This window comes from Desemzia sp. FAM 23989 (assembly GCF_045528345.1).
Taxonomy (GTDB): Bacteria; Bacillota; Bacilli; order Lactobacillales; family Carnobacteriaceae; genus Desemzia.
In genome coordinates, this window is sequence record NZ_JBGQQT010000003.1 from 1 (window position 1) to 57671 (window position 57671).

A 57671-nucleotide genomic window follows, 5' to 3' on the forward strand; every position below is an offset into this window, starting at 1 on the left:
GCTTTTATTACTTTATATTTCTTATCTTCATTCATCGTTAGTATTATCCTTTTCATGATTTTATTTTATCATTTTGGGACATTTTATGCTTCGACCTACTTAGGACATTATCACGTTCGAACGATAATAACGTGTATCACGACATTTAGTTGTTGACAATAGTCAATAAAAACAGTATAATAATTAGACGTGAGTAATCTACTCGTTAGATATACTTTCCTTGCTCTTTTTGTCAAAAAAAGAGCCAAAGTCCATAAGGAGGTGACAGTCAAGATGAGTCAAACAGCAAAATACGAAATTTTATACATTATCCGTCCTAACATCGATGAAGCTGAAAAAACAGCTTTAGTAGAACGTTTCGATAACATTTTAAAAGATAATGGTGCTGAGGTAACTGAATCTAAAGACTGGGCGAAACGTCGTTTAGCATATGAAATTAAAGGTTACAGAGAAGGATTATACCGTCTCGTACATTTAACTTCTTCAGATGCAGCGGCTATCAATGAATTTGATCGCTTAGCTAAGATTAATGATAATATCTTACGCCATATGATCGTTAGAGAAGACGATTAATTTAATTGTTTCATGTGAAACAATCGGAAGGGAGCGGATATAGTGATTAATAATGTAGTGTTAGTTGGAAGAATGACTAAAGATGCAGATTTAAGATACACGTCTAATGGAACAGCAGTAGCTTCCTTTACTGTAGCAGTCAATAGACAATTCACTAATCAAAGTGGAGAACGTGAAGCTGACTTTATCAACTGTGTTGCATGGAGAAAAACAGCAGAAACGTTAGCAAACTTCACGAAAAAAGGATCTTTAGTTGGGGTAGAAGGCCGTATTCAAACACGTTCTTATGATAACCAGCAAGGTCAAAAAGTTTATGTTACTGAAATTGTAGTAGATAATTTCTCAATGCTTGAACCAAAATCTGTTACAGATCAAAGAAGAGCACAAGACAATGGATCAACTACATCCAATTCGTCAAATAACTTTAATTCTTTTAATGCTAATCAAAACAAATCACAATCCCAACAAACTCCTGCTAGAGATTATCAAAATTTTGGAAACTCTGATCCTTTTGAATCAAGTGGACAACCTATTGATATCTCTGACGATGACTTACCGTTCTAAAATCGATTAATTAAAGGAGGAAATGAAATGGTACAACGCAGAGGCGGACGTAAGCGCCGTAAGGTTGATTTCTTTGCTGCTAATCATATTGAAAAAGTTGATTACAAAGATGTTGATCTTCTAAAAAGATTTATTTCTGAACGTGGTAAAATTTTACCTCGTCGTGTAACTGGAACATATGCTAAAAACCAACGTAAGTTGACTAAAGCTATCAAACGTGCACGCGTAATGGGATTATTACCGTTCGTTACTGAAGAATAAAATAAATTATTCAAAAAGACCGTGAGCTTATAACCAGCACGGTCTTTTTTAATTCCATTTGTAAGAGAAAAATGTTTCATGTGAAACATTTTAAAAGAGATGTACACATCAGTAAAACTAAGTTGGAACAACAGGTGTTGGTGTCTCCAAAGACTTTGTCAACGTTCTAGTATCTCAATAAGATAAGTGGTAGAATAGAACAGAACGGTGGTCAGAGGCGAAGGAGAAAAGGAGTTATAAATGAAAAATAAATTAACAGATGAAAAACTCCCACAGTTTTTAAAAAATGAAAATGTTAAACTAGCTGCAGTAGCATTGATTGTCATACAATTAATTGTTATTTTGTTAGGCTTTTTTTCTAACGTCATTATCGGACTGGTTATGTTGGTTATTTTCATTGTATTCTTATTATTGATTTATTTCTTTTCAAAACGAATGATAGGAAAAATCAATAAATATATCGATGATCTTTCTTACCGTATTAAGCGGGGCGAACAAGAAGCGTTGATTAAAATGCCAATTGGAATCATTCTATTTGATGAAGACTATAAAGTGCAATGGACCAATCCTTATTTTCAAGCACATATAGGCTATCAAGAAGAAATACTAGGGAAAAAAATCGAAGAGATTGATGAAGAGTTAAACCAGTTAATCAGACAAAGTCATGCAGATAACTTAACAACTATTGTATGGGGAGATAAGAGTTACCAAATCATCATCCAGGAAGATATCCGAGTGATTTATTTGATGGATATATCTGAATATAGTCAAGTTAAACAACGGTATCAAAATGAAAAATTTGTTTTAGGAAATATCTTTGTTGATAATTACGATGAAATTGTTCAAGGTATGACAGATAGAAACATCTCAAATATCAATACATTTATTACTACTCAATTATCAAACTGGGCCAAAGAACATCAAATTTATTTAAAACGAGTTTCTGAAGATCGGTTTATTGTATTCATGCACCGCAAATCGTTAAAGCAAATGGAAGCAGAAAATTTTAGTATCTTAGACCAAATAAGAGAAAAAACTTCTAAACAAAATATTCCGCTCACTTTAAGTATTGGTATCGCATATACAGAAGCTGATAAAGAAAATGAAAATTTAAATGAGTTGGCTAGTCTTGCTCAGAGCAATCTAGATTTAGCGCTGGGACGGGGTGGTGACCAAGCGGTTATTAAATCTTTATCTGGAGAGATGCGTTATTACGGCGGAAAAACAAATCCAATGGAGAAAAGAACGCGTGTTCGATCTAGGATGATCAGTCAAGCTTTACAAGAATTAATGAAGCAAGCTGACCAAGTTGTTGTAATGGGACATATGAATCCGGATTTAGATGCTATCGGTTCTGCTTTAGGTATTAGACGGATTGCTGAAATGAATAACAAAGAAGCATGGGTAGTTGTAGAGCCAGATCAATATAGTCATGACATTGAAAAACTCATAGAAGAAATTGAAAAAGATAATCAGATCAGTCGTTACATTATTACCCCAAAAGTTGCTGAGGAAATGATGACAGAAAATACTTTAGTTATTCTGGTTGATTTTCATCGACCGTCTATGGCGATTGCTCCTGATCTATTGAAGCAAAAAAATCGAGTCGTTGTTATAGACCATCATCGTCGAGGAGAAGAGTTCCCAGGAAATCCTGCATTAGTTTATATTGAACCGTATGCATCATCAACGGCTGAATTGGTCACTGAACTATTTGAATACCAATCTCAAGAAGCTGAACCAATCAATAAAATCGAAGCAACAGCTATGTTGGGTGGTATAGTAGTGGATACCAAGAGTTTCTCTTTACGCACGGGGTCACGTACTTTTGATGCAGCAAGCTATTTACGTTCTTGTGGTGCGGACGCTGTGCTTATCCAAAGATTATTAAAAGAAGATACGGATACGTATTTGCTTCGCAGTCATTTAATAGAGTCCATGGAATTTGTTACTCCTAATATGGCTGTTGTAGCTGGTGAAGAAAACCAAGAATATGATACAGTAGTAGCAGCACAAACAGCCGATACGATGCTATCTATGAGTAAGGTTGATGCCGCTTTTGTAATTTTTAAGCGATTAGATAAACGTATTGGAATCAGTGCTCGAAGTTTAGGTGAAATCAATGTTCAAGTTATTATGGAAGAATTGGGCGGTGGCGGACATTTGTCAAATGCTGCTACCCAACTAGAAAATAGTTCAGTAACTGAAGCTAAAAAACAATTAAAAGAAGCTATTTTAGCTCATTATTCTACTAAGGAGGCTGCAACAACATGAGAGTTATTTTTTTAAAAGATGTAAAAGGACAAGGTAAAAAAGGCGAAGTGAAAGAAGTACCAAATGGGTACGCTTCAAATTTCTTATTTAAAAAAGGGTTGGCGAAAGAAGCCAATGCTGCAAGTGTCAGTGAGTTAAAAGGAAAGAAAAAAGCACAAGAAAAACAAGAGGCTGAAATTCTTGAAGAGGCAAAAGAGTTAAAAGTCTTTCTGGAAAAAGAAGAAAATGCCATTGAGATCAAATCAAAAGCAGCTGATGATGGTCGATTATTTGGATCGGTAACAACGAAACAAATCGCTTCTGCTGCAAAAAAACAATTGGGTATTGAATTGGATAAACGAAAAATCGACTTGAATGTTCCTATGCGTTCTTTAGGAACTCAAGTAATGGATGTTAAAATTCATCCACAAGTTGTTGCAGAAATTACTGTACGGGTTGTACCTGAAAATTAAAGTGAACCGCTAAATAAGTTAGCCAAGAGAAAACTTGGCTGACTTATTTTATTGGAATCAAACTAAGGTAAAATAAATGCTATTGAATGATGTGACGCTAAAAGATAACTTTACGCCAAAAGGAACAAACGTTCCCTTTGTTAGATTGTAATCTCAGTGATTTTCAGTTAGAATAATAGCAGAAATGACACATTGAATGTGGAACAGTACAAGCGTTTTTATGTATTTGAAAGGAAGTTGAAAAACTTGGCAAATGAAGCGTTCCAAGATCGTTTACCACCGCAAAGTATTGAAGCTGAACAAGCTGTATTAGGCTCTATTTTCTTAGATGCGGATACACTTGTTGGAGCTTTGGAGTTTATAGAAGCTAAGGATTTTTATCGTCGTGGTCATCAAATGGTTTTTCAAGCTATGATGGACCTCAACGATGAAAATGAAGCTATTGATATCGTTACGATCACAAATGCATTAGAATCCAGAAACCAATTAGAAGACATTGGGGGTATTCCATATCTGACAGAATTAGCAGTGGCGGTACCAACAGCGGCAAACATGGAATATTACGCAAAAATTGTGGAACAAAAATCCATTTTGAGAAACCTTATTCATACAGCCACAGAAATTGTGGCTAAAGGATATGAGGAATCTGATGAGGTTGCTTCAATTTTAGATGATGCGGAAAGAAGTATCTTAGAAGTATCGGAGAGACGAAGCAGGACCGGTTTTTTGTCTATTTCAGATGTGTTAAACTCAACTGTAGCTCAAATAGATCAATTGTATCAAAATAATGAAGAAATTACGGGCTTGCCAACAGGATACAAATTATTAGATAAAATGACTGCTGGCTTGCAAAAAGAAGAGCTGATTATTTTAGCTGCCAGACCGGCTGTAGGGAAAACGGCTTTTGCTTTAAACATTGCTCAAAATGTTGGAACAAAAACGGATGAAACAGTGGCTATTTTCAGTCTGGAAATGGGAGCCGAGTCTCTTGTTAACCGGATGTTGTGTTCAGAAGGCAGTATCGATGCCAGTAATTTAAGAACAGGTAATTTAACAGAAGAAGAATGGCAGAATTTGATTATTGCCATGGGTAGTTTATCTAAAGCGAGTATTTATATCGACGATACTCCAGGTATACGTGTGGCTGAGATTCGTGCCAAATGTCGTCGTTTAAAGCAAGAAAAAGGTAATCTGGGATTGATACTAATTGATTATTTGCAACTTATTGAAGGAACAGGTAAAGAAAGTCGTCAACAAGAAGTATCTGAAATTTCACGTCAGTTAAAAAAATTAGCTAAAGAATTGAAAGTTCCCGTTATTGCGTTATCTCAGTTATCTCGTGGCGTGGAACAAAGACAAGATAAACGTCCAGTATTGAGTGATATTCGTGAGTCTGGTTCAATCGAGCAAGATGCGGATATCGTAGCGTTTCTTTATCGTGATGATTATTATGATCGCGAGGGTCAAGAAGATGGCGAGGATAACTTTGAAGCAGATGAAGACAACGTGATAGAAGTAATCATAGAAAAAAACAGAAGTGGTGCAAGAGGAACTGTAAAATTATTATTTATTAAAGAGTACAATAAATTTTCTTCCTTATCTTACTATCCTGAAGATGCCATCTCATAAAAAATTAAAGGCTTCATAAACGAGTATAAAGTTCGTTTATGAAGCCATTAACTTTTCTTTAAGATGAAATGATTCGCCTTTGGACCTTTATTTTAAATAAAATAATAAAAATGTTCGTTTTTTATTGAATAGTAAAAAGATTACTGGTACACTACAAAAGGATTTTTAAAAATAAAAAAGAGGTGTTTTTATGTCTTCTGTAGTAGTTGTTGGTACACAATGGGGCGATGAAGGAAAAGGAAAAATTACCGATTTCTTGAGTGAAAATGCGGATGTGATTGCACGTTATCAAGGTGGAGATAATGCAGGCCATACGATTAAATTTGGTGGCGTAACGTATAAACTGCACCTTATTCCTTCTGGTATCTTTTCTTCAGAAAAGATAAGTGTGATAGGTAATGGAGTAGTGGTTAACCCTAAGGCTCTGGTACAAGAGTTGGCTTATTTGCATGAAAAAGGAATCAGTACAGACAATCTCCGAATCTCTGATCGTGCACATGTTATCTTACCGTATCACATTCAATTGGATCAACTACAAGAAGATTCTAAAGGCGCCAATAAAATCGGAACAACTATCAAAGGAATCGGTCCAGCATATATGGATAAGGTTTCTCGTGTAGGCATTCGGATTGCTGATTTATTGGATAAAGAGCTTTTTGAAGAACGTTTGCGTGTTAACTTAGAAGAAAAGAATCGGTTGTTTACTAAATTATATGATTCAACAGCTATTGAATTTGAAACTGTTTTTGAAGAATACTATCAATATGGCCAAGAAATCAAAAAATATGTAACAGATACAACCGTTATTTTAAATGATGCTCTTGAGGCTGGGCAAAATGTTTTATTTGAAGGGGCTCAAGGGGTTATGTTGGATATTGACCAAGGCACTTATCCTTTTGTAACTTCTTCGAATCCAGTTGCTGGTGGAGTGACAATCGGAAGCGGAGTTGGTCCTTCAAAAATCAATAAAGTAGTTGGTGTATGTAAAGCCTATACTTCTCGTGTAGGTGATGGTCCGTTCCCAACGGAATTGCATGATGAAATTGGACAACAGATTCGAGATATAGGGAAAGAATACGGAACAACAACTGGACGTCCGCGTCGTATTGGCTGGTTTGATACAGTTGTGATGCGCCATTCAAAACGCGTTTCAGGAATCACCAATTTGTCTTTAAATTCAATTGATGTATTAAGCGGATTAAAAACGGTTAAAATTTGTACAGCTTATGAGCGTAATGGAGAGAAAATTCTTCATTATCCTGCAAGCTTGAAAGAATTGGCAGAATGTACTCCGATTTATGAAGAAATGCCAGGCTGGGAGGAAGATATCACAACTTGTCGTACATTGGCAGAATTACCTGACAATGCTCGGAATTATGTGGAACGTATTTCTGAATTGGTAGGAGTTCGAATTTCAACTTTTTCAGTTGGACCAGGTCGTGAACAAACGAATATTTTAGAAGATGTTTGGAGTCAAATCTAAATAAAAGCCAATTGAATACAAATTATTTAAGAAAAAGTGTCACCAATGTGAAAAAATGTGTTATAATTGTTTCGTTGCATTGGTGACTGATTTGGGTTATTAGCTCAGTTGGTAGAGCAGCTGACTCTTAATCAGCGGGTCGAGGGTTCGAGCCCCCCATAACCCATAAGTTAAATACATAAAAAACTTTAGTTTAATTTCCAAAGAATATTTTGGTAAATAAATTAAAGTTTTTTTTATTTTGTACTTGTTTACTATATGACTTAGAGAACGTTAACTAATTAAAGCACGGTATATCCATAAATAAACAGAAAAAGTGAGACATACTTCTTAGGTATTTCCCAGGAAATAATACACGAATTGATCGTCTGGTGATTGTATTTTTTTTATATTCTGCTAGAATACATCTGTTAATAAAATTACTGTATAAAATAGCCGTAATATGCTAAGTTGATTATACTTTATGGATTAAAATTAGAAAGCATCGTAGGGGGCAGGAAAAATGAATATTGTTATTGCTGGAGGAGGCAAAGTTGGAGAGGTTCTCTGTTCAGAAATTTCCTCTGAAGGAAATGATATTATCCTAATTGAAAAGAATAGCAAACGAATAGATGCTTTAATCAGCAAATATGATATTGCAGGAATAGCAGGAAATGGAGCTAGTTTTGATCTACAAATGGAGGCTGGCGTTCCAAATTGTGATATATTCATTGCTGTGACTCCACAAGATGAAATCAATATTATGTCAGCAATTATAGCCAAAAAACTAGGCGCAAAATATACAATTGCACGTGTTAGAAATCCAGAGTACACAAAACATATTGGGTTTGTTAAAGAGAGTTTAGGCATTACTATGATGATCAATCCTGAACTGGAGTCTGCAAAAGATATTATGAAAGTTATTAAATATCCTACTGCTTTAAGCGTAGAATCATTTGCAAGCAATCGCGTCAATCTTGTAGAACTAAAAATTAAACAAAATAGTCCGTTAATAAATATTAGTTTAAAAGACTTTAGAACGCGGTATGGGAATATTTTGGTGGCCATCATTCAACGTGGAGATGACATTATCATTCCTTCTGGAGAAAACTATTTAAGAGAAGGAGACCGTATCTATGTAGTTAGTTCATTGAAAGAAGTGAACAAGTTCTATAAGTTGATGGGAGACAATCGGGCTAGAATGAAGTCTGCTTTAATTATTGGTGGCGGACGCATTACTTATTATTTAATCAATATGTTGAAAGATTACAAAATGGATATAAAAGTTATTGAAAATAATGCAAAAAGAGCCGAAGAACTAAGTGAAGCCTTTCCTGGAATCATGGTGGTTCATGGAGATGGAACAGACCAAGAATTTTTAGAAGAAGAGCGTATTGAGGGATACGACGTTTTTATCAGTCTAACAGGTGTGGACGAAGAAAATATCATCACTTCTTTGTACGCATCTCAACAAGATGTAAGAAAGATCGTTACAAAAGTCAATCGAACATTATTGCTGAAAATATTTGGTACAATGGGATTACAAACTGTTATTACACCAAAAAGGGTGATCGCGAACACTATCTTACAATTTGTACGTTCCTTAACCAATCAATCTGTTTCAAATGTAGAAGCGTTATTCCGTTTAGCGGATAATCAAGTTGAAGCTCTTCAGTTTAGAGTGAAGGCAAGTAGTCGTGTGGTTAATGTACCGTTAGAATCCTTATCAATAAAATCACATTTACTAATTGCTTATATTATTAGAGGCAAAAAACTCATTGTTCCTGGAGGACAAGATACAATAAAAACAGATGATCATGTTATTGTCATTACAAAAGAAAAAAATTATGATGACATTGATGATATATTAAAATAAAGGGGTATCGCGCTTGTGAACATTAGTATGGTGAAATATGTTATTGGAAGAATTTTACAAGTTGAATCTCTTTTACTAGTTTTTCCTTTGATAGTTAGTATCTTTTATCAAGAAGAATGGAAATACCCATTCAGTTTTCTAGCTATTAGTGTACTTTTGCTAGTTATTGGATATCTATTAAGTAGAAAAATACCAGTGAAAAAACAATTATTTGCTAAAGAAGGCTTTGTTATTGTTTCATTATCTTGGATACTGCTTTCCTTTTTCGGCGGACTTCCATTTGTAATGAATGGAGATATACCTAGTTTGATTGATGCTTTTTTTGAAACGAGTAGTGGATTCACAACTACTGGATCTAGTATTTTAACGGATGTTGAAGCGTTATCTCATTCCTCTTTATTTTGGAGAAGTTTTACTCATTTAGTGGGAGGGATGGGAGTATTAGTATTCGCACTAGCTGTCTTACCTCAAATAGAATCTGAATCAGTACATATTATGAAAGCAGAAGTACCTGGTCCGGTTTTTGGGAAATTAGTTTCAAAACTGTCCTCCTCAGCGCGTATTTTATATAAAATCTATCTAACAATGACTGCTATAGTAGTAATATTGCTGCTTTTTGGAGGAATGAATTTATTTGAGGCTTTATTACATGCCTTTGGGGCTGCTGGGACGGGTGGCTTTGGCATAAAAAACGGAAGTATAGCTCCGTATGATAGTGCTTATATTGATTATGTCCTTGGAACTTCCATGATTCTCTTTGGTGTGAATTTTAATTTGTTTTATTTGATCTTGATTGGTCATATAAAAGACGTTTTGAAGAGTGAAGAATTAAGATGGTACATCGGAATTATTATAAGTGCAGTTATTTTGATTTGTGTGAATTTATTTTCTTATTATGAATCTTTTGGACGATTAGTTCGAGACGTCTTTTTTACTGTTTCATCTATCATTACTACCACAGGTTTTTCTACTGCAGATTTTGGCCAATGGCCGTTATTTTCTCAGACGATACTGCTCATACTCATGTTCTTTGGAGCAAGTGCTGGATCTACAGCGGGTGGATTAAAAATCTCTCGAGTAGCTATTTTATGGAAGACCGCTGTTGCTGAATTCAAGCGTAATGCACATCCTAACCGAGTAGTAGCGATCAAGTATGAGGGGAAATCATTAAGCAAAGACATTAAGCATGGTGTAGTAAATTACTTTGTCATCTATATGATTATTTTTTTCATTTTGTTGTTATTAATCAGTATGGATGTTCCTGACTTTACATCTGCTTTTAGTGCCATAGCGGCAACATTTAATAATATAGGTCCTGGTTTAGGAACCATTGGACCTGCGGAAAGTTTTGCACACATCAGTGACTTTTCAAAAATTTTGTTATCTTTTGTAATGATAGCCGGAAGATTAGAAATATTCCCTATCCTAATTTTATTTAATCGAAATACTTGGCGAAAACATATCTAGAGAGAAGTTTAAAAGAATCGTGTAAATTGATGACTGTAATGACTAGTCAGCATCTCTATCTTATAAGAAAGATGGCTCCTATTATTGGGTGTCATCTTTTTTTATGTCATCTAAATGGAGGTAGGATTTGAATAGTTTAAAGATGGTATTCAAGACCAATAAATTTCTATATTTTATATGTAGAGTAAAAAGTTTTGAAAGCTTTAAAATTGCTATTATGACGGGAAAGTCTTATGATTTAGGTATGTTTATTTTTATGTTTATTATTTTATTTAAGTATATTTAGGGGGAAGAACGATGGTTATAAACGGAACAATGATGCAATATTTTGAATGGTTTACAGAAGCTGATGGAAAACATTGGCAACGCCTAAAGGAAGATGCGGCACATTTACATGATATTGGTATCACTGCTGTCTGGATTCCACCTGTTTTTAAAGGAGTAACGATCAATGATGAAGGTTACGGTATCTATGATTTATACGATTTAGGAGAATTCGATCAAAAAGGCGGCGTGCGGACCAAGTATGGGACAAAACAAGAATTGCTGGATGCGATTGAAGAACTGCATAAGTACAATATCCAAGTCTATGCAGATGTTGTTTTAAACCATAAAGGCGGAGCTGACGAGACAGAACGATTTAACGCAGTAGAAGTAGCTGAAGACGATCGTAATAAAGAAATAACAGAACCCTATGAGATAGAAGGATGGACAAAATTTACTTTTCCGGGCAGAAATGGGAAATATTCTGATTTTATATGGAATTACCATCATTTTAGTGGAATAGACTACGATGAATTAAATGACAAAAAAAGCATTTTTCGTATAGCAGAAGATGATAAAAGTTGGGCTGATGATTCTGCAGTAGCCAACGAATATGGGAATTATGATTATTTGATGTTTGCGGATATCGATTATGGTAATGCGGATGTAGTAAATGAAATTAAACAATGGGCCAGTTGGTTTGTAAAAGAAACAGGCGTAGATGGATTTAGATTGGATGCTGTAAAACACATCCATGAAGAATTTATGAATGATCTTGTTTGTGGGTTACGAGAAGAGTTTGGAGAAGACTTTTTTGTAGTTGCAGAATACTGGGATCAAAAGTACGGACATTTAAAAGACTATTTAAAAGCTCATAACGATGACATCAGTTTGTTTGATGTATCTTTGCATTACAAATTGTCTAATGCTTCTAAAGAAGGAAATGCATATGATTTAAGACCTTTATTTGACGAGACATTGATGCAGAAAAAACCAACTTCTGCGGTGACGTTTGTAGACAATCATGATTCGCAACCATCTCAAGCTTTAGAATCTTACGTTGAACCGTGGTTTAAACCTTTAGCTTATAGCATCATCTTACTAAGAAAGTATGGATATCCGACTGTTTTTTACGGAGATTATTATGGTCTTAAAGGGGATAACCCTATTGAAGGACAATCAGAAATCTTGGATAAGTTAATTTATCTTAGACAGCAGTACGCTTACGGGGATCAAACAGATTACTTGGATCACGCGAATTGTATTGGTTGGACGAGATCAGGGGATGAAGAGCATCCAGGAGGATGTGCTGTAGTTTTATCTAACAGTGAAGAAGGCTTCAAAGAAATGAATTTTGGCGAAGAGCGATCTGGAGAAGTCTTCTATGATTATCTAGGCCACCGTGAAGACGAAGTAACGTTAGATGAAAATGGTGTAGGGATCTTCCCTGTAAATGCTGGATCTGTTTCAGTTTGGGTGAAAAAATAGCGGCTCTTATATTTTAACATTGGTAAAGAAATTTCCTCCGGCCTATGGGGTTGCTTATGAAAAGCCATGGGAACGCCTTGAGCCAAAAACGTGTCTCAAGACTTGCAAGCGTCAAACTAAGCGTAACGGCTAAAGCCAAACACTAAGTAATTGCCATGATTGTTGCTGCTTCAGCAGCTTACAAGCATGGTACACTTGGGCGTACGCCCACAGTGTTTCCTTTTTTTTGCATCCTTTTTCATGGCTATAAGCAACCCCATATTCCTCCTGAAATTTCTAAGAATGCGCTTCTAATAGATTTAGCCTTAAAAAGAACTGTATTTTTTATTGATCAACGTTAAGTGTTGTAGAACCAAAATAACATAAAAAACGTGCCTAAGAGAGTAGGCACGTTTTTTTTTTTTAGATATCTGGAGTTGGTGCTACAGGTTTCTCCGCTGTTGGAGGTACATTTGGACCAACTGGCGGTACAGGTCTTTCAACAGGTGCTGAAGGATCTGTTGGAATCGGACCAGCATGAGGATGTGACACTAAGTCAACAGGCTCAGGAGTTAAAATGTCCGCTTTTTCTTGATTTGGATGATACAAGTCTGTTTCGATATCTGCAATAGTCTCTTCTAATTCCGGATCTGGATTTGCGTAATCCATTTCTTCTTCTACCTCATGATAAGTTTGTTTAAACTCATCTGACAATTCATTTACTTTGGTCATAGCTTTATCTTTCACCACTAAACCTTGTTCTTTTAAATCGCCTCTTAACTCTTTCCCGGATTTAGGAGCAAAAAGTAATGCGGTCGCCGCTGCTGCTAATCCTACAACTAGTGTTTTGCCAAAGTTATTTTTTCCCATAATACAACCCTCTTTCATTAATAGTAGTCACTACTGATGTACTGAGTAAGCCATTTATTACTTTTGACGATTTTTAACCATTTTTTGAGCCGTTTTCCCAACTTTAATAAGTGATGGAAAAGTGCGTTTAGTCGTTTTTCCTGGCGAACTGACGAATTGATTGCTGAGTTCTTGGCCAGAAGATTTTAAGTGGTTCAAAGAATCGCTAAACTCTGTCGTTCTTGTAGAAAATTCTTGAATGTACTGTTGCTTGTCTGATACATCTTTCATCATTAAATCAGCCCGATTTTGGATGTTAGCAACTTTTGAGTTGATAGCATTCACGTCGTTGTTGAATCGATCAACAGTGTGATTGACGTCCAATACAACAGTGTTGACTTCATTCATTAAGCTGGTAATGCGTTTTTTAATGATTATTCCGGCAACAACAAGACCAACGATCGCTAAAACTACGATTGCAATAGCAATATAGAATTCAATAGACATAGTTGATTTGACCTCCTTCAGTAATATTTTGAACATATTATGAACGTAAGTGATAAAAAAATCAAGAAAAGGGGTATCTCATTAGTCGAATTTCAACTTCTTATAATCTATGAAAACCCATTATTTTAAGTTCAGTCTATCATTTATCTGATTTTTATCCAAATAAAAACAGTTGTACGATGTGAAATAAGATTTTGCTGCGGAAAGAAAAAAGTGACAAAGGTATAGTAAAATCCTTTTATTTGTTTTACAATACAAAATATTAGGGTATAAGAATAGAGACAGTTGGGGGAAAAGAAAAGTGGCGCAAGCAAACAATTCAAATCATGTTAACGAGGACCAAATACGAGATAAATTTCAACTCGTAACGATTGCTGATGGAGAAATTATTCGCTTGGAAGAAGTTCCAGATCCTGTATTTTCCGAAAAAATGGTTGGTGAAGGGTTTGCTGTGATTCCAACCTCTGAAGAAGTTGTAGCACCTATAAGCGGCAAGTTATATCAAGTTGCGGATACTTTACATGCTTATGTGATTGAAACCAAAGAAGGAATAGAGGTCTTAGTCCATATTGGTATAAATACAATTAGTCTGCATGGAGAAGGGTTCCAATCAGAGCTGAAAAAAGGGATGTACGTGACAAAAGGCGATAGATTGGCAACTTTTGATCGCAACTATTTGGAAGAAAAAAATATTTCTTTGGTTATACCAGTTGTTGTGATAAAAGGGTTAGATGACGAAACAACTGCCACCATGAATTATGCTAAAAATGGTGTAGCGGGAGATACTATTGCTATGTGTATGTTTAAAGAGGAATAAAAAAATTGAAAGATTGCTTATAGCTGCACCATAAAAATTGGTGGAGCCTTTTTTGCACCAAATCACTATGAGAAGGTTATTACCGTTTTTTGCACTTCTATTCTGGATTATGTATAATATAAGATAGGAAAATACCTAATTTTTCATAGATAAATGCTCGTATATCGAGGAGGATAAAAGATGAAAAAGATATTGGTCGTAGATGATGAAAAGCCGATTTCAGATATTATAAAATTTAATTTAACTAAAGAAGGTTACGATGTTTACACTGCTTATGATGGTGAAGAAGCAGTCGAAAAAGTAGAAGAAATTATACCGGATTTAATTGTACTTGATTTAATGCTGCCTAAAATGGATGGCTTAGAAGTATGTCGAGAAGTTCGAAAAACGCACGACATGCCGATTATCATGGTAACAGCTAAAGATGCTGAAATCGATAAAGTATTAGGTTTGGAATTAGGTGCGGACGATTATGTGACAAAACCATTTTCAAATAGAGAGTTAGTGGCACGTGTAAAGGCTAATTTAAGAAGACAGAGCAGTAAAGTTCCTCAAGTAGAGGAAGAAGTTTCAACTGATATCGAAGTAGGAGCATTAGTGATTCATCCAGACGCTTATATTGTATCTAAGCGTGGAGAAACGATTGAACTGACTCATCGTGAATTTGAATTGCTGCATTATTTAGCGAAACATTTAGGACAAGTTATGACCCGAGAACATTTACTCCAAACGGTTTGGGGATATGATTATTTTGGTGATGTCCGAACTGTTGATGTTACGGTACGAAGATTAAGAGAAAAAATAGAAGATAAGCCCAGTCATCCAACATGGTTGATTACTAGAAGAGGTGTAGGCTACTATTTAAGAAACCCTGAACAGGAGTAACCAATGAAAAAGAGAATTCAATTTTTCCAATCCATCAATTTTAAAATTGTATTGATTTTTATTCTTCTGTTGACAATAACGCTGGAAATCATTGGCGCAAACTTTGTAACACAACTAGAAAACCAATTAGTAGACAATTTTAAAGAGGATCGCCGGATACAAGTTGATTTCTTAGAGAATACGTTGCAACCCATTTTATTAGATGAAGAGAATACTGATAAAAGAGCTAGTATAGCGAACTTATTGAGAGATTTCTCGGGTAGTGGGGTTGTCGAGGTACAAGTTGTTGATCCAGAATATTATATTATTGGTACAAGTGACAATACGCAACAGTCATTGATCGGAAGAAAATCCACTGATTCGGATGTCCATCAATCGCTATTGTTAGGCAACAATGTGACTAGTCAGTACCTCGACCCGTTAACCAACGACCGTAGATGGAAGTTGGTTTCTCCTGTTTATGCAGAAGATTCTTCTGATATTTTAGGGGTTATTATGTTGGAAACGAATATCGAAACGATTTATGAACAAGTGAATGAAATCAGTATTATTTTTATTAATTCAGCGTTGATTGCAATTGTGTTAATGATTATTTTAGCGCAATTTGTTTCACGAGCTATCACTAAACCTATTTCAGAAATGAAACAACAAACGATTCAAATCGCAGAAGGAGATTACTCCGGTCAATTAAAAGTTTATGGAGAAGATGAGCTAGGCCAGTTATCCAATGCTATTAATGAGTTGTCTACTCGAGTAGAAGAGGCACAAGAAACCACGGAAGCAGAGCGGAGAAGGTTAAACAGTGTGCTTTCTCATATGACTGATGGCGTTATTGCCACCGATCGTCGGGGAAAAGTTGTGATCATTAACGAAAAAGCACAGGAAATGTTAAATATTTCCCAGGAAATAGCTTTTGGAAAATTAATTATGGATATTTTGAATAGTGAAATGACTTTAAGACAGTTATTAGAAATAGAGGAAGAACTTCTTTTCGATTTTTCTACTAATGACAATCAAGTGATTTTACGAGGCGGTTTTTCTTTGATTCAAAGAGAATCTGGATTTATCAGTGGGTTAGTTTGTGTGCTGCACGATGTAACCGAACAAGAAAAAATTGAACGGGAGCGTAAAGAGTTTGTTTCCAATGTATCACATGAATTACGAACTCCTTTAACAAGTATGCGCAGTTATTTGGAAGCTTTGAATGATGGAGCTTGGAAAGATGAAGAAATTGCTCCCCAATTTTTAAAAGTTACTCAAGAAGAGACTAATCGTATGATTCGAATGGTACAAGATTTGCTGGAATTATCCAGAATGGATTCTGGAAAGAGCAATCTTCAATTAGAATTGATCAATTTGAATGAATTATTCCACCATGTTCTGGATCGCTTTGAAATGATGATAAAAACCAGTACAGATGAGCCGCTTAAAAATTACTCTATTGAGCGGGAAATCACGAAACAAGAAATCTGGGTAGAGATCGATGCAGACAGAATTATGCAGGTATTAGACAATATTTTAAATAATGCCTTTAAGTATTCTCCTGATGGCGGAATCATTACGTGCCGCTTAGTTAAAACACATAACAGTGTAGTGTTAAGTATTGCGGACCAAGGAATGGGTATTCCGAAAAAAGATTTATTGCATGTATTTGATCGCTTCTTCCGTGTCGATAAAGCAAGAGCACGATCAATGGGAGGAACGGGTCTAGGATTAGCTATTTCTAAAGAAGTTATTCAACATCATGGAGGAAAGATCTGGGCGGATAGTACAGAAGGAAAAGGAACTACATTCTATATTTCTCTGCCATATGTTCCATATGAAGAAGGTGATTGGGAATGAATTGGCCGTTAATAAGAAAAATCGTCTTGACTCTTTTAATTGTGCTTAGTTTATTTTTAACGGTCCTGTTATGGCGTAATCCAGGGGGCTATGTTGTTCAAACTGAGAACAATGAGGCACCGGTTGTGTCTTCCGTTACTTTTGATCGTCAATTATCCACTGTCTTTGGTCCAACTGAAGTAGCTGAACATACGAATCAAGGGACATTTATTACAAAAAATAAAGCAGTTTTAAGCAGTTTATTTACTGCTTTTCAAAATTTTGAAGTCAATGATGTAACAGACCCTATTACAATGAATGGCGAAAATTATATTGATACAGTGAGCCAAGCAAGCAATGTAGAACTTATTTTCTCCAGTGCTATTCCTTTTGGATTATACCAAGATTCTTTTTCTTTTCTTCCAAGAGAGTATGAAAACAGAACCTTTAATAGAATGTATCTCTCTCTAGATAACCCAGGAGTTATTTATTTCTACAATACTCGTTCAATGCTGTTTTATGAAGCTGAAGTGTCCAATATAGATACAGATTTAATACCCACTGCATTGAAAGAAAATGAAAGTAGTCATATAGAGGCGGAGTCTGTTTCCTTAAAGGAACACATTACTTATTTGCCTGTAAACTCTCTAGAGTTGCCCGTACTCAATTATCTAGTCGAAGAGCAGCCGAATAGTTTATTTATTGAGCGCTTATTCGATGATACTTCAGAAATTCAAACGGTCATCAATGAAGAACTTTCACGTTACTATGATTATTTCAGTGAATTGAGCATTGACAACGAGAAAGATATCTTAACGTATACACGTCCCCAAGTAGGAACGGATAATGATAGTTTGTCCACTACTGTATTGAATAGTTTTAATAAATTGATTCGATATGAGCATTGGCCTAACGAATTATATTACTATGGATATTCTTCTGTCACTAATGAAGTGGAATTCCGGCGTTATATTAAAGGGTATCCGATTTTCGGGACACCTGACTATGGCGGTACGTTTGTCACGGTTTCCGATAACAGTGTGACAGCTTTAGAAATGCCGACAGTGGTAGCACAGACGCCTATTTCGGATCAAGAAACGGATAAAGAACTGTATGCTGTAGATGAGTTAACGTCAGTTCTTGCCAGTGCCGGGCAATCATTAAACGATATTGACGATATAAAAGTAGGCTATACGTGGAACTACAGTGATGAGTCTAATCGAGTTGTTACTCTAGAGCCTAATTGGTACGTTAAAGTTAATGGAAACTGGATGAGCGTTCAAACGCTGATAAGCTCATCTAAAGGAGGTGTTGATGATGGATTTTAAAAAAATCGAAATCATCTTTATCCTTGCATTTTTATGCTTAAACGGATATCTGTTGTGGCGTGTTTTAGATAACAGCCAAAATGATTTTACTGGGATTGCTACAAATCAAGTAGATTTGATTGAGGAAATGCAAGATGAAGGAATTGAATTGCCGAATTTTGCAGATGAGGCTCATGAGGTTCCATATGTTCAAGCAGAAATCAATAATCTGTTAGAAGAAAATTCAAGCCGTTTGACTAATCAAACAGGCATTATTGAGAACAATGGGTCACTGTATGCCAGTATTTTGTCAGATCCTATAAAATTGTCTCAAGGAGCAGAACTGACATCTGGTGATTTAGAAGTGTTGACGGAATTTATCTTGAGTGATGCCATTTTATATGGAGATCAATATCAATTCATTCGTTATATTCCTTCTACCAGACAAATCATTTATGGGCAAATAGCAAATAACATTCCTATTGTAGATGGAACAGCAGATATTATTTTCCATTTGAATGGAAATAAAGAAATCATTTCTTATGAACAAAAATATGTTGGACCGATCACAGTACAAGGAGAAAGCAGGACCTTGATCACAGATCAAGATGCCGTAGAAATCCTTTATCAAAATAATGAAATTCCTACTGGGGCTGAAGTGAGTAAACCGATATTAACTTACAGCCGGACGCTGAACTTGGAAGATTTGAGCATGTATGTGCCGGTATGGTTGATAGAAGTGGTAACCAGTACAGATAGTGTACTGAAGCGTGTTGATGCAGTAAACGGAAGTGTTATTCAAGAAAGCAGCAAGGAAACACCTTCAGATTCGAGCAGCGAGTCGAGTGAATCGACTAGTGTTGATGAGTAATAATCAAACAGGAACAGATCAAAAAGGGACGAGGGTTTAAATGGCAATGCAAACAGAAGGATTAAGAGTGAGTATTCTGGCAAGCGGAAGTTCAGGAAATATTACTTATATCGAATCCGACAAAAAGAAATTACTTGTAGATTGTGGACTTAGCGGTAAAAAAACTACTGCATTATTAAGCCAAATCAACCGTACTCCACAAGAATTAGATGGTATTTTAATTACTCATGAACATAGGGATCATGTTCATGGAGTAGGGGTTATGGCTCGGAAATATAATTTAGATATTTATGCTAATGAACAAACTTGGCAAGCAATGTCTCCTATCATTGGAAATATCAAAACAGAGCAAAAACATCTTTTTGAGATGGGCAAAACAATGACAATAGGTGATATAGATATTGAAAGCTTTGGTGTCTCACATGATGCCATAGCCCCTCAATTCTACAGTTTCCATAAAGACAATAAATCTTTCGTGATGCTGACAGATACTGGGTACGTCAGTGATCGTATGCGAGGAATCGTGTCAAATGCGGATGCGTATCTATTTGAAAGCAATCATGACTTGGATATGCTTCGTATGGGAAGATACCCATGGAGCTTGAAACAGCGCATCTTAGGCGATAAGGGGCACTTATCAAATGAAGATGGTGCTTTAGCTCTTAGTGATGTGATTGGAGACAATACTAAAAGAATCTATCTGGCTCATTTAAGCAAGGACAATAACATGAAAGAAATTGCTTATGGTACGGTGGAAAGTATTTTAAGAGAAAAAGGCAAAGGTGTCGGTGAAGCATTTCAGCTTTACGATACCGATCCAGATGAAGCTTCTTTATTGTTCTCTTTGTAATCACTTATTTAAAAAGCTTTTTGTCTTCTAATGTTAATAAAGAAATTTCCTCCGTCCTATAGGGCAGCTTATGGAAAGCCATGGGAACGCCTTGAGCCGGAAGTTTCAAGGCTATAAGCAACACCATATTCCTCCTGAAATTACTAGAAATGGTTTCTAATAGGTTTAGGGTTAAGAAGAAATGATTTTCTGTTTACCAACGATAAATATTGTAGAACCATTTAAAATAGCGAGTAGTAGAGGAAGGTGGTATAGGACCATCTTCCTTTTTGGATTCTTCATCATTCTAATGTTAGTAAAGAAATTTCTTCCGGCCTAGGGATTGCTCCTGAAATTTCTAGGAATGTGTTTCCATTAGGATTAGAATTAAAAAGAAGTGCATTTTCTATTTACCAACGTCAAATATTGTAGAACCTGTTTTTGTTCGCTTTTTTGTCACAAATATAAAAAAAAATTTTGTTCTTACTAGTTCCTATTTTCTTTTTAAAATGAACCGTGATAGACTTTGGTCAACAACTTAAGATATTTAATCATGTTTATGGGCTATTGTTTAATAACGTTCTTCCTCTAATCACACATACCATATTCATGCCTCTTATTTTTACTCTCTAATATTTCACAGATCACTGTTATTTTCTTACACATTATTCAGGCTTGTTTGTTTGTGCTGTATTTTACCATTAGACAAATTTGTTTAATGTTCTAAATTAGTTCACCAACGGGTATCTTCAAGAATGAAGTTTTTAAAAGCTGTTCATATCATTCTCCTCAAGACTTACCAAGCACACCTCGCCCCTCTTTTAACGGAATCAAGTGCGCCGTTGGATTCTTGGAGATACTCTCTTAAAAAAACATTTTTTTAATGGTTTTACATCACCCAAAACTCTCACTACATACCCAAAGATCCTACTCCTGCAACCCTAAAGGTACACATTCACATGAAGAGAATTAAAATTCTGTTGGTACATTTTCTTTGGTGCAATTCATAGGCAAACATATAAAAGCTGATAAATTAGGAGGAACTCCAATGGACAGAATGATCACTATGGCCGAATGGATTCGTTTATTGCAGCAAAAATGGTATTGGGTAGGATTATTTTTGCTGCTTGGAATAGGAAGCACGCACATTATCACCATTTATGTCATCGAACCAGAATATAGCGCAGAAACGAATCTTTTGGTCAGTAGAGCAACAGAAACCAACCAAGCTATAGAACTGGGAGAAATCGAGACAAATATTCAAATGATCAATACTTATCGAGACATTATCCAAGATCCAGTAGTGCTAGATAAAGTACAAGAAGAATTGGGAGATAGATTTTCTGAAGAAGAGCTAAAAGACAAAATGGAAATTATCATTCAATCAGACTCGCAAATATTTGGGATCCGGGTTATGGATACAAACCCTCAACGTGCGGCCTTGATAGCAGATACGATTGCTGCAGTCTTTAAAGACAATGTAGGATCTGTCATCAATATAGACAACGTAGCTATCTTGTCCTTAGCTACAGTCCCTTCTGCTCCAGTTTCACCAAACTACTTATTCAATATGGTCATTGGTGCAGCGGCAGGAATTGCACTTAGTACAGGGCTGATTCTGTTCCGATTTGTGGCCGATACAAAAGTTCATGATGAGAATTTCGCTGCGGATCAGTTAGGATGGATTCAATTAGGAAGTATATCTACCCTGTCTAAAAAAGAATTGATCCATTCCGATCAGCTTCTTTCTTCTCAAATGAAAGGAAATAAAGATCCTGTAGAAATAAAACGTGTGACTAGAAAGGAGCCTAACCATGTTTAGACAAAAGAAAACGCAGCACAATGAAGAAGGGAACAGTTTGATTACATTGATGAAACCCAGTTCAGTTATCTCTGAGGAATTTAGAACGCTTCGAACGAATATCCAATTTTCGATGGTAGACAAAAAATTTAAGACACTGATGTTTACATCTGCAAGTCCAGGAGAAGGAAAAACGACGGTAGCTTCAAATGTTGCTGTAGTATTTGCTTCACAAGGCAAAAAAATTCTTTTAGTAGATGCAGATATGCGCAATCCTAGTGTGCACCAACTGTTCAACGTATTAAACCATAAAGGATTGACCGATTTACTGACTGATGATCAAACGAGGATACAGGACATTGTTCACCAGACAGTCATTAAGAATCTGTTCATCCTGAGTTGCGGAATCATTCCTCCAAACCCATCGGAACTATTGGCTTCTAATAGAATGGATCAATTGCTGAGACGATTAAAGGATTCTTTTGACTTGATCATCTTTGATTTGCCTCCTATCTTAGCTGTTACGGATGCCCAAGTAATGGCGAATAAAACGGACGGAACGATTTTTGTGATCCGAGATGGAGTAGCTGAAAAAAATAATTTATATAAAGCAAAAGAGTTACTGGATCACGTTCAGGCAAATGTTATTGGAGCGGTGTATAATGACAAAAAAAGATCAACAGATGCTGCATACCATTATTATGGGATTGAAAATTGAGCACAGTGATGAGCCTGCATTAATGCTTTGAAGGAGGTGGAGAAATTGATTTCTATTATCGTGCCTGTTTATAATTCTGAAAAGCATTTAGTGAGGTGTTTAAACAGTTTACGATATCAGACGTATCACCGGATAGAAATTATTTTGATCGATGATGGTTCCAGTGATTCCAGCAGAAGCATTTGCGAAAGATATTGTAAAATGGACGAACGGTTTCATTTGATCAACACGAATAAAGTAGGGATATCAGCGGCTCGTAATATAGGTGTATTGTCTTCAGAAGGCGAGTATATTGGATTTGTTCATCCTGGAGACTGGATAGATGAAGACATGTTTGAGCAGCTGATGACTATGCTGGATAAGTACCAATCAGAAGCTGTCATCTGTCGTTACACGGAAGAAATAAGAAATCAATTGATTTTTCCTCCTGGTCCAGAAGTGATCCGGCTGTTAAGTCCGGAAGAAGCGATCAATTTGATGTTATTGCAAAACCGGACAGAAAGTTTCCTATGCAATAAGCTCTTTTCAGCTAGTTTATTTAAAAGCGGAACAATGATTTTGTTTGATCAAAAATTGCACTTATATGCAGACTTGGATATTTGCTGCCAACTTTACTTTAAAAGTCAGTCAATATTGTGTGTGCCAGAATCGAAGTATCATTATATGACAGAAAATCATGTATGGAAAAAAGAGTTTTATGACAATTACTTCTCCGGATTAGCGGCTTTACTAAAAATAATGGATCGATTAAAAATACACTCTACTCAGTTATTATGGCGGATCAAAGAAATGTATATGCGTTTGAATCTGTATTTGCTTCTGGTCGGATACAAATATAAACCAAATGAAAAAAAACAGCTCAAAGAATTGAAGCATAACTTGTATCGTTTTAAACTGTCCGAATTAAAAGATGCTTCTCTCAAGCGAAACATCCTAATGTTACGCATCAGCATTCCTATAAGTTATTCAGTTTTTGGTTATTCGATATTATACAAACACCTTGAAATAAATTCATAGTTTAAAAAAGGATGGACCTCTCTTAAAATAGAGGTTCATTTTTGTCTATTGGATCAAGTAAGCGTTGAATTGGAGAGCTAATTTTCATGGAATTTTCTTTTTTATGATAGAATAAAGAATAAGAAATGTTGTTTTATCTCAAAGGATTCATATAAAATTCAAAACTCATTTGTAGAATAGAGTTACAAACAAATTATATTAAGAGGTGAATGAGCGGTGAAAGATACATTAAAAAAGAGTTTGGTATTCGGTTTAACTGCTGTGGCACTTGCAGGTTGTCAAGCGACTTCTGATGAAGGAGCTAGTTCAGATGCTGCATCTACTCAAACAGATGGAGAAACCACACAAATGCGCGTAGAAGTTACTTCTGAAATCACAGATGCTGTGGCAAAAGTAGAAGATTCGGTTGTTTCAGTTATCAATATGCAACAACAAAATACAGAAGGATTTGGTGGAGTTTTCGGTGCAAGCGAAGAGTCATCCATCGAAGACAGCGAGTTGCAAACTGCTGGAGAAGGTAGTGGCGTCATTTACAAAACTGATGGGGATTCCTCATACATTGTTACCAACAACCACGTTATCGAAGGATCAGATGCTATTGAAGTATTGTTAAAAGATGGTACTAAAGTAGAAGCTGAATTGGTGGGATCAGATTCTTGGACAGATTTGGCTGTTTTGAAAATCTCTTCTGAAAATGTAACGACGGTTGCTGAGTTCGGCGATTCTGATGTGTTGACGGTTGGAGAGCCGGCATTAGCTATTGGATCTCCATTAGGCACCAACTATGCTTCTTCTGTTACTTCAGGTATCATCTCAGCTAAAAACAGAAGTGTTCCAGTGGATATTGATGCTAACGGAGAAGTAGATTGGGAAATGACAGCTATTCAAACCGATGCAGCGATCAATCCCGGTAACTCTGGTGGGGCATTAGTGAATATTGCAGGACAAGTCATTGGGATCAATTCAATGAAAATTTCATCAGATACTGTAGAAGGTATGGGATTCGCTATTCCAAGTAACGATGTAGTAGATATCATTGCTGAATTGGAAGCCAATGGTGAAGTGGTTCGTCCGGTACTCGGAATCAGCTTATTGGATCTAAGCCAAATTTCAGAACAACAACAAACAACTGTATTGCAATTGCCTGATGATATCAATTCAGGTGTAGTTGTAGCTCAAGTTCAATCAGGATCAGCAGCTGAACAAGGTGGAATGGAACAATACGATGTTATTGTAAGTTTCAACGGCGAAGAAATCACAGACACCATCGAACTACGTCAAGCTATCTACGGCACAGAAGTAGGCCAAGAAGTAGAAATAGAAGTCTACCGAGGCGGAGAACTGATGACCGTAAACGTTGTAATGACCTCATCTGACGACGTAATGTAGAGCGCGAAGAAAACCGCTTAGTAGAGAGAGTGGAGCAAACCGTTTAGACTTCCGTGAGTTTCACTTTTATCTTTTAGTTGGGTGGTTTTTCCCAACAAAAAGATAAAATGAAACTACAGGAAGTCTGGTTTGTGCAACTCGTTTAAGAGCAGCGCGTCTAAAACAGCGCAAGCCAAACCAGATAAAAACAAAATACTATCAAAACAGGGCCATCTATTTTATAACGTTGGTAAAGAAATTCCTTCCGGAAACGGGGTTGCTGGGTGAGAGCCATGGGAACGCGTGGAGCCTAAAGTCTCCACGCTTGCAAGCTTCAAACAAAGCATAAGCGCTGAAGCGCCAACGCTTTGTAATTCACATTGCATCCTTTACATGGCTACCAGCAACCCCGTTTCCTCCAGGAATTTCTAGAAGTTAGTATTTAAGCAGCTTAGACGTTCTACCATGGCTGTATAATGAAGAACCCAAAATAGGAGCTGGACACAAGTCCAGCTCCTATTTTTTTTGCTGTCGAAAACAATTAATCTTGGGATAAACTAAAAGTAAAGGTCGCTTTTTGTGGATAACTTTTGTAAAATAAAGGAAAACCTTAAATTAACGGGCGAAAAAAGTTATCCACAAAGTTGTTAACAACTGTGCATAACTGAATATAAAAAATGAAAAACAAGCTCAAAAGCTTTTGAATTTAAGGTTTCCAGGGAATGGTTTCCAAATTGAAACGTGTGGACAATTTTTATAAAAAAAGTTATCCACAAACTATATTTTGTAGTGAACATATATTCGCATACTAAATGTTGATTCGAAATTGTGGATATGTGGATAACTACTGTGGATAACATGTGATTAGAGGGGGATAACTGTGAATATCAAAATTATAACAGTGGGAAAATTAAAAGAAAAGTACTTGAAAATGGGAATTGCAGAATATGCTAAAAGATTAGGACCATTTTGCAAATTAGAATTAATTGAAGTGGCGGATGAAAAAGCGCCTGAGAAATTGAGTGAATTAGAAATGATTCAGGTAAAAGATAAAGAAGGCGAGCGTATCCTTGCCAAAGTTCCTGATCAAGCACATGTATTTGCTTTAGCTATTGAAGGAAAACAGCGTACCTCAGAAGAATTTGCCCAAGAGATCAATCAATTAGGGATCCAAGGGAAGAGTAACTTGGTATTTATTATTGGCGGCTCTTTAGGATTAAGCAAGGATGTAATGGATCGAAGCAATACAAAGATTTCTTTTGGCAAAATGACGCTGCCTCATCAATTGATGCGACTCGTTTTAATTGAGCAGATTTATCGTGGGTTTAAGATCAATCGGAATGAACCGTATCATAAGTAGATAAGGTTTTTAGAAAGCAATGAATTTACAAGGGATTTTAAGTGTTGACAAGAAAGAATTAAAAAAATGTAAGCCTATTGGCAACAACCAACAGGCTTACATTTAAAATAGTCAAAAAATTATTTTGCGCGCTTTACTTCGATTCGATAGCCGTCAGGGTCTGTCACAAAGAAATAAGAGGGTGTGCCGCCTGAAAGTCCTCTTAACTCACCTGTTTCGTAAGCAGAAGCTTTACAAACTTCATGCATTTTTTCTAAGTCACTGACAGTCACACCTAAATGACTGAAGCCATCTCCTACATTATATGGCTCGGCATCGTAATTGTAAGTGAGTTCAATTTGAACAGATGAACCGGGCGAATTCAGATAAACTAAATCAAACTTATTTTCAGGGAATTCTCTGCGGCTGGCAATTTCAAAATCGAATAGATTAGTATAAAAATCTAAAGTAGCCTCAAGATCTCTGACACGCAGGCAAATCTCAACGAGTTGTTGTTTCATAATAATATCATCCTCCAATAGTTTCTTATTGTTATTCTAGCATGAATAGACCGTATAGGCACGCCCGTGTTATTTTCTATATTGGTTTCTAATCTATTAATAGGCAAAAAGCGCAGAGTTTAATCTGTTAATACGAGCGTTCATTGACAAAATTACATTCGACAAAGAAATAGTTGGTAGACTAAATGAATTAACGAAAGAAGCAGAGCTCACTAAGGAAGTTGAGGGTTTCGTATCATAATTACGGATATAAAAAACCACAGTGATAAACGATGCGGAGCAGCTTATCATGAATAGATAAATAAGCTGAAATTTGTGCATAGTAGTACAAGAGTAGTATGATGAAGTTACTAATAAATAGTATGAGGAGTGGTAGAATGGCAGCGTACAAATTACCAAAAGTGTGGCAGTGGGAAGAAGAGAATTCAAAAAAAGGCGGCAATCGTCCAACAGCTGGCAGTCTTTTTGAACAGAAATTACCAGTAGGAGAAGCTACGTTCCAACTTTATTCGTTGGGAACACCGAATGGTATCAAAGTTACGATCATGTTCGAAGAGCTGAAAGAATTAGGTGCAGAGGGCATAGATTATGACTTGTATACTATTAATATTGGAGAAGGCGATCAATTTGGTTCTGATTTTGTCGAAATCAATCCAAATTCTAAGATTCCAGCTTTAGTAGACCAAAGTCAAAGCCCTCGTGTGGACATTTTTGAATCAGGTTCTATTCTTCTTTACTTGGCTGAGAAATTTAATGAACTGATTCCGAAAGATATTCATGGTCGGACTGAAACCCTAAATTGGTTATTCTGGCAAATTGGAGCAGGTCCGTATGTTGGGGGAGGATTTGGTCACTTTTTCGCTTATGCTCCCGAGCCTATGGAATATCCGATCGATCGCTTTACGATGGAAACGAAACGTCAATTGGATTTGCTCGACAAAACCTTAGCACAGCGTTCTTATATAGCTGGTGACACTTATACGATTGCAGATATTGCCATCTGGTCTTGGTACGGTCGTTTAGCTTTAGGAGAATTATATGAAGGCTCGTATGAATTTTTAAATCTGGATGAGTACACTCATCTTTTGGAATGGTCTCACCGCATTGCAGAACGACCAGGTGTCCAAAGAGGTCTGGCAGTGGAATATCAACCGATTGGGGAGTAGTTCATAAAAACGAGGTAGTGAAGTTTTTCTTTTCATAGCTTGAGGAAAGTCTTATTTAGATATATCACGAACTAAGAAGGATAGGTATAAAATTACATTTAAAAAGAGGACGTATAATGATTGCAAAAAGTGAAGAGGACTTTAATGGACTAAAAGAAATTGGCCGTATTTGCGGATCCATCAGAAATAAATTAGTCGAGTGTACTAAGCCCGGAATGACTACAAAAGAGCTTGATGAAATGGCAGAAAAGAGTTTTGAAGAAGCTGGGGCTTTGTCCGCACCTAAAGAAACATATAATTTTCCAGGGTATGTGTGCATAAGTGTAAATGAGGAAGTAGCGCACGGAATTCCAGGAGGTCGGGTTATCCAAGAAGGTGATCTTGTAAATATTGATGTATCAGCTTCTAAAAATGGGTATTTCGCAGACACCGGGATTTCTTTTGTGGTTGGTCAGGGAGAGACAAGTAAAGAAAAAGTATGCGAGGTTGCTAAAGAAGCCTTCTACGCAGGTCTTAAAAAAGCAAAACCAGGATCTAAAAAAAGCGCCCTTGGAAAAGCAGTACACAATGTAGCAAAACGACATGGTTTGACTGTTATTAAAGATCTTACTGGACATGGCATTGGACGTTCCATTCATGAAGCACCAGACCATATCTTTAATTATTTTTCTCGTTGGGATGATGAGCTCTTAAAAGAGGGTATGGTGATTGCTTTTGAGCCGTTTATTTCTACTCTGGAAGAGGAAGTATTCGAATCCGAAGAAGATGAGTGGACACTACTCACTCAGAAAAGCTTAGTGGCTCAATACGAACACACCATTATTCTTACGCAAGAAGGACCGATCATCACTACTTTGTGAGAGTAGCAGGAATAAATTGGCTCTTCATCTTCTAACGTTGATAAAGAAATTTCCTCCGAACTATGGGATTGCTTATGGAACGCCATGGGAACGCCTTGAGCCGAAAACCGCGTCTCAAGACTTGCAAGCGTCAAACCCCGAGTAAAAGCTGAAGCTTAACTCGGGATAATTCTCATTGCATCCTTTTCATGGTTATAAGCAACCCCATAGTCCTCCAGAAATTTCTAAAACTGAGTTTCTAATAGAGTTAGAGTTAAAAAGAAGTGTATTTTCTACTCACCAACGTTAAATGTTGTAGAACCAATAAATTGGGTGTTTGCTTAGACAGCAAACACCATTAAATAGGTCCAGACTATAAAAATAGAACTTCTTTATTTTTAGAAGTTCTATTTTTATAGTCGATAGGCGGTATAACTGAATTTTTTGTTTAGGATAAAAATCAAACTAAGGGGGAAAAGCAATGGATGTTAAACCTATCAAAGCTCTTTCTGACAATTATATTTGGGTCATTAAAGAAGGCACCGAAGCAGTAGTGATCGATCCCGGAGAAGCTGAAGGCGTCATAGATTACTTGGAGGAACAACAGCTGGATTTAATCGCTATTCTTTTGACTCATAATCACGATGACCATATTGGCGGGGTGAAAGAAATCTTAGCGAAACACCGGGGTACTCCTGTATATGGACCGAAAGAAACGGAACCTTTAGCTGATTCTATTGTTCAAGAGGGAGTCTCTTTCAAGTTGCTGGGCCAAAATATTCAAGTTTTCAAAACTGGTGGTCATACTGCTGGACACATCAGCTTTTTAATGGGAATGAGTCTCTTTTGTGGAGATGCTTTATTTTCAGCTGGCTGTGGTCGAGTCTTTACAGGAGATTATCAAGCTCAATATGGTGCTTTGCAGACATTCAAGCGTTTAGACGATAAAGTACAAGTCTATGCGGCACATGAATATACACAAACCAATTTGAACTTTGCTCATTCTGTGCAGCCGTCTAATGAGGTGATTTCTGAAGCCTTGGGCCACGTCAATCATTTGCGCGCACAAGGAGTGCCGACACTACCGTCAACCATCGGTCGGGAGAAAGAAATCAATCTGTTTATTCAGGCAGAAACGCTGGAAGATTTTATAGACTTGCGTAAAGCACGTGACGAATTCTAAAAAATTTTTCGAATCTAAACTAAGGAACCAAAACTCATTGATGTATTTACAGTGAATCTTCTTATAAGTGATAGCAAAGAGCGAATCCAACATCAAATTCTAGATTCATCTACATTGGAAACCCCCAAGCATTTTTCTGCTTGGGGGTTTTTGTTCTTATCGATATGGTCAAAATAACTTAATAGTTTAACGCTTTTAAATCTTCTATAGTCACTTCTTGCTCAGTATAGCCATCTACCATAAATCCGCTTAAATTTGAGAACTCTTTAAACAGGATGTCATAAGCGGCTATTTCAGAATTGAAATTATCTTTATTTAATTTTGAGATAAGCTCTTTCGTTTGAGCTTGAGTGTCGCTGTCCAGTTCCCAGCTGTCAGGTCTAAGTCGTCCCATTTCATCATATTCAGACTTTTCGCCATAAATCATTTCGCGGTAAATGCGGTCTTGGTGCATAATGGGTGTTTCGTGAGTTCCTTTGTCTGACATGACTTTGTATAGAGCGATGCAATAAACAGGGAAAAAAGGAATCACTGAACTGGCTTTAGTTGTAACTGCAGTAGCAACCACAATTTCGGCTTTTCCGTTAATATCAGCCAGCAATTCATTAATGTTCTCCGCCTTTTCATCACAATCCGCTTTAGCAAGACCAAGAGTACCTCCACCGTAATAAGGACGATTCAACTCTGTTCCTAAATAAGAATAATTAGTTGTCAGCACTCCATCAGCCAATACACCTGCTGCTTTTAGGGCTTCCATCCATAATTGCCAGTCTTCGCCACCCATGACTTTGACTGTACCTGCGATTTCTTCATCAGTTGCAGGATCCAGAGTCTCAGTATAGAAAGAGTGGTTTTGCATATTAATATTCGGACCAACTACTGGCTCGCTAAGAGCTTTAATGGAGGAAGTATAGGTTTCTCCAGTATCAGGATCTGTTCTTCTGCCGCTTGCCAGACTGTAAACGACTAGGTCGACTTTACCGCCAAATTCATTTTTTATATAATCGATGATCTCTTGTTTGCTCTCATGGCTAAAGGCGTCTTGTACAAAGTTTTTGGCGACTAAGCCTTCTTTTTCAGCTGCTTCTCGAAAAGCGATATTGTTGTACCAACCAGCTGTTCCTAGATTCTTTTCGTTTTTTGGTCCCTTTTCAAAAGAAACACCAATGGTATCTGCTCTTGCACCGAAAGCTAGGCTGATGCGGGTAGCTAAACCATAGCTTGATGAAGCACCAATGATCAATACTTTTTTCGGTCCTTCATAAGTCCCTTTGCTTTTCACATAGTCAATTTGATTCAGTACTTCTTGTTTGCATCCAAGTGGGTTTACGCCTAGGGCTACATTTCCCCGGATATTTTGTTTGAATTCCAACATGATTTATTTTCCTCCCTTAAACTGTCATAGGAATATCATATCAGAAAAAGGTTCTCAAGAATAAATAATCTAACAAAACTTCAAGTTTAAGTTAGTCCTTAGTTTTATCGACTGGCAGATAAATTAAAAAAATAGTTCATTCAAGTAAAGGAAACAGTTCTTATCTAATGGGTATCAAATTGCCTTATATGCTGTCGCAAACGTTTATATGTGAACGGTTTGTGTCAATGGATAATGAGCCGATTTTGATGTACCTATATAAAAAAAACTGTGTTACATTAAAAGTAAAAAATGACTAAAAGAGGATGCCCTATCATGAATTCACAATTGACTGCTTATGTATCAATTATCTGTACGTCTGGTGTATTGAACTTATATTTATTCTTATATGTGTATGTTAATCGGCACCGTTACAAAAGAATTGCGCATATTTTTATGGTTTACACTGCAACAATAGCTGTTTATTGTTTTGCTTCAGCTTTTGGATTACTAGCTACAACGCTTGATCAGATCAAATTTTGGACAGTTATGCAATATGTGGGGATGCCGATTTCTACGCCGTTAGGACTACTGTTTGTTATGCAGTATTTAGGCATTTCAATTTCAAGAAAAAAAGCTTTTTCTCTTCTGGTTGTTCCTTTGATTACGTTAGTCATGGTAGCAACGAATGACTGGCATCATCTTCATTATCGAGTGTTTGAGATCGACTCATCTTTAGGCGCTCCTTATATACGGCAGGAAATAGGGCTATGGTATACGATTCATGGAATCTACATATTTACCTGTATGCTGGTTGCTTTGTTATTGGCTATCTCTCATTGGAAAGAGACTGCAAAAAATTATCGCCCACAATTATTTGCTTTAATAATCGGACAATTGATTCCTATACTGACAGCTTTTCTGTATTTAGTAGGATTGACCCCTGAAGGAGTAGACCCAGTTCCGATGGTCTTGTGGTTGTCATCTCTGTTGTATTTGTGGTCGATCAAATCTTCCCGTTTGTTCACGCTGATGCCCATTGCAAAAGATGCGATATTTAATGGCATCAATGATGGTGTAATGGTATTGGATGAGTCTCGCCAATTGATCGAGTTCAATCAGACATGTGAAGAGTATTTTCCACAATTAAATAAAACTCTACTTGGAATGGACTTTTCTAAAATTTGGTATCCATTGTCAGGCAATTCTGTTCCATTAAATCTTGAAGTGACCAGTCAGTCCCAAGAAGTACAGGTGATTGTGAATGGTGTCAAAAGTATGTACCAGATTCGTATCTCACCATTGATACAGGGGAAAAATAGTAAAGGTTTAATACTGATTTTTACAGATATTACTGAACTCAAAAGTCTCCAAACTAAATTGGAGTACCAAGCCAATTATGATGGACTGACTCATATACATAATCGACGGGCCTTTATGGAACGCTGCGTACAAGATTTTGAAGCAGCGAAACGAGAATACACTCCGTTTACAGTAATACTGATGGATATTGATCATTTTAAGCAGGTGAATGATACATATGGACATCATATAGGAGATCAAATACTTAAGCATGTCGTAAACATTTGTGAAAATCAGTTAACGGAAGGACTGGTGTTTGCTAGATACGGTGGGGAAGAATTTGCTTTGTCTCTGAGTGGTTATACAGCAATAGAGGCAGCAGCATTAGGAAATAAATTGCGTAAAAGTCTAGAGATTCAGAATCTTCATTCTGCAGAAGGAGACATTCCGGTTACGTTCAGTATGGGAGTGGCCGAAGCGATACAAGAGGCAAAGGAGACTGTAGATCAGTTGTTGATCAAAGCGGACAAAGCATTGTATTCAGCAAAACAATCAGGGCGTAACCAAGTACATGTCTATACGGAAGATAAAGTAAAGGCTGGCTGAAAAAGAATGTAGTAAATAGAGATGGAGCCTCAGTGAGCTTCATCTCTATTTGATGTCCAATAAAAAATACTTGTCTATCATTAAAATCAGTCTCTATTTAAATAAATACACAATTATTATAAAGCGAAATAATGAAAAATGCGGCCATTCAGGTTGTTAAATGAAGGTACATTTGATATATTTGAAACTATTAAATTCTTCGTTTATAGATAAGTCGAAGTCGTTCTTTCGTACTATAAACCAGCTTTGGCATAAAGAAGAATAAAAACGCGCTAATTGTGAGTTAACCACAGAATCGGCGTTTTTTTTTATATCATTCGTTTGATTATCGTTCTGAAAACCAGCTTTCTACCAGATACTTAATGGCAATATTTCAAACGTGTTGAGCGTCATATGAGGAGATTTAAATAACCAAAACACCAGATGGAATAGAAAATAATTTGTGAAGGGATCTGGATAACGTGCAGAAAGAAATTGTTCATCAACTACCTAAAGTAGAGTTACACTGCCATTTAGATGGTTCTGTGCCGATGAAAACATTAAAGAAACTAGCGGAAAAACAACAACTTGATGGAGCTTTACTGGATCAAGTAGTGGCACCGGAAAAATGCAGAGATTTATCGGATTATCTAAAAAGTTTCGATATCACTCTCCAACTCATGCAAACCCGTGAGCAGCTTGAAGAGTCAGCTTTTGCGACTGCTGAAGCAGCGGCTTTGGAAAATGTTCGTTATATGGAATTGCGTTTTGCTCCGCTCTTGCATACAGAAGCAGGAATGACGTTACCAGAAATTATTTCAGCGGTCAGTGAAGGGGTCCATCGAGCCATGGAACAATACAATATCCTAGTGAACCTATTGATTTGCGGTATGCGTCAGGATTCTAACGAAGAAAATCTTGCGATGTTGTCCGAATTGACACAAACGCAAGAAAGCTTATTGGTTGGTTTTGATATGGCAGGACCGGAACCTGATTTGGCAAATGACCACATTGAACCTTTGACTGCTTTTGCGCAAGAAAAAGGCCTGCAAATTACCCTTCATTCTGGCGAATGCGGTTGTGCTCATAATGTTGTTCAAGCAATCCATTTAGGAGCCGACCGTATTGGACATGGCATCGCCACTCAAATGGATGAAACAGCACAGGCACTGTGTGTGGAAAAAGGAACGGTCATCGAATTATGCCCGACGAGTAATATTCAAACGAACGCGGTGGATAGTTGGGAAGATTACCCCTTGCTTGATTTTATGGAAAAAGGGATCCGCTGCTGCATCAATACCGACAATCGTACGGTTTCCCACACGTCACTGACTAGAGAGTACTTGTTGTTGGCTGAACATTTAGGAATCCATTATGCAACAATGAAATCATTAAATTTAAATGGCCTGTCAGGAGCCTTCATCACTGCAGAGGTCAAGGAAAAACTTGCTGCAGTCATTGAGAAAGCTTACGCGCCTTATAGTTGAATTAGGAGAAAAAAGTGGAATCTACTAGCATGAGTCTAGTTAGGTTCCACTTTTTGTGCGCTTAATTATAGAATTTTATACATTATTCCGCTTGTTAATGCATACATTAATATAAATTATTTCATTATACCTTGGGATTATAAAATTACATTGTTCGAAGTTGAACGAAATAGCTTTTTTACTCTCCTATACTATTTTATATAAATAGGGTGACGATGAAAAAACAAGTTAAATCAACAATTTATTACAGAGACTCTAAAGAAAGAGCAATAGAGTAATGAAATTTTTGTTGGCAAAAAATTCACAAAATTATATAATTTTTTATATATTTAGTTGACGATTATATTTCTGGAAGGTATAATTCGAGGTGTAAAACAAATGTGAAAATGAGCACAAACTAAACCGCTGCTAGTTATTGTATGGAGGGATGGACGTGAATATAGAGCGATTTGTTGAAGCGCGTAAAGCGATAGGACTTTCTCAAAGTGAAGTGGCCGAAGGGATCTGTACACAAGCTACCTTAAGTCGTTTCGAAAATAACGGAAAAGTACCAAGTTTAAAAATCCTTATTCAGCTGTGCAATCGTCTGGGGTTGCCTTTAGGCGAGTTGTTCCCAAAAGTAGGCGTAAAATATTCAGAGATCATTGAAAAGATGAACCAAGCTGAATTTTTTTTGATTACGAGTGAATATGAGCAAGCTAAGCAGCTGCTCAACACCATCTCAATCAGTAGTGATATAGAAGAACCTAAGCTAGCAATGCGTTACCATTATTTAAGTGGTTTTGTCATGATTTTTCAGAAGCATGCAATTACGGATGTTCTTTTTATGTTCGATCACATTTTATTAGCTGAAGAGACTGAAGATTCTATTATTTTTCGTTTACTAGCTTATACGGGGAGCGGAATGGTTTATTCACGCGAAAATGATCAAGAGAAAGCTGAATTTTATTTTAATAAGATTTTGGAAAAAATTTACAGTTATCCAACCACAACCACTGAAGATACTTGGAGAGTACTCAATATTGTGTTTCAATGTGGTCTGTTTTATTCCAAAATCCAAGAAATAGACATCAGTAATGCTTTGCTTCATTATGCTGTTGCTATTTGCTCAGATAATCACGTAACGTATTATCTTGCTAGAGCAGCTATTCAGTTAGCTAAAAATGCCATTATAGAACATCAACCAAAAGAAGTGATTTTGGAATTGATTTATGATGCTAGAGCCTATTCAAAAATCAATCGAAATAAAATCGCGTTAGCTGAACTAGCAAGTTTAGAAAAAGAAGTCTTGTTGAGTCAAGGAGATGAATAAACTGATACAAAAAAGAGAAACGGTTCGTTTAATGGGAACTGTCATTGATTTATTAGTGGAACATGAATCTCCAGAGCCGATAATGTCTGAAGTAATCAATCGGTTAAAAGAATACGAACATCGATTCAGCGCCAATGATCCCAGTTCTGAATTGATGGCCGTCAATCGCCATGCAGGGATTTGTCCTGTTACTGTTCATCCCGAGTTGTATGAATTGATCCAGATAGGAAAGAGACATAGTTGTGCTCCAGGCAGTTATTTGAATATTGCTATTGGTTCGTTAGTCCAAACGTGGCGAATTGGATTTGCTGATGCCAAAGTGCCTTCAGAGCCAATTATCAAGGCGCTGCTGAAGAAGATAGATCCTCACAAGATTATGTTAAACGACAAAGAAAAATCAGTTTATTTAAGCGAGAAGGGGATGTCGATTGATTTAGGGGCTTTAGCAAAAGGCTATATTGCAGACTTAGTCATTCAGTATTTAAAAAGCGAGGGTGTGGCCTCTGCATTAATCAATTTAGGCGGAAACGTCGTTGGGTTAGGACCTTCTCAAACTTCTAAAAAAAAGTATTGGACTATAGGGATTCAAAATCCCAACTTGGATCGCGAACACTATTTGACCACGTTGAAAATCAAAAACCAATCCGTCGTGACTTCAGGAATTTACGAAAGAAGTTTAGTGAATAAGGGGAAAACCTACCATCACATTTTAAGTCCTCATACAGGGCGCCCTATCGAAACAGAGGTAGCCAGTCTGACTATTCGGTCGGATCGATCGGTGGATGGTGAGATATGGTCTACTCGCTTATACGGTCAATCAGCTGATGAAATCATCACTGAATTGAACAGAGTAGAAGGAATAGAAGGATTAGTGATTACAAAAGACGAACAGTTATGCTATTCAAAGGGTTTGGAAAAAATAAACGGTTAAAAATCGAGGAAATTGAAAGGAAGTAAAAAAATGAAAAAATTTATTGGATTAGTAGGAACAAACTCAGACCACTCAACAAATCGTACATTGCTGCAATTTATGCAAAACCATTTTTCCGCTAAAGCAGAAATTGAGATTTTGGAAATCAAAGACATGCCGGTATTCAACAAGCCTGAAGATAAAGGAATTCCTGAAATCGTGCAAGTGATGGCAGATAAGATCAATGATGCAGATGGCGTTATCATCAGCACGCCAGAATACGATCATACTGTTACCGCGGCATTGCTGAATGCGCTGAGCTGGCTTTCTTATGGTATTTTCCCTTTTGTTGATAAGCCCGTAATGATTACCGGAGCCTCTTACGGAACTTTAGGATCTTCAAGGGCTCAATTGCACTTGCGTCAAATTTTGGATGCACCTGAGTTGAAAGCACGTATTATGCCAAGTTCAGAGTTTCTGTTGAGCCATTCTTTACAGGCATTTGGTGAAGAAAACAACTTAAATGATCAAGCGCAAGTAGAAAAATTAGAAGGGTTGTTCGAAGATTTCTTAACTTTTGTAACAATCACGAATCAATTGAATCATGCACATGCACAAAACACAAAAGAAGCAGAAAACTTTTCTTGGGAAACTATATAAAGATAGGGGACAGTAAAAATGAAATTAGTCGGTATTGTAGGATCCAACGCAGAAGTATCATATAATCGCACATTATTGAAATTTATCAAAAAGCAGTTCAGTTCTTTATTTGATTTAGAGATCATTGAGATCAAGGATGTTCCAATGTTCAATCAAAGTGATGACCAAACAAACAGTCCGATGATCCAAAAAATAAACAGAAAGATACTAAATGCAGATGGTGTCATCATTGCTACACCAGAACACAATCGGACAATTCCTGCTGGATTAAAAAGCGTTCTGGAATGGTTATCATTTAAAATTCATCCTTTAGAAAATAAACCTGTCATGATCGTTGGAGCTTCTTATTACGATCAAGGATCGTCTCGTGCGCAGCTGCATTTGCGCCAGATTTTAGATGCGCCAGGTGTTAATGCTATGGTATTGCCTGGAAATGAATTCTTACTAGGCAAAGTAAAAGAAGCTTTTGATGAAAATGAAAATTTAAAAGACCCAGGAACAATTCAATTTCTGGGCAGTTGTTTAGAAAAATTCCTTCAGTTCATCAAAGTGGTCACTGTAATAGAAGGGCCTAAAAAAATAGAACTTGAACCAGAAGATCTATACGCAACTGGCAAAATCAACACAACCATTGAAGACATTGATATGTACGCAGATGATTGGTTGGAACAAGCCGCAGAAAAAGTTGGTGCAGTAGAAGGAAATACGTATGTTAAATTGGATCGTGGATTATTAACGGTTGATCAATTGAATTGTTTCTTAGCTTCAATGCCAATGGAATTAACTTATGCAGACAGCAACAACCAATTCTTATATTACAATCAAACCAAACCGGCAGAGGAAATGTTAGCTGCTCGTGTTCCTGGACAAGTAGGGAACCCATTAGCCAAATGTCATCCAGAAAAAGTGCATAAAAACGTAGGGTATGTGATTCAACAATTGCGTTCTGGAGCAATGGATGCATTTCGTGTCAATGTGCCAACACATGGTCCTGACAAATATGTCGTGCATAATTATCAAGCTATGCATGATAAAGAAGGAAACTTTGCCGGAATCAATGAGTTTATTTTAGACTTTAAACCGATCATTGATTGGTATTTGAAACAAACTGGTCAAGCATTAGTAGGTGATGTAGACGCTGTTTCTGGTGCTTCAGCTAAAGACCATAAAACAGAAGAAGTAGATGCAGTCTCAGGGGCTTCTATAAGTGAAAAAGAAGAAACCAAAGAAACTGTAGATGCCGTTTCAAGCGCGTCTGTTAAGAGTTAATCCATAAAAGATAAACAAAAAAACTTCGACTCTTCATCTTCTAACGTTGATAAAGAAATTTCCTCCGGCCTATGGGGTTGCTTATGGAACGCCATGGGAACGCCTTGAGCCGAAAACCGCGTCTCAAGACTTGCAAGCGTCAAACTTAGCATAACGGCTAAAGCCTAACGCTAAGTAATTGCCATGATTGTTGCTGCTTCAGCAGCTTACAAGCATGGTACACTTGGGCGTACGCCCACAGTGTTTCCTTTTTTTACATCCTTTTCATGGCTATAAGCAACCCCATATTCCTCCAGAAATTTCTAGAACTGAGTTTCTAATAGATTTAGAGTTAAAAAGAAGTGTATTTTCTACTCACCAGTTTCAAATGTTGTAGAACCAAAACTTCTCGTACAACGAGAAGTTTTTTGTTGTGCTAAATAAATAGTGAGTAGCCATTCAACAAAAAATGCACACCTTTGTGAAAAAGTTGCAATCTTTTTGATGATTTCTTCCCCTATACTTTAGATACAACAGAAATAGAGGAGGAGAACGATATGAAATGGTATGCAATGAGACACAAAGAGGTAATGAGCACTTTAACAGCGACACAAACAGGTTTGAGCGGTACAGCAAGAAAGGAACGGTTAGAAAATAGAGGCAAGAATAAACTCACTGAAAAAGCAGCAGAAAAACTTTGGCAAAAAGTAGGTAAGCATTTTACAGATCTATTGATGATCATCTTGATCGTAGCAGGAATCTTGAAAGGACTAACAGGCAGCTTCGTTGAAATGGTAATTATTTTTATCGTCGTATTGATCAATGGGTTCATTGGTTACTACCAAGAGCGAAAAGCAGCAGCTTCCTTAGATGGACTCAAGAAAATGAGCAGTCAAGAGTCCATCATTTTAAGTGGAAATCAACGTAAGAAGGTCGAGACGGAGACGCTTGTTCCTGGCGATATCGTGCTTCTGCAAGCAGGAGATATCGTTCCAGCTGATATTCGCCTCATAGAAGCAACAAATCTGTTGATCGAAGAATCAGCCCTGACTGGAGAATCCTTACCAATCATTAAAGACAACCAAGTCTTGGCTGAAGATACGCCTCTTGGAGATCAAATCAATATGGCCTTTTTAGGAACGTTGGTTCAAGAAGGATCAGGAGTTGGTGTGGTAGCAACTACAGGTGACGAAACTCAATTAGGTCAAATCAACCAAGCCTTGCAGACGGTAGAGGAAACCACAACACCATTGGTACGAAAAATCAATCAACTCAACCATCAAATTTTTAAAGGCTTGATTGCTTTTATAATCTTTCTTTTGTTCTTTACAACATTACGTTATGGAATGGACTTCAACTTATTGCTTGCAGCCAGCATCTCGCTGATTGTAGCGATTATTCCAGAAGGATTACCGGCTGTTTTGACGATGATTCTCTCTATGGGTGTCAAAGAAATGGCAGAAGAAAAAGCCATCATCAAAAGTATGCCGGCTGTAGAAACGTTAGGGTCCATCACTGTTATTTGTTCGGATAAAACAGGAACATTGACTAAAAATGAAATGACTGTGGTAGATACGGTAGTGGCTGAAGAAGACAAAGAAGTGTTATACGACATCATGCATAATTGTCAGGATCTAAAGACAGAGAATCAACAAGAAATCAGACAATTAACTGGAAACCCGACAGAATTAGCTTTATTGAAATATGTAGATCAGCAGACTGTCCCTTTAAGAAAGAAAATAGACAAGATTCCTTTCAGCTCCACTTACAAATTAATGGCAACATTGCATGAAGTAGACCATATATCGACGATTTATGTTAAAGGTGCTCCAGATGTGCTTCTTCATCAAGCGGACTTGACGCCTGAAAATCGAATCGAGTGGTTGGAGAAGGTGGAAGATTTAGCTAAAAAAGGACAACGCGTTCTAGGTTTTGCTAAAAAAGAAAGTACAGACTTGGATATTGAGCAACTGGACAACTTAACGTTTATCGGAATCGCAGGTATCATGGATCCGCCAAAAGAGTCTGCCATTGAAGCTGTAGCAGACTGCAGCAGAGCTGGAATCTCTGTCAAAATGATTACAGGGGACCACAAAGACACGGCTCAAGCTATCGGAAAGGAGATCGGGTTAAACCATACTGGAAACGTGCTGGAAGGTTCTGACATTGATCAATTAACGGATACAGAATTAGCAGAAAGTGTACAAAGCGTCGATATATATGCACGAACGACTCCGCAACACAAACTGAGAATCGTTCAAGCTTTGCAGCAGCAAGGAGAGCTTGTGGGGATGACAGGAGACGGTGTGAACGATGCACCGGCTTTGAAGCAAGCTGATATCGGAATCGCCATGGGAATCAAAGGGAGCGAAGTCAGCAAGCAAGCTGCAGATATGGTCTTGGCTGATGATAACTTTGCAACGATCTCTAAAGCCGTCAAAGAAGGCAGACGAATTTTTGCAAACTTGAAAAAGACGATCAACTTTTTCCTGCCGACTGCTTTGGCACAAGGATTGATTGTGATCTTAGCATTATTGGCAAACCAGCCGCTGCCCTTGTCACCGATACAAATCCTCTGGGTGAATATGGTAACGACCATCACTTTGTCTTACGCATTAGGGTTTGAAAAAGCAAGCGATGATTTAATGTCTCAAAAGCCAAGAAATCCGAAGCAGCCTATTTTGACTAAATACAATCTGTTTAGATTAGGCTATGTCTCTGTGTTGATCACGATGTCTATGTTGTGGTTGTCATCTTTTGCCTCGATGCCAGCCGTACAGCAAACGATATTGGTTCAAGGTATCGTACTGGCCCAAGCTTTTTATATGGTCAATTGTCGAGAAGAATTGAATTTTTCAATCAACCGTCAGCTCTTCCGCAACAAAGCATTAGGTATTTCTCTATTATGTCTAGTCGCCTTGCAAAGCATCATTCTATTTGTTCCGTCAGCACAAGCCGTTATTGGAACGACGGACTTGAGTTTGATCCAACACTTATCAGTATTTGTAGTAGCCTCTCAAATATTCTTTATGGTTGAAATTGAGAAAGCGGTCAGCAAAGCTATCCAGACAAATTCTAAAAAAGTGATGGTGAAATAATGAACAAAACATCCGTCTTTGAATGAATAAATATTCATCCAAAGACGGATGTTTTGTTAGAGCATATACAAGTTGGAGAGTGCTCGTTTGATGTTCATGATTTCATTCGTTTTAGGCACAAATGAGATGGGAAAGACCTGGTTCTTATCAACGTTAGACGGTATCGGCATATTAGTGATCAGGTAATCATCAGGATCAATTCTATTTAAGTCGGAATAGTCTAAGATATGGAAATCAATCCGGCTGCCGACTAAATCTTGAATCTCTCGTGTCAAAAAGTATTTCCATGCTGGTTCACCTTGATAGCAAAAATAGACCGTAGCTAAAGATTTAACAGAATAAAGTTCGGTCTGGATGATCATTGCTGCTGAGATCAGTAAATTGAGCTCTATTTTAGTTTGGAAGACGGTTGACCATATAGGAGCTAACCACTGTAGCACATTCTTGAAACGATACCGAGCAGCTTCGATGATTTCTGGATACTCCATCGTAAAGATCTCTGTTAATTTCTGTGACTCTTTGTACTTTAGTAAGAAAAGCTGCAGATTACGAAGCAGCACATTATCTGTATCTTGTACAGTATGCGTCTGTTCTCTAATTTTTTCCATCATTTTTAAGCAGTCTTGTTGAATATCTTTATAATAAGTTTCCATTAGATGCAGCAACTTTTCTGAGGGGGTAAAAGGATAACTCCAGCTTTCCAAAAAACAAAAGAAGGCGAAAAAAGATTCATCCATAGGAAGTTTAAGGCCTTCGAGCTGATACAAATGTTGAATTTCAGGCAAAAACAGCTGTAGCAACGGATCTTTTTTATCATAAATCAGATTTTCCAAAAGGCAATTAGCTCTATTGCGTAAACAATTGATGTAAAACCAGCAGATTCCAAAAATTTCTTCACTGGCAGGAGCAGATTCTTGACGCTCCATGCGTCGCAAAAAGCCTTCATAGTGGACTTGATGCATGTGGTATTCCTTAGAGAAAAATTGTTCATGGGTAAAAGGCATCAGCAGACGATGATAAAACATACGTATCCGCAGCTCATCACCTTCCCAAAAAAGATTTCCAGAAGCCAAATTGATTTGAAGATGGTAATAACTTAACCGCTCATTCAACTCTTTGAGGCCTCTTTTTAAGCTGGCTTCAGAGATACCCCATTCACTAACTTGTTCTTCGACAGAAAGTTTATTTTTAGAAAGCAGCTGCTTGACTAGTTGAACGCCTAGAGATTGCCCCATATAATACAACCATAATTGTTTCACATCAGCTTTATTAGTCGAAATCAGCTTTAGCCCGTTGTTGCCTACTGATTCGAGAGTCCATTCTGAAGGCAAGTCAAAACGCAGACTTTGCAAGTCGTTAAAGACGGTACGTTGAGAAGCTTGGGTGATTTCGGCCAACTCTTTAGCTGTTAATTGAGAATGATTCAATAAATGTTCTATGATAATGATTTTCCGATGCAAGTCTTTTTCAATGATTAGTTCTTTAGCAAGTTTAAACATGAAGAATTCCCCCTAATGAATCAAAATGGACAAAGACAGATCAGCTTTTAGTTAAGTCAAAACTAGTTTCGATCAATTGTTCGATTTCAGTTACTTCATTTACTTGGCCTAAAATCACAGAAATCCAGTGCTCTTTATTCATATGATAGGCGTCTTCGATTTCTCTTCGTTCTTTTAGACTGCCATTCAGCTCAGGGGGGCTTTTGAGTTCCAGTACATCGATTTCTTCCTCCCCTTCCAGTCCTATTTTTTCCGGCAAAATATTCATTACAACGCCATACCATTTTCCATTTGAAGGATGTTTGAAAACAGCGTAACCTGGAAATTTTTCCCACAAGTATTCTGGCTCTGCACCATAATGTTTTTTCATATACTGAAAGAGTTTATTTCTTGTTAGCATTTAGACACCATCCTTTTATGACCATAGTACCACTTGAGCAATCCGACTGCTAATAAAGGAAGCAGCTATGATTAAACAAGTTAAGGCTTTTGTTCCAACTGGAAAAGTCGTTAAAAGTTGATTCAGTGACCTCTAATAGTTATTCTTGGGATATGAGATTATCTTAGTAAGGAGGAACGGGAAATGATAGAGACAGTAGAACATGCTTATATAAAAACCAATGGTATAACCTTGCATGTAGCTCAGCAGGGGCCAAAAGATGGGGAACTGATTCTTTTATTGCATGGGTTTCCTGAATTTTGGTATGGATGGCATAAGCAAATGGCGTTTTTGGCCAATCAAGGATTCCGAGTATGGGCACCCGACCAAAGAGGGTATAATCTGAGCGATAAACCCGCTAAAGTAAGCGACTATCGAATCGAACAACTAGCTGCAGATATTGCAGGGTTGATCAAAGCATCTAGGAAAGAAAAAGTATTTCTTGTGGGTCATGACTGGGGAGGCATTGTAGCTTGGAGAGTGGCTAGAGCGTATCCAGAATTGCTGCATAAACTGGTGATTCTCAATGCTCCGCATGAAGCAGCTATGAAAGAACAAGTCCTGCATCATCCATTCCAACTCTTTAGGAGTTCTTATATAGCGTTCTTTCAAATGCGCGGGCTCCCGGAGAAATTGTTCAGCGTATCAAATTGGGAACCGGCAGCGAGGGCGTTGCAAAGTACCAGCCGAAAAGGAACCTTTAAAGAAGAAAATCTGCAGTATTATCGAACTGCTTGGTCTCAGCCAAATGCTATGCGCTCCATGATCAATTGGTACCGAGCTTTAGCCAGCAAATCGATCGGAAAATCAGGTGTTCCCAATCAAGTAAATGTGCCCGTTTTTGTGATATGGGGTGCTCAAGATCAGTTTTTAGGTTCTGATTTGGCAACGGAAAGTCTTGAATTTTGCGAAAGTGGTCGAGGTATGCTGCTTGGTGAAGCAACTCATTGGGTACAGCATGAAGAAACCGAACAGGTCAATAAATATATACTCAGTTTTGTGAATGAGAACTAAATCACCGAAGCCTAAGGCAAAGCAATGACGGATAGAGCATATGCTTTGCTTTTTTTTGCGTACTTTCTTAGTCGATTTGAAATCAGATTCTATTCATGTTACGTTAAATGGTAGCTATATAAAATCGGTGACCTACTCTAAAGACAGGGGAGGCCTTAAGATGGAACGGTAAATAAGCAACATAAGAAGTAAGTGCTGTACATAAGGTTATCGTGAAGAGATAAAAGTAATGGACAAAAGACTAATTGTCTGGAGTGTTGGTGTTGACGCAACACAACTTTGGACTAAGGATTAGCTAAATAAAAAAAGCACTGAGCTTTTTAAATCAATGGAGGAAAATATGATTAAGAGAAGATTTTTGGGAATGACAGTTGGAATGACAGCAGCTTTATTATTGGCAGGGTGTGGCAGTAATGAAGAAGCAACTAGCGATGAAAATATGAGTATCAGTGAAGCAGTAGACTATACGATTACTGGAATTGAACCTGGAGCGGGCTTGACAGGACTTGCACATACTGCTTTAGAAGAATATGAGAATCTAGAAGGTTGGGAATTGGCAGAAAGTTCCACTGCAGGCATGTTGACCTTGCTGGGAGAAGCTATTGAAAATGAAGAACCTATTATTGTAACCGGATGGGCTCCGCATTATAAATTTACGCAATACGATCTGAAGTTTATTGAAGATCCCAAGGGAAGTTTAGGAGATATTGAAAGCATTCATACGATTGCTCGAACAGGTTTTGAAGAAGAAATGCCGAATGCAGCTCAGATCCTGGATGCTTTCGAATGGGAAGTTGAGGACATGGAGTCCGTGATGTATGAAGCTCAAAGCAGTTCATTTGAAGAAGCGTCAATGAGTTGGATCGAAGCGAATCAAGATAAAGTAGATTCGTGGTTGGAGGGAACTAAACCTGGGAATGGAGAAGAAATCGACATTGTCTCTACACCTTGGGACACTGAACGCGCATCTGGAAAAGTGATAGAACTCGTATTAGAACAACAGGGATACGATGTTACTGTGTCAGATGTTGATCCAGCAATTTTGTTTGAAGCTATTGCAAATGGAGAAGCTGATGTTTCCATTGCTCCATGGCTGCCTATGACTCACGAAGCCTTTTATGAAGAACACAAAGATAACATTGTAGATATGGGACCTAACTTGACAGGCGCTCAAAATGGCTTTGTCGTACCAGCATACATGGACATTGATTCCATCGAAGACCTAGAACCAAAAGAATAGAGAGAGTGGAGCGAGGCGTTTAGCTTTCCGGATATAAGGCGAGGCAATTCAGTTGATGCTTTTTATCAACAGAATTGCCTCGCCTTATAAACGCGTAAGCTGCCTCGCGCAACTCGTTTAAAATAGAGAGTGAAACAGAGCATTTAGACCATCAACTATAAGAAAATCCCCACAGACAGGTGCTTTTTACCTGACTGTGGGGATTGGCTTATAGGCGTATGGTCTGCTCTGTGCAACTCATTTAGAATAGAGAGTGAAACAGAGCGTTTAGACTACTGGCTATAAGAAGATTTTGACCAGTTAGGCGAACTTTCCTAACAGGTCAAAATCAGCTTATAGACACGGAGTCTGCTCTGTGCAACTCGTTTAGAATCAGAGCACAACTAAACGAGATTGGGACAAAATTTTCAGCAACTTAAAAAACGTTCATTGCGAAATTGCAGTGAACGCTTTTTTTGTCTTTCTATAAGTAGTGAATCAGGATTTCTGGACTAAACTACGATATTCTCGCTACATTTTTAATCATTGGTTTACTTATTTAAGGTCAACAACACTCCGTTGTTTGGCTTATGACTACTACATACTGTTGCACTGATAAGTGAAGCAAAATGAAATAAAAATATGCGTTTTTTTATTTTCATATAATTTTCATGAAAATATTTCTTACACAAATGACTACTTTTATGTATACTTATTTTTAGACACAAAAAAGGAGTTTTTATTATCAAAGAATTGAAAGAAAACAGATTGCCAAGAAATGCCAAAGAAGGAATATTGTACGGTGCTATTATTTGTGCGATATCAGCACTAATTATGAGTGCAGTAAATATCAGCTTAAATTTCGAGACATTTAATGCACAAGTTGCACTAATTATTCTTAAGTCCTTCCCGATTGCTTTTATCATCGCAATGTTAATGGAAAATTTTATCGTGGGACGTATTGCAGAAAAAATGGTTCATCGTTTTTCTGATGCTAATGATGGGTTTAATGCAAAAATATTATTTACGGTCTTTTTCACTGTTATCGGTATGTCATTCACAATGACGATAATTGGAGATATGCTTGGAAATGGAATTAGCTTAGCTTCTTTTGCCGCATTATCTCATTGGCCTAGAAACTTTTGTATTGCTTTATTCTGTGAGTTATTAATTGCTCAGCCACCTGCTCGTTTGGCTATGAAAAAAATACACTTACGTCAAGAAAGCAACTTGACTGCAAAAGACAACACTTAATTTCTTTATCAACGTTAGAAGATGAAGAGATCTAAAAAAGCACCCTGAAAAGCCAACTTGACTTTTCAGGGTGCTTTTATTGGCTAGGTTTTATCCCAGCATCGTTTACTATCAACATATATTATTTTGTATAGTTATCGAAGTAACCTTGGATGTAGATCATTGGTGTTCCTTTGTCTCCACTACCAGAAGTTAAATCAGATAATGAACCGATTAAATCTGTTAGTCGACGAGGAGTTGTTCCTTGTGCTTCCATAGCACCCACCAAGTCTTCGTCTTTATTGGTGATGTATTCAGAAATAGCTTGTTTCAAATCGTCTCCACGAAGATCAGAGAAGTTGTTGTCAGCTAAATATTTTAATTTGACTTCGTTAGGTGTTCCTTTAAGGCCTTCAGTAAAACCAGGAGATACAACTGGATCAGCCAATTCCCAAATTTTTCCTACGGGATCTTTGAACGCACCGTCACCATAAACCATTACTTCAACAGTTTTGCCAGTCAATTCTTTGATTTTTGCTTGGATAGAATCAACGATTGGTTGACAGTTATTTGGAAATAGTTTGACACTTTCTTCAGTTGCTTTATTTGAGCCTAATAAACCGTAAGCTTCATTAAAGCCGCTACCGTTGATCGACTCACTAAGGATATCATCAAGACCGTATACTTTTACAGCGCCATTGTCTTTTAAGATACGTTTTGTTCTAACACGAGAATGAATATCACAAGTTAATACACTCTTAGTGTAATTCAATATGGTTTTTGGATTGTTTGAAAAAATAACTTCGCATTCAGCGCCTTCTGCTTCGACTAAACCTTTGTAATATTCGATATAGTCTACGCCAGTAAATGGATGATTGACATGACCGAAGTATTGACGGAATTGAGCTTCAGTTAAAATATCTTTCCATGGGTTGATACCTTGAGTATCTAATTCATCAATGTTTACCAAGTGATTTCCTACTTCATCAGATGGGTAGCTCAACATTAGAACCACTTTTTTTGCTCCACGGGCAATTCCTTGCAAATTATTTGCAAAGCGGTTACGACTAAGGATAGGGAAAATAACTCCGATTGCGTCATCTGCAAATTTTGATTTTACATCCGTTGCGATGTCATCGATCGTTGCGTAATTTCCTTGGGCACGAGCTACAATAGACTCAGTTACAGTTACAATATCGCGGTCATCAATTGAAAAACCTTCAACTTTTGATGCATTTAAAACTGTATCTACTACAATTTGCTCAATGTTGTCTCCTTGATTGATGATCGGGCCACGAAGTCCTCTTACTACTGTTCCAACTACTCTTTCCAATATAATCTCTCCTCTAATAAGGTAAGCTAATTTCAAACCATTATTAACTATACCTTTTTATTGCAAAATTGTAAATTCCAGTCAAAGATTTAAGATGACTTCAAAATGCGTTTTCCTTTCGGCTAACGTCAGTAAAACGGCATTTGATTTCAACTTGTTTCTTATAACAGTATCGACTTTCCAAAGGCCGAATGTTTTGTGAATTCCAATGATTTCTGGACGCTCGTCTATGGGATCTCCAAATATTCGCTTGTTAAGATTAGGTTGGAAGAGACTTTTTTTTATTCAAGAAAATTAAAGTATGAAGTTTTTAGTTTTTCGTGAGAGAAGTTTGCTGAAATCACTAACATCTTCTTGTGTTTTAAAAAAGGATGTTGGAATAAAGAGTAAAGCCTGAGAATTTATATATATAAGAAACATATCGCTAAACTCATACGATTTAAGCATGTCCTTCCATTCATAAAATCGGTCCAATTCATTTATCATTTCAATTTTTAGACCGATATTATTTGCAATATACGTTGTCTTATTACTTAGAGTAGGGTTTAAACTGTACATTGACTCTGTTCTTTTTTTTATTAAAATTCTACTGCCGATTATACCTAATATTAATCCTAATCCTACTGTACCCACTGTTAATAAAAGAATGACAAATGGTGATGCATAAGATAAATTGTCGATTGCATTATAGAGAATATAAGACGCAATAACTACTATAAGAGCACTATATATTAATGATTTTTTGCGCCGGATTCGCAATTGATAACGATTAGATTTATGAAGATCATCCAATTTCAAACTACCTGTAAACACTATTCCTTTTTTTCTTCTTCCATAACTAAACCTCCTCGTACTGTTGTGTAAATATTTTAGTCATACTGTATCTGTTTTTTACCTATATTATGAAAGGCTTGCATTCGTTTTTGCTCTTTTTCTAGTCTCTCTTTTGCAAATTGAGAGAAGCTTTCTACGTCTTGGTTGGCCAAAAATTCGACATATTGCCCTTGGTTTCTTTTTCTATAATAAGTGGCGGTAATCCTTCTTATAACAACGAATACATCATTATCATCCGCCCTGTTCGCCCATTTCCGTCGGAGAACGAATGGATTTGTTCAAATTGGATATGTGTATCCAAAACCGCTAATAACTTGTCATCGCTCGTCTTAGCGTTATCTAACCGATACTGCAGGTTATTCACTAGCTAAGATACCAGTAAAGGTATTTCAGCTGGATAATCAGTTTGAAATTCGACACTGTAATCATATTTCCACTTTTTTAAACAGTCCTTTATCGTACTGCATGCTAGCGATCCACAAATAAGCATGACTCTCTGTAACGATCGTTATAGAGAGTGAATCTCCATTGATTAAATAATCAGCCATTCTTTCAAGCACTTGTTTATGGTTCTCAATTTCATAAAATTTTCTAACTAACGCAGGTAAAGATACAGTTTTGTCTTCTATTCCTGCTGAGTGATGGTCTAAGCAAACAAGAACATAATTCCAATATTCCTGTGTGGATGTATAAAAAAAATTTCTCTGAATCAATGAATAATTACAGTGATCTCATTGAGTAAAAATATATATTTGTTATTAATCTGTACAGCAATTATGCACAGATTAATAACTTTTGATGTCTTTTAAAGGGAAAAAATACCTACTTCTTCAGCAACACCATAAAGGTTTTGAAGATGTTGAAACGTTTCTGGTGGATAGCCATAATCTTCTTTATACAATTCAAGCATTAAATTCCCTGCAAAAATACTGGCTTCTCTTTCAAGCGTTCCTTTTCCATTTCTTTGCGTCGTGTAGTAAGCACTAAGGTTTTCATGTTCAAGAGCATGATATAATTCATGAGCTAATACAAAGTAACGTTCGTTTGCGTCAATTAAATTTTCATTGAGCAATACCAGTGTTTCCTCTTTAAATCGAACGGTTTCTCCCTTTGGCGTTTCTCCAAAAGGAACAAACAGGACGTCTATGCCTTTATTTTCCGCTAAACTAAACGGATCATACGTATGATAATCTGTATACAATTGTTGAATCAAATTATTCCAGTTTTCACTCATTTAATCCCTTCTCTTTTTAAGCCTATCCCAAAAGACCGCTTTTAAAACGTCTTGTACGCGTTGCTTGTCTTCTTCAGTTAAATCTTCTCCCCCATAAGCCATATGGACATTGTTGTTTAGGATTTCTTCTAAGTCAATGAGATCTTCTGGTGTGGCCCATTTTGGAACATCTCGCCCTAAAAGGTAATCGGTAGAAACTTGGAAATAATCGGCTAATTTATTGAGTATTTTATTATCTGGTTCTCTTGTTCCTTGTTCATAATTGGCGTAAGTTGTTCGAGCGATTTCGAGTATTTCAGCCATTTCTCCTTGCGTCAACCGTTTGGATTTGCGGAGTTCTTTTAATTTATGAGTATCCATAGTGCACCTCTGTTAGTATTTACTATCTTTATTGTACACGTATTGAAACAAAAAACAAATAAAATTACACAATATTGAGTAAAAATCATTGGCTATCTTCAAAATGAGTAGTAAAGTGTAATTACACATAAAGAGTACAAAATGATTTATCTCTAAAAAGTAGATTAAACCAGTAAAAAAGTGCTGTAAACTATTTTTGAAAGAAAATTATTCTATCAAAATAAATATTTTTTTACTATATAAATACTCATTATGTGTAATATAAGAAAGGAGATATTGTTATGGAAGAATGGGGAAACTTTATTTCGACTATTGGATTTCCTGTTTTTATCACCACTTATTTATTGGTTCGATTAGAAAAAATAATCAATAAAATGATGGACTCTTTAGAAGAATTAAAAGAGCTGCTTCGGGAAAAATAGAGAGGAGGTGATACAGTATGGCAAAAGTTAATTTTTTAAATAATCTTCACTCAGGAGCGATGGCTACATTCGATGACTATGGTATCTTGCCTTCAATCACTTCCGCTCAAGCTATTCTGGAAAGCAATTGGGGAAAGTCCAAATTAGCACAGGAATGCCGCAATTTGTTTGGTATTAAGGCAGATAAGAGCTGGAAGGGTGAAAAGAAAGCCTATTCGACAAAAGAATATGACAAAAATGGCAATCTATTTACCGTTACGGATTATTTTAGGAAATATCCTTCTTATGAGGAGTCATTGAAAGACCATGGAAAGTTTTTCCATGAAAATCAGCGCTATGCTGACGTGATTGGGTTGAGAGACTATAAGAAACAAGCGAGAGCCATTCAAACCGCTGGTTATGCTACGGATCCCCAATATGCAAAAAAACTCATTCAGATAATTGAACAAAATGAATTGCAAAAATGGGATCAAGAAGTCCTTACTCAAACTTCATTTGAGCAACCAAACAATACAACTATGCATAAAGTAAAAAAAGGCGAATCGCTATCCAAAATAGCAGAACAATATGCTGTAACCGTACAGTCAATTGTTACAACAAATCACTTGGAAAATCCGAACCTTATTTATCCAGATCAACAACTGATTATCCCTGTTCGTTCTCATATGCAGTCTAAAGAAGAGCACTATGTTGTAAAACCAGGAGATACCTTATCTTTTATTGCTCAACAATTCGATACGTCTGTCCAAAAATTAGCAACAGAGAACTATATTTCGAATGTGAATCATATTGAAGTCGGACAAACGCTTAAAATCAACTCTTAAAAACAAAGCAATATAAAAATATAGTAGAAAGAAGGAGTATAAAATGGCTGATGAAATGGTAAAAAAAGCTCAAGAGTGGGTAAATGGAGAATATGGAGAACATCCAGGTTATCAAGAAATTACCGCGAATGGAAATACCGGTTGGTCTACGATGTACGCACTTACTCGAGCACTTCAAATAGAATTAGGGATTACGGCAACTTCTAACAGCTTTGGGGAAACAACCTTAGCCGAGTTCACACAACAATACGGGACTATTGGCCAAGGACAAAACGATAGCAACTCGAATATTGTAAAAATTATTCAAAGCGCTCTTTATAGTAAAGGTTATGGTCCAGGCGGGATTACAGGAACTTACGGTCCAGGAACTGCAGCTGCCGTTTTGGAAATGAAAACAGATATGGGGTTATCTGGAACTGATGGAACAGTAACACCAAAAGTATTTAAAGCATTATTAACAATGGACGCCTATATTCGAATTGGTAGTGGGACTACAAAAGTTCGTACGATTCAACAATGGTTAAACAATCGTTATCAAAATAGAAGAGATTTCTATTTACAACCAACTGATGGGATTTATCAAAGAGGAACTCAAAAAGTGTTGATTTATGCTTTGCAATATGAAGAAGGTTTATCTGATGATGTAGCGAATGGGAGTTTTGGACCTACTACAAAAGCAAAATTACCAACTTTACAAAATGGTAATCGTGATGGAACCACTCAATTCGTTCATTTATTACAGGCAGCCCTGTGTTTCAATAACTTTAAAGTTGATTTTGATGGTTCTTTTGGGCCTGGTACTAAAGAGAAAGTTGTTGCTTTTCAAACTTTTTCAGCCTTACAGAATAATGGAATTGTAGGTATACAAACCTGGTCTTCTTTACTGGTGAGTACCGGTGATCCAAGTAGGAAAGGAACGGCTTTAGACTGTGTAATGGAAGTAACTCCAGCAAGAGCACAAACCCTTGTAAACGCAGGTTATGAAACAGTTGGGCGTTATCTAACCAATGTTGAAGGGACGACTTTGAATAAAAAAATTCAACCTGGCGAACTAGAAACGATTTTTAACGCTGGTTTAACAGTCTTTCCTATTTACCAAACGTATGGTGGAGCTGCTGGTTATTTTAACGAAGACCAAGGAACTTTAGATGCGATTGCTGCTCACAATGCGGCAAAAGGATATGGTTTTTCAGATGGAACAATCATTTATTTTGCAGTAGATTATGATTCAACTGATGATGAAATTACGAATTCTATATTGCCTCATTTTGAATCGGTTTATTCTAAAATTACAGAATTAGGCTCCTATAAAGTAGGGATTTATGGAACTCGTAATGCTTGTTCCCGAGTATCGAATGCAGGATATGCAGTAACCAGTTTTGTGAGTGGCATGTCCACAGGATTTAGCGGAAACTTAGGTTTTCCTTTACCAAGTAATTGGGCATTTGATCAAATCTCTACGATTACGTTGGGTAGTGGAGATGGACAAATTGAAATGGATAATAATATCAAGTCTGGAAGAGACAATGGTGCTAGCAAAGTGATTAGAACAGACGAATATATCATTGAACAAGCCTTAAAGAGTACAGCTAAAGGGATTTTTCCATTCAGCGAGATATTTAACTATAGCGTAGAATTGGATGGTAAAACTCATGTAATCAATGACAATCTATACTATAGATTGGAGTATAAAGCATCTAGAGAGATTGAATTTGGAGAAGGAAATCCAATGAATACGATTGCCATATCAAGTGATGGTACACCTATGATGACGACGTCACTATTAAATGCAATAGCTTCTGGTGAATCTATTGCTAATGATTTAGAGTTGGATCTGGATACTGGAAGCCTTATATATAGTTTTGGATCTAACATTGGTGGCACTGGTTTTATCTCAACTTATATATCTATATCTTCAAAATTAGAAGTGGAATATAATTATGAGATTACAAAGCCAGTGACCTTATTAAGTGGTGTAATCATTGCTCCTAAAATCATTTTTACTTTAGTTTTAAAAAACACGAGTAATCCTAATAATCCAAACCTGGTACCTGTGGAAACGGTTGAACCATATACAGTTCCTCAACTTACTACAACGGAAAAAGTTGCAATAGGCACAACTGTTGTGCTTATTGCATTAGCCGCTATTGGAGCTAGTGTTGTTTCAGGAGGAGCAGGCGCGCCAGCTGCTTTTTCTGCTGCTGGGTTAGTTATAACTACAATGTTATCTAGTAACAATTAAAGTATTTTAAACAATAAAATTAAGGATGGTATGAGCTTAAGTCAAATCATCCTTAATTTTTTATTTAGGTAATTAATAACATTAACTATTTAATGAGTGTATCTCTAATTGCATATTAATAATTAGAAATTATTAATATGACAATTATTCTTTTACAGGTTAGTAACCATTTAACTTCTGAAATGCACTTTATTAGAATCTAAATGGTTAGAAACTAAGTCTTTAAAGAAGTCTATATCTTTTTTAGAATCAAAACATCTTTTTGGAAATAAAGTTGCCGTATAAGCAGAATAGTAGAAAACAAAACCATATTTTAGTTCTCTGATTGAATATAAGTAAGTCCATTCACGATGATTTTCGCTATTTTCTGTAGTCAAATCAAAGCCTAAATCGCTAAACTTAATTATTACTTCTTTTCGTAAACTATAATTACTTCTATATTCTTTCCTAGCCCTATAGCTTAAAACAAAGAATATTATCGGAAGTATAATAAAAAGAATTAATACAGCAGAAATGATGATATTCATAAGTAACGGAATTTTTATTAATACATAAAAAACTGCTATATAAAGGAAAAAAAAGCATATTAGAACGAATGCAGTAGACCTTATTTTCATATATAAAGATAAAAATACATATTCTTTTTCTGTTAATTCTACTCGCGTAGTAATACTCTCTTCATTATTCATAAAGTGCCTCCTAGTGAATCTTATTAAGTTTAAAAGTACGACCTAGATAATTCATAGTTTTATAAGTTTGGGATCTAAAACCGTGTTTCTTAAATGTTTATAAGGAATTTATTTTTTCACCCATTTGGTGCGTGAAAAAAAACACCTTTCTGTTAATGTAGATTTGACGAAAATACAAAACAGAGGTGTTCTATATGTCAAATTTACGCGATAATCGACTCAGTTTCAATAAAAATGTTCCTGCCAAAAATTCGACATGCTTAGCTTTGGTTTCTTTTTCAATAATAAGCAGCGGAAATCCTTCTTGTAATAAAGAGTATATCATGATCATCCGACCTGTTCACCCATATCCATCCGAGAATGGACAAAGTAGTTCAAATTGTATGTATCTAAAATGGCTAAAAGCTTGACATTGCTTATTCTATTCGTTTCCGATTGGTGTTGAAAATTATAGATTAGTTGCATTATGAGTAAGGACGTTTCAGCCGAAGAAGCTGTTTGAAATTCTGCACCTATAAGCATACTTTCGTTCTTTTTAAATTGTCCTCTATCATATTGCTGCAAGCGGTCCGTTAAATCAGCATGAATCTATTTAACGATCGTTGCAGAGAGTGGTTCTTCATTGATTAAAGGGATGAAGTAAAAAGCTTTTTATCTTGGTTTCAGAAATGGGTCTATGGAGGGAATATAAAAAAAACGTCACCTTCTTTATTAAATCAATCATTCTCTTAAAATAATTTCCAAGGAAGACCAATCTTTATGCTGCTAATGAGGCGCTCAAACCTATAAGTCTAGCAATGGTCTTCCTCTTTTTTTGTCAACTTAAAAAACAATCGTCATCTTTAGTCTCTACCACCGAATAGTTTACACTAGGCAATGATTCATCAGACAAAAATCAGAAAAATTTTGTTCAGATCAAGAATAAAAATAAGATAAATCGCTGGCAATAGTTGGATAAGCAAAAATGTGTTTAGAGACTGCTGCAGCGGTAACTTTTTGCTCGATCAGCTGGCTGAAATAATTGATCAGTTCATCTGCTTCATTGTTCAAACAAGTGGCGCCTACTAATAAACCAGTTTTCTTATCTGTAACGACTTTGATTTTTGAGATAGATTCGTTTAATCGTCTGTAACTGAACCACTTACTGGCGTCTATAGTAGACAGTTCGTAGTCATTTTCGTTATTCGCTGCTGTTTCTGGCGTTACGCCAACTTGGGCTAATTTGGGACCGGAAAAAACCATCGTAGGAATGCTTGGATAAGATATAGGTTTAGTATTTTGTCCAGTCAAATGTGACACTAAATAGTCCGCTTCAAAACTCGAAACAGGGGTCAATTTAGGTTGGGTTTTAGACAAGACATCTCCGATCGCAAAGATAGATGGATTGCTTGTTTGGAGAGAATCATTAACAGTGATCCCTTTTTTATCCCACTCAACTCCGGCATTTTCAAGGGCTAATGCTTCCGTATTCGGTATCCGTCCTGTAGTGCAGAAAACCAAATCGCTGTCTAATTGAAAGTCCGAATCATCAGATAATGAATAACCATTCGAGGTCACTTCGATCTTAGAAACTTCTATATTCAAATGGAAAGTCACCCCTTTAGCTTCTAATTGTTCCATTAAAAGGTCGACCAGTTCTCGGTCAAAGGCTTTAAGAGGACTATCATTGTGTTGGATCACATGTACTTTCGCACCTGCCGCATTAGCGATGGCCGCAAATTCAAAAGAGATATAACCACCGCCCACTAAGGTGATAGTATCAGGCATTTCTGGAAGAGACAAAAAGTCATTACTGTTTAGGAAATGCTTTTTCCCTTCAATATCCAGCAATGAGGGACGTGCACCAGTGGCAATGACAAAGTGCTCCGCTTTTAGTTTGTCTTCATTTACTTGTAAAGTTTGGCTATTGATAAATTCTGCCTTGCCAGTGAACGTTTCTACTCCAGACGATTCCAAACTTTCTTTACTTTGTTTCGGCACAGGGGCAGTGAATGTTTCTTTAAAAGCTATGAGTTCTGTCCAATTCACATGAGGGACAGTTTCTAATCCTTTACCTTGTAGTTGCTGGGCACGATCTATAGCCTCAACGGCGGAAACCAAAACTTTTTTTGGATCACAACCTCGGTTTGGACAAGTTCCTCCCCATAGATCTTCCTCTATTATAGCAACTTTTTTACCCGCAGAGGCTAAACCAGAAGCTGCTGCCATACCACCTACACCACTACCAATGACTACTATATCGAATT

51 protein-coding genes and 1 tRNA gene (1 of these 52 running past the window's edge) are annotated in these 57671 nt (G+C 36.8%); 38 read left to right on the plus strand and 14 right to left on the minus strand.

Annotated features, from left to right (window positions below):
- Positions 1-273 precede the first annotated feature (273 nt).
- The 11 genes from rpsF to ACEN36_RS02810 all read left to right on the plus strand — a co-directional run bounded on the left by rpsF (position 274) and on the right by ACEN36_RS02810 (position 12310).
- Complete coding sequence (rpsF, locus tag ACEN36_RS02760; RefSeq protein WP_204212979.1) at positions 274-573, plus strand: 30S ribosomal protein S6; 300 nt, start codon at positions 274-276, stop codon at positions 571-573.
- 42 nt (positions 574-615) lie between these two features.
- Positions 616-1137 (plus strand): single-stranded DNA-binding protein, encoded by a 522-nt coding sequence (gene ssb / locus ACEN36_RS02765; protein ID WP_407102901.1) that lies wholly within the window; start codon positions 616-618, stop codon positions 1135-1137.
- A 27-nt stretch (positions 1138-1164) separates the two neighbouring features.
- Complete coding sequence (gene rpsR, locus ACEN36_RS02770) at positions 1165-1398, plus strand: 30S ribosomal protein S18 (protein WP_407096325.1); 234 nt, start codon at positions 1165-1167, stop codon at positions 1396-1398.
- 240 nt (positions 1399-1638) lie between these two features.
- Positions 1639-3672 (plus strand): DHH family phosphoesterase, encoded by a 2034-nt coding sequence (locus tag ACEN36_RS02775; protein WP_407096326.1) that lies wholly within the window; start codon positions 1639-1641, stop codon positions 3670-3672.
- Complete coding sequence (gene rplI, locus ACEN36_RS02780; RefSeq protein ID WP_407096327.1) at positions 3669-4124, plus strand: 50S ribosomal protein L9; 456 nt, start codon at positions 3669-3671, stop codon at positions 4122-4124. The genes ACEN36_RS02775 and rplI overlap by 4 nt, the downstream gene beginning before the upstream one ends.
- A 246-nt stretch (positions 4125-4370) precedes the next feature.
- Positions 4371-5753 (plus strand): replicative DNA helicase, encoded by a 1383-nt coding sequence (gene dnaB, locus ACEN36_RS02785; protein WP_407096328.1) that lies wholly within the window; start codon positions 4371-4373, stop codon positions 5751-5753.
- A 190-nt stretch (positions 5754-5943) separates the two neighbouring features.
- Positions 5944-7236, plus strand: a complete 1293-nt coding sequence (locus ACEN36_RS02790; RefSeq protein WP_407125886.1) for an adenylosuccinate synthase — start codon at positions 5944-5946, stop codon at positions 7234-7236.
- A gap of 93 nt (positions 7237-7329) precedes the next feature.
- Positions 7330-7402, plus strand: a tRNA-Lys gene (locus ACEN36_RS02795).
- A 336-nt stretch (positions 7403-7738) separates the two neighbouring features.
- Positions 7739-9091 (plus strand): Trk system potassium transporter TrkA, encoded by a 1353-nt coding sequence (gene trkA, locus ACEN36_RS02800; protein WP_407096330.1) that lies wholly within the window; start codon positions 7739-7741, stop codon positions 9089-9091.
- Positions 9092-9106: 15 nt separating this feature from the next.
- Positions 9107-10558, plus strand: a complete 1452-nt coding sequence (locus tag ACEN36_RS02805) for a TrkH family potassium uptake protein (RefSeq protein ID WP_407125887.1) — start codon at positions 9107-9109, stop codon at positions 10556-10558.
- A gap of 297 nt (positions 10559-10855) precedes the next feature.
- Positions 10856-12310: an alpha-amylase gene (locus ACEN36_RS02810; protein WP_407125888.1), complete on the plus strand. Its 1455-nt coding sequence runs from the start codon at positions 10856-10858 to the stop codon at positions 12308-12310.
- 402 nt (positions 12311-12712) lie between these two features.
- Here ACEN36_RS02810 and ACEN36_RS02815 read toward each other — a convergent pair whose 3' ends face one another.
- The gene (locus ACEN36_RS02815; RefSeq protein ID WP_079650919.1) at positions 12713-13159 is read right to left on the minus strand and encodes a YtxH domain-containing protein; all 447 of its coding nucleotides are present in this window, start codon (positions 13157-13159) and stop codon (positions 12713-12715) included.
- A gap of 57 nt (positions 13160-13216) precedes the next feature.
- The gene (locus ACEN36_RS02820; protein WP_407125889.1) at positions 13217-13645 is read right to left on the minus strand and encodes a DUF948 domain-containing protein; all 429 of its coding nucleotides are present in this window, start codon (positions 13643-13645) and stop codon (positions 13217-13219) included.
- A 301-nt stretch (positions 13646-13946) separates the two neighbouring features.
- Here ACEN36_RS02820 and ACEN36_RS02825 point away from each other — a divergent pair, with 301 nt between their 5' ends.
- From ACEN36_RS02825 to rlmH, 11 genes are all read left to right on the plus strand, one after another.
- Entirely contained in the window at positions 13947-14462 is a 516-nt protein-coding gene (locus ACEN36_RS02825) for a PTS glucose transporter subunit IIA (protein ID WP_407125890.1), read from the plus strand.
- Positions 14463-14642: 180 nt separating this feature from the next.
- A complete protein-coding gene (gene yycF, locus ACEN36_RS02830; protein ID WP_407096336.1) occupies positions 14643-15347 on the plus strand; it encodes a response regulator YycF in 705 nt (234 codons plus the stop codon).
- A 3-nt stretch (positions 15348-15350) separates the two neighbouring features.
- Complete coding sequence (walK, locus tag ACEN36_RS02835; protein ID WP_407096337.1) at positions 15351-17189, plus strand: cell wall metabolism sensor histidine kinase WalK; 1839 nt, start codon at positions 15351-15353, stop codon at positions 17187-17189.
- A complete protein-coding gene (locus ACEN36_RS02840) occupies positions 17186-18496 on the plus strand; it encodes a YycH family regulatory protein (protein ID WP_407125891.1) in 1311 nt (436 codons plus the stop codon). The genes walK and ACEN36_RS02840 overlap by 4 nt, the downstream gene beginning before the upstream one ends.
- Positions 18486-19346 (plus strand): two-component system regulatory protein YycI, encoded by an 861-nt coding sequence (locus ACEN36_RS02845; RefSeq protein WP_407125892.1) that lies wholly within the window; start codon positions 18486-18488, stop codon positions 19344-19346. Before ACEN36_RS02840 ends, ACEN36_RS02845 begins: the two co-directional genes overlap by 11 nt.
- A gap of 40 nt (positions 19347-19386) precedes the next feature.
- Entirely contained in the window at positions 19387-20196 is an 810-nt protein-coding gene (locus tag ACEN36_RS02850; RefSeq protein ID WP_407125893.1) for an MBL fold metallo-hydrolase, read from the plus strand.
- A gap of 1027 nt (positions 20197-21223) precedes the next feature.
- Positions 21224-21997, plus strand: a complete 774-nt coding sequence (locus ACEN36_RS02855) for a YveK family protein (RefSeq protein ID WP_407125894.1) — start codon at positions 21224-21226, stop codon at positions 21995-21997.
- The gene (locus ACEN36_RS02860) at positions 21990-22694 is read left to right on the plus strand and encodes a CpsD/CapB family tyrosine-protein kinase (RefSeq protein ID WP_407096342.1); all 705 of its coding nucleotides are present in this window, start codon (positions 21990-21992) and stop codon (positions 22692-22694) included. The genes ACEN36_RS02855 and ACEN36_RS02860 overlap by 8 nt, the downstream gene beginning before the upstream one ends.
- A 45-nt stretch (positions 22695-22739) precedes the next feature.
- Positions 22740-23711: a glycosyltransferase family 2 protein gene (locus ACEN36_RS02865; protein ID WP_407125895.1), complete on the plus strand. Its 972-nt coding sequence runs from the start codon at positions 22740-22742 to the stop codon at positions 23709-23711.
- A gap of 216 nt (positions 23712-23927) precedes the next feature.
- Positions 23928-25100, plus strand: a complete 1173-nt coding sequence (locus ACEN36_RS02870) for a S1C family serine protease (protein WP_407125896.1) — start codon at positions 23928-23930, stop codon at positions 25098-25100.
- Positions 25101-25959: 859 nt separating this feature from the next.
- A complete protein-coding gene (gene rlmH, locus ACEN36_RS02875) occupies positions 25960-26439 on the plus strand; it encodes a 23S rRNA (pseudouridine(1915)-N(3))-methyltransferase RlmH (protein ID WP_407125897.1) in 480 nt (159 codons plus the stop codon).
- A 119-nt stretch (positions 26440-26558) separates the two neighbouring features.
- On the opposite strand, the gene ACEN36_RS02880 is transcribed toward rlmH, so the two are convergent.
- Positions 26559-26939, minus strand: a complete 381-nt coding sequence (locus ACEN36_RS02880) for a VOC family protein (protein ID WP_407096348.1) — start codon at positions 26937-26939, stop codon at positions 26559-26561.
- Between the two features lie 377 nt (positions 26940-27316).
- Here ACEN36_RS02880 and yghU point away from each other — a divergent pair, with 377 nt between their 5' ends.
- The 3 genes from yghU (at position 27317) to gloB (ending at position 30127) form a co-directional block, all read left to right on the plus strand.
- The gene (gene yghU / locus ACEN36_RS02885; RefSeq protein ID WP_407125898.1) at positions 27317-28105 is read left to right on the plus strand and encodes a glutathione-dependent disulfide-bond oxidoreductase; all 789 of its coding nucleotides are present in this window, start codon (positions 27317-27319) and stop codon (positions 28103-28105) included.
- Between the two features lie 116 nt (positions 28106-28221).
- On the plus strand, positions 28222-28965 hold the full coding sequence (gene map, locus ACEN36_RS02890) for a type I methionyl aminopeptidase (RefSeq protein WP_407102888.1): 744 nt from the start codon (positions 28222-28224) through the stop codon (positions 28963-28965).
- A 460-nt stretch (positions 28966-29425) separates the two neighbouring features.
- Positions 29426-30127, plus strand: coding sequence for a hydroxyacylglutathione hydrolase (gloB, locus tag ACEN36_RS02895; RefSeq protein WP_407096351.1), 702 nt, complete (start codon positions 29426-29428; stop codon positions 30125-30127).
- Positions 30128-30305: 178 nt separating this feature from the next.
- On the opposite strand, the gene fabV is transcribed toward gloB, so the two are convergent.
- Complete coding sequence (gene fabV / locus ACEN36_RS02900; RefSeq protein WP_407125899.1) at positions 30306-31502, minus strand: enoyl-ACP reductase FabV; 1197 nt, start codon at positions 31500-31502, stop codon at positions 30306-30308.
- Between the two features lie 315 nt (positions 31503-31817).
- Between fabV and ACEN36_RS02905 the strand changes: the two genes are divergently transcribed.
- The 7 genes from ACEN36_RS02905 (at position 31818) to ACEN36_RS02935 (ending at position 42083) form a co-directional block, all read left to right on the plus strand.
- Entirely contained in the window at positions 31818-33389 is a 1572-nt protein-coding gene (locus ACEN36_RS02905; RefSeq protein WP_407125900.1) for a histidine kinase N-terminal 7TM domain-containing protein, read from the plus strand.
- A 461-nt stretch (positions 33390-33850) separates the two neighbouring features.
- The gene (gene add / locus ACEN36_RS02910) at positions 33851-34855 is read left to right on the plus strand and encodes an adenosine deaminase (protein ID WP_407125901.1); all 1005 of its coding nucleotides are present in this window, start codon (positions 33851-33853) and stop codon (positions 34853-34855) included.
- A gap of 427 nt (positions 34856-35282) precedes the next feature.
- Entirely contained in the window at positions 35283-36167 is an 885-nt protein-coding gene (locus ACEN36_RS02915; RefSeq protein WP_407096355.1) for a helix-turn-helix domain-containing protein, read from the plus strand.
- Complete coding sequence (locus tag ACEN36_RS02920; protein ID WP_407125902.1) at positions 36160-37098, plus strand: FAD:protein FMN transferase; 939 nt, start codon at positions 36160-36162, stop codon at positions 37096-37098. The genes ACEN36_RS02915 and ACEN36_RS02920 overlap by 8 nt, the downstream gene beginning before the upstream one ends.
- Positions 37099-37128: 30 nt before the next feature.
- Complete coding sequence (locus ACEN36_RS02925; RefSeq protein WP_407125903.1) at positions 37129-37737, plus strand: NADPH-dependent FMN reductase; 609 nt, start codon at positions 37129-37131, stop codon at positions 37735-37737.
- An 18-nt stretch (positions 37738-37755) separates the two neighbouring features.
- The gene (locus ACEN36_RS02930) at positions 37756-39006 is read left to right on the plus strand and encodes an NAD(P)H-dependent oxidoreductase (RefSeq protein WP_407125904.1); all 1251 of its coding nucleotides are present in this window, start codon (positions 37756-37758) and stop codon (positions 39004-39006) included.
- Positions 39007-39542: 536 nt separating this feature from the next.
- Positions 39543-42083 (plus strand): HAD-IC family P-type ATPase, encoded by a 2541-nt coding sequence (locus tag ACEN36_RS02935; protein WP_407125905.1) that lies wholly within the window; start codon positions 39543-39545, stop codon positions 42081-42083.
- 56 nt (positions 42084-42139) lie between these two features.
- Here the strand turns inward: ACEN36_RS02935 and ACEN36_RS02940 are convergent, their stop codons facing one another.
- Entirely contained in the window at positions 42140-43582 is a 1443-nt protein-coding gene (locus ACEN36_RS02940; RefSeq protein ID WP_407125906.1) for a helix-turn-helix domain-containing protein, read from the minus strand.
- 40 nt (positions 43583-43622) lie between these two features.
- Positions 43623-43982 (minus strand): MmcQ/YjbR family DNA-binding protein, encoded by a 360-nt coding sequence (locus tag ACEN36_RS02945; RefSeq protein WP_407102878.1) that lies wholly within the window; start codon positions 43980-43982, stop codon positions 43623-43625.
- Positions 43983-44165: 183 nt separating this feature from the next.
- Here ACEN36_RS02945 and ACEN36_RS02950 point away from each other — a divergent pair, with 183 nt between their 5' ends.
- From ACEN36_RS02950 to ACEN36_RS02960, 3 genes are all read left to right on the plus strand, one after another.
- The gene (locus ACEN36_RS02950; protein ID WP_407125907.1) at positions 44166-45035 is read left to right on the plus strand and encodes an alpha/beta fold hydrolase; all 870 of its coding nucleotides are present in this window, start codon (positions 44166-44168) and stop codon (positions 45033-45035) included.
- 340 nt (positions 45036-45375) lie between these two features.
- On the plus strand, positions 45376-46275 hold the full coding sequence (locus tag ACEN36_RS02955; protein ID WP_407125908.1) for a glycine betaine ABC transporter substrate-binding protein: 900 nt from the start codon (positions 45376-45378) through the stop codon (positions 46273-46275).
- A 747-nt stretch (positions 46276-47022) separates the two neighbouring features.
- Positions 47023-47508 carry a DUF2798 domain-containing protein gene (locus ACEN36_RS02960; protein ID WP_407125909.1) on the plus strand — a complete coding sequence of 162 codons (486 nt, stop codon included), beginning with the start codon at positions 47023-47025 and terminating at the stop codon, positions 47506-47508.
- A 121-nt stretch (positions 47509-47629) separates the two neighbouring features.
- Here the strand turns inward: ACEN36_RS02960 and ACEN36_RS02965 are convergent, their stop codons facing one another.
- From ACEN36_RS02965 to ACEN36_RS02990, 6 genes are all read right to left on the minus strand, one after another.
- Complete coding sequence (locus ACEN36_RS02965) at positions 47630-48820, minus strand: coenzyme F420-0:L-glutamate ligase (RefSeq protein WP_407102368.1); 1191 nt, start codon at positions 48818-48820, stop codon at positions 47630-47632.
- 294 nt (positions 48821-49114) lie between these two features.
- Positions 49115-49612 carry a YcxB family protein gene (locus ACEN36_RS02970; protein WP_407102367.1) on the minus strand — a complete coding sequence of 166 codons (498 nt, stop codon included), beginning with the start codon at positions 49610-49612 and terminating at the stop codon, positions 49115-49117.
- 250 nt (positions 49613-49862) lie between these two features.
- Positions 49863-50018, minus strand: a complete 156-nt coding sequence (locus ACEN36_RS02975) for a Fic family protein (protein ID WP_407102365.1) — start codon at positions 50016-50018, stop codon at positions 49863-49865.
- Positions 50019-50079: 61 nt separating this feature from the next.
- Positions 50080-50202 carry a hypothetical protein gene (locus tag ACEN36_RS02980; protein WP_407125910.1) on the minus strand — a complete coding sequence of 41 codons (123 nt, stop codon included), beginning with the start codon at positions 50200-50202 and terminating at the stop codon, positions 50080-50082.
- A 257-nt stretch (positions 50203-50459) separates the two neighbouring features.
- Complete coding sequence (locus ACEN36_RS02985; protein ID WP_407125911.1) at positions 50460-50888, minus strand: ImmA/IrrE family metallo-endopeptidase; 429 nt, start codon at positions 50886-50888, stop codon at positions 50460-50462.
- Positions 50889-51248, minus strand: a complete 360-nt coding sequence (locus ACEN36_RS02990) for a helix-turn-helix domain-containing protein (protein ID WP_407102362.1) — start codon at positions 51246-51248, stop codon at positions 50889-50891.
- A gap of 281 nt (positions 51249-51529) precedes the next feature.
- Between ACEN36_RS02990 and ACEN36_RS02995 the strand changes: the two genes are divergently transcribed.
- From ACEN36_RS02995 to ACEN36_RS03005, 3 genes are read left to right on the plus strand one after another with little or no spacing between them, the layout of a single operon-like run.
- Entirely contained in the window at positions 51530-51670 is a 141-nt protein-coding gene (locus tag ACEN36_RS02995) for a YvrJ family protein (RefSeq protein ID WP_407125912.1), read from the plus strand.
- Positions 51671-51687: 17 nt separating this feature from the next.
- Positions 51688-52494 (plus strand): glucosaminidase domain-containing protein, encoded by an 807-nt coding sequence (locus ACEN36_RS03000; RefSeq protein ID WP_407125913.1) that lies wholly within the window; start codon positions 51688-51690, stop codon positions 52492-52494.
- A gap of 43 nt (positions 52495-52537) precedes the next feature.
- Complete coding sequence (locus ACEN36_RS03005) at positions 52538-54736, plus strand: glycoside hydrolase domain-containing protein (protein WP_407125914.1); 2199 nt, start codon at positions 52538-52540, stop codon at positions 54734-54736.
- Between the two features lie 170 nt (positions 54737-54906).
- Here the strand turns inward: ACEN36_RS03005 and ACEN36_RS03010 are convergent, their stop codons facing one another.
- Positions 54907-55425: a YcxB family protein gene (locus ACEN36_RS03010; RefSeq protein WP_407102357.1), complete on the minus strand. Its 519-nt coding sequence runs from the start codon at positions 55423-55425 to the stop codon at positions 54907-54909.
- 915 nt (positions 55426-56340) lie between these two features.
- Positions 56341-57671, minus strand: partial view of a dihydrolipoyl dehydrogenase family protein gene (locus ACEN36_RS03015; protein WP_407125915.1) — the 3' portion only. The gene runs 10 nt beyond the window's last position; only the last 1331 of its 1341 coding nucleotides appear in the window; the start codon falls outside the window, past its right edge — the gene reads right to left on this strand; its stop codon occupies positions 56341-56343.

Bases quoted from the DNA above. Each gene is read 5' to 3' on its own strand.
- rpsF (WP_204212979.1), top strand. From the start codon at position 274: ATGAGTCAAACAGCAAAATACGAAATTTTATACATTATCCGTCCTAAC.
- rpsR (WP_407096325.1), top strand. From the start codon at position 1,165: ATGGTACAACGCAGAGGCGGACGTAAGCGCCGTAAGGTTGATTTCTTT.
- ACEN36_RS02775 (WP_407096326.1), top strand. From the start codon at position 1,639: ATGAAAAATAAATTAACAGATGAAAAACTCCCACAGTTTTTAAAAAAT.
- rplI (WP_407096327.1), top strand. From the start codon at position 3,669: ATGAGAGTTATTTTTTTAAAAGATGTAAAAGGACAAGGTAAAAAAGGC.
- ACEN36_RS02790 (WP_407125886.1), top strand. From the start codon at position 5,944: ATGTCTTCTGTAGTAGTTGTTGGTACACAATGGGGCGATGAAGGAAAA.
- trkA (WP_407096330.1), top strand. From the start codon at position 7,739: ATGAATATTGTTATTGCTGGAGGAGGCAAAGTTGGAGAGGTTCTCTGT.
- ACEN36_RS02810 (WP_407125888.1), top strand. From the start codon at position 10,856: ATGGTTATAAACGGAACAATGATGCAATATTTTGAATGGTTTACAGAA.
- ACEN36_RS02815 (WP_079650919.1), bottom strand. From the start codon at position 13,159: ATGGGAAAAAATAACTTTGGCAAAACACTAGTTGTAGGATTAGCAGCA.
- ACEN36_RS02820 (WP_407125889.1), bottom strand. From the start codon at position 13,645: ATGTCTATTGAATTCTATATTGCTATTGCAATCGTAGTTTTAGCGATC.
- yycF (WP_407096336.1), top strand. From the start codon at position 14,643: ATGAAAAAGATATTGGTCGTAGATGATGAAAAGCCGATTTCAGATATT.
- walK (WP_407096337.1), top strand. From the start codon at position 15,351: ATGAAAAAGAGAATTCAATTTTTCCAATCCATCAATTTTAAAATTGTA.
- ACEN36_RS02840 (WP_407125891.1), top strand. From the start codon at position 17,186: ATGAATTGGCCGTTAATAAGAAAAATCGTCTTGACTCTTTTAATTGTG.
- ACEN36_RS02845 (WP_407125892.1), top strand. From the start codon at position 18,486: ATGGATTTTAAAAAAATCGAAATCATCTTTATCCTTGCATTTTTATGC.
- ACEN36_RS02850 (WP_407125893.1), top strand. From the start codon at position 19,387: ATGGCAATGCAAACAGAAGGATTAAGAGTGAGTATTCTGGCAAGCGGA.
- ACEN36_RS02855 (WP_407125894.1), top strand. From the start codon at position 21,224: ATGGACAGAATGATCACTATGGCCGAATGGATTCGTTTATTGCAGCAA.
- ACEN36_RS02860 (WP_407096342.1), top strand. From the start codon at position 21,990: ATGTTTAGACAAAAGAAAACGCAGCACAATGAAGAAGGGAACAGTTTG.
- ACEN36_RS02880 (WP_407096348.1), bottom strand. From the start codon at position 26,939: ATGAAACAACAACTCGTTGAGATTTGCCTGCGTGTCAGAGATCTTGAG.
- yghU (WP_407125898.1), top strand. From the start codon at position 27,317: ATGGCAGCGTACAAATTACCAAAAGTGTGGCAGTGGGAAGAAGAGAAT.
- map (WP_407102888.1), top strand. From the start codon at position 28,222: ATGATTGCAAAAAGTGAAGAGGACTTTAATGGACTAAAAGAAATTGGC.
- gloB (WP_407096351.1), top strand. From the start codon at position 29,426: ATGGATGTTAAACCTATCAAAGCTCTTTCTGACAATTATATTTGGGTC.
- fabV (WP_407125899.1), bottom strand. From the start codon at position 31,502: ATGTTGGAATTCAAACAAAATATCCGGGGAAATGTAGCCCTAGGCGTA.
- ACEN36_RS02905 (WP_407125900.1), top strand. From the start codon at position 31,818: ATGAATTCACAATTGACTGCTTATGTATCAATTATCTGTACGTCTGGT.
- ACEN36_RS02915 (WP_407096355.1), top strand. From the start codon at position 35,283: ATGGACGTGAATATAGAGCGATTTGTTGAAGCGCGTAAAGCGATAGGA.
- ACEN36_RS02920 (WP_407125902.1), top strand. From the start codon at position 36,160: ATGAATAAACTGATACAAAAAAGAGAAACGGTTCGTTTAATGGGAACT.
- ACEN36_RS02925 (WP_407125903.1), top strand. From the start codon at position 37,129: ATGAAAAAATTTATTGGATTAGTAGGAACAAACTCAGACCACTCAACA.
- ACEN36_RS02930 (WP_407125904.1), top strand. From the start codon at position 37,756: ATGAAATTAGTCGGTATTGTAGGATCCAACGCAGAAGTATCATATAAT.
- ACEN36_RS02935 (WP_407125905.1), top strand. From the start codon at position 39,543: ATGAAATGGTATGCAATGAGACACAAAGAGGTAATGAGCACTTTAACA.
- ACEN36_RS02940 (WP_407125906.1), bottom strand. From the start codon at position 43,582: ATGTTTAAACTTGCTAAAGAACTAATCATTGAAAAAGACTTGCATCGG.
- ACEN36_RS02945 (WP_407102878.1), bottom strand. From the start codon at position 43,982: ATGCTAACAAGAAATAAACTCTTTCAGTATATGAAAAAACATTATGGT.
- ACEN36_RS02950 (WP_407125907.1), top strand. From the start codon at position 44,166: ATGATAGAGACAGTAGAACATGCTTATATAAAAACCAATGGTATAACC.
- ACEN36_RS02955 (WP_407125908.1), top strand. From the start codon at position 45,376: ATGATTAAGAGAAGATTTTTGGGAATGACAGTTGGAATGACAGCAGCT.
- ACEN36_RS02980 (WP_407125910.1), bottom strand. From the start codon at position 50,202: ATGGCTGATTATTTAATCAATGGAGATTCACTCTCTATAACGATCGTT.
- ACEN36_RS02985 (WP_407125911.1), bottom strand. From the start codon at position 50,888: ATGAGTGAAAACTGGAATAATTTGATTCAACAATTGTATACAGATTAT.
- ACEN36_RS02990 (WP_407102362.1), bottom strand. From the start codon at position 51,248: ATGGATACTCATAAATTAAAAGAACTCCGCAAATCCAAACGGTTGACG.
- ACEN36_RS02995 (WP_407125912.1), top strand. From the start codon at position 51,530: ATGGAAGAATGGGGAAACTTTATTTCGACTATTGGATTTCCTGTTTTT.
- ACEN36_RS03000 (WP_407125913.1), top strand. From the start codon at position 51,688: ATGGCAAAAGTTAATTTTTTAAATAATCTTCACTCAGGAGCGATGGCT.
- ACEN36_RS03005 (WP_407125914.1), top strand. From the start codon at position 52,538: ATGGCTGATGAAATGGTAAAAAAAGCTCAAGAGTGGGTAAATGGAGAA.
- ACEN36_RS03010 (WP_407102357.1), bottom strand. From the start codon at position 55,425: ATGAATAATGAAGAGAGTATTACTACGCGAGTAGAATTAACAGAAAAA.